Here is a 57,671-nt window from a genome sequence, read left to right as displayed (position 1 = left end):
ACTACCACATCCGGTTCGAGCAGGGTCGCGGCGAGAACGTCTCGGACATGGTCATCGACGCCGTGGCCGCCGCGCTGCGCCTGACCGAGGCCGAGAGCGCGCACTTGTCCAACCTGGCCCGGGCGGTGAAGCGGCGCCCCACGACGTCAGTGGCGCGCCGGGAGCCGCGTCCCGGACAGCGCCGACTACTGAAGGCCATGGCCGACGTTCCCGCCCATCTCGTCGGCCATGGCCTCGGTCGGCGCCGACTCGGTGTCGTCCTCGACAACGCAGCTGAGGCAGCCGCTGTGACGCTCGCATCCGGGACCCGTCAGGCGTGGTTGACCGGGAGGACGTCCGGGGAAAGGGCGCCGGCGTGGGCCGCGGCCGAAGTCATCCGCTTGCGGTGGTGGCGGCGGCAGAGGACCTCGTAGCCGATCTCCTCCGCCGGGCGGTTCACGTCACCGACCACCACCTGGGCGCCTTCGACCACCATCTCCCCGCCCACCGTACGGGCGTTGTGGGTGGCGCGGGCCCCGCACCAGCACAGCGCCTCGACCTGGAGCTGTTCGAGGCGGTCCGCGAGCTCGATCAGGCGCTGCGAGCCAGGGAAGAGCTTCGTGCGGAAGTCCGTGGTGATGCCGAAGGCGAAGACGTCCAGGCCGAGGTCGTCCACGATGCGCGCGAGCTGGTCGATCTGCTCCGGGGCGAGGAACTGGGCCTCGTCCACGATCACGTAGTCCGCCTTGCCGCCCTTGGAGAGCTGGGCGACCAGGTACGCGTACAGGTCCATGCCCTCCGGAGCCTCGACCGCCTCCGTCACCAGGCCGAGGCGGGACGAGAGCTTGCCTTCGCCCGCCCGGTCGTCGCGGGTGAAGATCACGCCCTGGAGTCCCCGCGCGTCGCGGTTGTGTGCAATCTGGAGCGCCAGTGTGCTCTTTCCGCAGTCCATCGTTCCGGAGAAGAACACCAGCTCGGGCATGGGAAGTACGGGACCTTTCGGGTCGTGGGCGGGGGCGCGGGGAGGGCGGCGGGGAGGATCAGGTGCGGACTTCGAGCAGCGGGACCAGCTGCTCGGCCGGGGTCATGGAGCCGTGCATGCCGGCGAGCGCCGACTCGTTGGGCTCGTTGCGCGAGGCGGTGATGGCCACGTCCGCCTGGGCGGCCGCGACGACGTCGCCGATGCGGCCGAGGACGCGCTCGTCGCACTCCCCCGGCGCGCCGAACCAGCCCAGTTCCAGGGCCTCTTCGCGGCTCGCGACCCAGAACCGGTCGCCGAGCACCTCGCGCCACACGGTCAGGACGTCGGCCTGCGCGCCCGGGACGGCGTACACGTGCCGGGCCCGGCCCTCGCCGCCGAGCAGGGCCACGCCCGCGCCCAGCTCCCAGTCGTCGTCGAAGTCGATCCGCGCATCCTCGTCGAAGGGGATGTCCACCATGCCGTGGTCCGCGGTGACGTACAGGGCGGTGCGCGCCGGGAGCTGCTCCACGAGCCGCTGGACCAGCCGGTCCACGTACATCAACTGGCCGCGCCAGGCGTCGGAGTCCACGCCGTGCCGGTGTCCCGCGCCGTCGAGCTCGCTGTAGTACGTGTACACGAGCGAGCGGTCACCGGCCGCGAGGCGCTCGGCCGCGAGGTCCATGCGCTCCTCGCCGGTCATCCGCCCGAGGAAGGTGCCGCCGCTCAGCGCGACCTTGGTGAGCGGGGTGGTCTGGAACGCGGGCGAGGACACCTGCGCGGTGGCCACGCCTGCCGCGTCGGCCTTCTGGAAGACGGTCGGGTACGGCTGCCAGGGCTTCGGCGCGGTCCACGGGTGCCAGCGGAGCTGGTTCATCAGCTCACCGGTGGCGGGGTTGCGCACGGTGTAGCCGGGCAGGCCGTGCCGGGCGGGCGGCAGGCCGGTGCCGACGGAGGCCAGCGAGGTGGCGGTGGTCGCCGGGAAGCCCGCGGTGATCGGGCGGCCGGTGCCGCCGCGCGAACTGCCGAGGAGGGAGGTCAGGTACGGGGCCTCGTCCGGGTGTGCCTTTATCTGCTCCCAGCCCATGCCGTCGACCAGGAACACGCAGTTGCGGTCGGCCGGGGTGAGCTCGGCGATGGAGGCGGTGAATCCGGGGACGCCCTGGCCCGCCACGAGGGTCGGCAGCAGATCGGCGAGCGAGCCCGTGCCGTACTGCGGCACCGGGGCGCCGGCCAGGTCCAGGAGCTCCGGCTCGTCCGCCCAGTTCTGCGCCGCGGAGTACGCCATCAGCGAGCGGTGGCGGAAGGCGCCGCGGTGGCCGCGGTGGCTTCGCTGAGGGCCTGCGCGAAGACCAGCGTCTGGCGCACGGCCTCCGGTCCGTCGCCCGCCTCGCTGACCCGCAGGCTCAGGTCGTCGGCGGTGGAGTTGCCGGTGTAGCCGTGGTCGGAGTCGCAGTTCGGGTCGCCGCAGGCGGCCGGCTCCAGGTCGATGCGGGAGACCGCGCCCCAGCCGATGGTCAGGACGACCTCGCGGGGCAGGGTGCCGGGCGTGTACGACTCCGGGTTGGCGACGACGCGGCTGAGCACCACGGAGGAGATGCTGGAGAGCTTGACCGACTCGGTGGAGGTGGTCGCGTACGGGGACGGGGATCCGGCGTCGGCGGCCTGCTCGTCGGTGTGGCTCACGATGAAGCGGTTGCCGGTCAGGACCAGCACCGTGACATGGCGGCGCACCTCGTTGGCGTCGAAGGTCGTCTCTTGGTGGACCAGGTACGACGAGATCGGCTCGCCGCCCACCGCGGCCTCCACGGCCTCGGCCACGAGGGCCGGGTAGTAGCCGCTGCGCTCGATCGCCGTGCGCAGCCCCTGGGTCGTCGTACCGGATTTCGCCATGAGGTCCATCCTAAGGCCCGCAGGAGGCGCCCCGGCCGCGCCGGACGTCAGTAGCTGGGCAGGGTGCGCGGCCCGAGGTCGCTGCGGGCGGGGGCGTGGGCGAGGCGGACGGTGGCGCTGAGCACGGAGAGGCCGTCGGTGGCGACGACGACGGGCTCCAGGGAAACCCCGACCACCTCGGGGTGGTCGTCGACGAGGCGGGACAGCCGCAGGAGCAGTTCCTCCAGGGCCGGGGTGTTGACGGGGTCGCTGCCGCGCCAGCCGAAGAGGAGCGGCGCGGTGCGGATGGAGCGGATCAGGCCGGCGGCGTCCCGGTCGGTGGCCGGGACCAGGCGGTGCGCGGTGTCGCCGAGCAGTTCGGAGGCGACGCCGGCGAGGCCGAAGGAGAGGACGGCTCCGGCGGCGGGGTCGATGACGGAGCGGACGACGGTGTCGACACCCCGAGGCACCATGGCCTGGACGACGGGGAGCAGCTCGGCGGGCTTGCCGAGGGCTTCGGTGAGTTCCTCGTAGGACCGCCGCAGCTCCGCCTCGGTGGTGAGGTCGAGGCGTACGCCGCCCAGGTCCGCGCGGTGGCGCAGGTGCGAGGCGGTGGTCTTGAGCGCGACCGGGTAGCCGAGCACACGGGCGGCGCTGACCGCGGCGTCGGCGCTGGGCGCGGGGAGGGTGGCGTGCACGCGGATCCCGTAGCGGCCGAGCAGCTCGCGGGCGTCGGGGTCGGCCAGGGTGAGCACCTCGCCGTCCGGCACGGCCGCCAGCAGCCGGGAGAGCTGCCCGGCGGCCCCGCCCTCGTCGATGTCCTCGTACTCCGGGACCTGGCCGGGCTCGGCGATGGCGCGCCGCCACTGGCCGTAGCGCACGGCCTCGGCGAGGGCCTTGACGGCGCGCTCGGCGGCGGGATAGCTGGGGATCCGGTCCCGCTCGCCGGCCGTGCGGGGGTCCGCGGGCGGGGTCACGGGGGCGGGCGTGGCAGCCGGCACGGCCCCGGCCGACGGAGACCGAGGCGGCGGAGCCGGCCCCCGCACCGGCGCGGTGCCGCGCGCCGCCGACAGGGCCTCGACCAGTTCGCCGAGCTCCACGTGCACCACGGCCACGGGCTTGCCCGGCACCTCGGCCACGGCCTCCCGCAGGGCGTCCGCGAGATCGTCGGCCAGCGCGCGCTCGCTCACCCACGGGATCGCCGTGACGACGACCGCGTCACAGTCGTCGGAGGCCAGCGCGGCGGCCAGGGCCGTACGGAAGTCCGCGGGCGAGGCCGCCGTCGTCAGGTCCAGCGGCGGAAGCGGCCGCAGCCCCTGCGTCAGGCAGGCGTCGTAGGTGAGGACCCCGAGGGACTCGGAGTTGCCGAGGATCGCGATCCGCGGTCCGGCGGGCAGTGGCTGCGCGGCCAGCAGCAGGCCGACGTCCACCAGCTCGGTGACCGTGTCGACCCGGATCACGCCCGCCTGCCGCAGCAGCGCCGAGACCGTCGCGTCCGGGAGCCGGGTGTCGGGGACGACGTGCCCCGCGGGGGTGTGGCGGCCGCCCTTGGCGACGACCACCGGCTTGACGGCCGCCGTCCGGCGGGCGAGCCGGGTGAACTTGCGCGGGTTGCCCAGGGTCTCCAGGTAGAGCAGCGCGACGTCCGTCGCCTCGTCGTCGTACCAGTACTGGAGGATGTCGTTTCCGGACACGTCGGCGCGGTTGCCCGCCGAGACGAAGGAGGACAGCCCTTCGCCGCGGCGCAGGAGCCCCGAGAGCAGCGCGATCCCGATGGCCCCGGACTGCGTGAAGAGGCCGATGCGGCCGCGCTTGGGCAGCGGCGCGGGAGCCAGCGAGGCGTTCAGCTCCACCTCGGGTGCCGCGTTGATCACCCCGAACGCGTTCGGTCCGATCAGCCGCATCCCGTACGAGCGCACCTGCCGCACCAGTTCGCGCTGGCGGGCCGTCCCCTGCGCCCCGCTCTCCCCGTATCCGGCGGAGAGCACGACGAGTCCCTGCACCCCGTGCTCCCCGCAGTCGGCCACCACCTGCGGGACCCGGTCCGCGGGAACCGCGACCACCGCGAGGTCCACGGGCGCGCCGATGTCGGCGAGCGCGCGGTAGGCCCGTACGCCGTCGAGCAGGTCTCCCTCGATGCCGGGGGCGCGGGCCGCGTTGACCGCGTAGAGGTGGCCGTGGAAGCCGCTGTCCCGCAGGTTGCGCAGGGTCGCCGCGCCCACGCCGCTGCCGGAGCGGCTGACTCCGATCACGGCCACGGAGCGCGGGGTCAGCAGCCGCTGTACCGAGCGGGCCTCGGCGCGCTGCTCGCGGGCGCGCTGCACGGCGAGGGACTCGGCGGTGGGTTCGAGGTCGAGGGTGAGGCGGACGGAGCCGTCCTCGAAGCTGCGCTTCTGCTGGTATCCGGCGTCCGTGAACACCTTGATCATCTTGTTGTTGGCGGGCAGCACCTCGGCGGCGAAGCGCCGGATGCCCCGCTCGCGGGCGACCGCGCCGATGTGTTCGAGCAGGGCGGAGGCCACGCCCCGGCCCTGGTGGGCGTCCTGGACGAGGAAGGCGACCTCGGCCTCGTCGGCGGGCCCGGTGGCCGGGCGGCCGTCGGAGCCGATCCGGTCGTAGCGGACGGTGCCGATGAACTCCCCGCCGATGGTCGCCGCGAGGCCGACCCGGTCCACGTAGTCGTGGTGGGTGAAGCGGTGCACGTCGCGGTCGGAGAGCCGGGGGTAGGGGGCGAAGAAGCGGTAGTACTTCGACTCGTCCGAAACCTGCTCGTAGAAGCTGACCAGCCGGCCCGCGTCCTCGGTGGTGATGGGTCTGATGCGGGCGGTGCCGCCGTCCCGCAGGACGACGTCCGCTTCCCAGTGTGCCGGGTACGAGGGGTCCGACTCGGTGGTCATGGGGCCACCTTAAGGCTCCTGTGGCTCGGGTGGCCCTGGCGCGGCGCATCAGGCATGCCGACGCAAATCAGTGCAAGCTGGGGAGGGCCGAACGGCAGGGAGATTCAGGCCGAAGGTCGGTCGGAGCATTCCGGGCGTCGTGAGAGACTGGTCTAGACAACCGTAAGAACCTGAAGGGCATCACCATGGCAGAGCGCCGCGTCAACGTCGGGTGGGCCGAGGGCCTGCACGCTCGTCCCGCCTCGATCTTCGTCCGCGCGACGACCGCTTCCGGCGTCCCGGTGACCATCGCGAAGGCCGGCGGCGACCCCGTCAACGCCGCTTCCATGCTGGCGGTTCTGGGCCTGGGCGCCCAGGGCGGCGAGGAGATCGTCCTCGCGTCCGACGCCGAAGGCGCCGAGGCTGCGCTGGAGCGCCTCGCGAAGCTGGTCGCCGAGGGTCTCGAGGAGCTCCCCGAGACCGTCTGACCCCTCGGGTTCGGCTCGTTCGGCTCGTACGGTTCGCATTGGCTCGTACGGCTCGACTGCAGTTGCTGCCGTTACTGCCGTTACTGCTCGTACGGCGAAGCCGTGGCCACCGGAATACCGGCGGCCACGGCTTCACTGCTTTTCCCGGACCGCCGGACCCCCCGACCGGTCCGGGAATAGCAGAATTCCAGCCGCTCGCACCGGCCGAAAATAGCGCGGAACCGCGAATTGCCCGGCGCCGCGCGAATATCCGTCCTTTGTATACGGCATTTGTTAATGCGGGCCGCTCGCCATGTTTACGGCAGGTTGCGAAGTCCTCACCCGCATCCGGTGCGCCCCGGCCGCCCGGTCCGCGTGGATCGCGGTGAGCGCCCGGGCCCGCTCCGCGTCACCGCGCGCCACCGCGTCCACGATCGCCCCGTGCTCCGCCCAGGACTCCACCGGCCGCGCCGGGGCCTCCACCGCGTACATCCAGGCGACCTTGTGCCGCATCTGCGTGAGCAGCGCGATCAGCCCCGGACTGCCGGAGGCCTGCGCGAGGGTCTCGTGGAACCAGCCGCCCAGGGAGCGCAGATCCTCCCCCTGGCCCCGCTTCGCCCGCTCCTGCCCCAGCCGGACCAGCCCGCGGAGCACCTTGAGGTGGGCCTCCGTACGCCGCCGCGCGGCCCGGGCGGCGGCCAGCGGCTCCAGCAGCATCCGCAGCTCCAGGAGGTCCGCGGCCTCCTGCTCGGTCGGCTCCGCCACACAGGCGCCCGCGTGCCGACGGGTCGTCACGAAGCCCTCGGACTCCAGCGTGCGCAGCGCCTCGCGCACCGGGACGCGCGAGACTCCGTACCGGCGGGCCAGCACCTCTTCGGTGAGCCGGCTGCCCGGCCCGAACACCCCGGAGACGATGTCGTCGCGAATTGCTGTGCACACCGCGTGCGCGGGAATACGCAAGACCGGACCTCCGCCTATTTCCGACTGCCGACGTCATTGATGCGTGCAACTCTATGGCAACACACGATGATTTCCGAGGACGGCCGGAAATACGAAACATTCACACAACGCGAAGGCCCCGGCTCGGGGAGCCGGGGCCTTCGCGGATGTCGTGCGGGCGGGTCAGACGGTGACGCCGTGCTGGCGCAGGTACGCGACCGGGTCGATGTCCGAGCCGTAGTCGGCGCCGGTGCGGGCCTCGAAGTGCAGGTGCGGGCCGCTGGAGTTGCCGGTGGAGCCCGACAGGCCGATCTGCTGGCCCGCGGCGACCTGCTGGCCGACGGAGACGCTCAGCACGGACAGGTGGCCGTACTGGGTGTAGGTGCCGTCGGCGTGCTTGATGACGATGTTGTTGCCGTACGCGCCGCCCTGGCCCGACTCGACCACGGTGCCCGCGCCCACGGCGTGGACCGTGGTGCCGGTGGCCGCGTGGAAGTCGATGCCGGTGTGGCTGCCGGAGGACCACATGCCGCCGCCCGCGTGCCACTGGGTGCTGACGTAGGAGTCCTCGACGGGGGCGACGAAGGTGTTGAGGCGCTTGCGCTCCTCCTCGCGGGCCGCGCGCTCGGCGGCGTCACGCTCTTCCTGCGCCCGGGCCTCGGCCACGCGCTTGGCCTCGGCGGCCCGCTGCTTGGCGTCGGCCTCGGCCTGCGCCTTGGCGGCGGCGGCCTCGGCGGCGCGCTGCTGGGACTGGGCCTGGGCCTCGATCTCGCCCGCGAGGTCCTCGGCCACCACGATGGTGTTCAGGCCGGTGTCCTCGATGGAGGGGGCGGCCTGGTCCGCGGCGAACGCGGGACCGGCCAGGGAGCCGACGACACCAGTGGTGGCGAGGGCGGCTATGCCGGCGTAGCCGGCGGTCTTGCGGCTCAGACGACTGGAACCACGGTGCTTACCGGCGGCACGACTGCCAAACGCCATGAAGGGGCTGATCCTTTCCTTCCCTCTCGCCTACCGGGTTAGCTGACGGGTTCGGAGCAGGAAGGTCTCCTACGGGCCTCCTCTTGCGAGGCGGTCCGATTCACCCCAGGGACTGATGTGGGTCCCCGGCTCCCCAGGCTCGCGCCTGACGGGGACTCGGCGATCGCTGTCCGGTGCCGCGGGGCGCGGCGGGTACGACTGACGAACAGCACGGCCGACGCTAGGCGGATCATCAGTCAATCGCCAAACAGACGCGGCTTTTTGTTGCGTACGCCACAGAACATACAAGCAACCTCACCCCTAAACGGACAAAAGGGGCCCCGACGGACAAGCCGCCGAAGCCCCCTGCATGCCGCCCAGTTGGGCCGCCGTCCGTCGGTGGGCAGCACCCGCGCGGCGCCGCCGTGCCGATCAGTTGGTGACGACGCTCACGTCACCGATCCCGAGGGCGCGCACCGGCTCCTCGATCTGTGCGGCGTCGCCCACGAGCACCGTGACCAGCCGGTCCACCGGGAAGGCGCTGACGACCGCCGAAGTCGCCTCCACCGTGCCGGTTTCGGCGAGCCGCGCGTACAACTGAGCCTGGTAGTCGTCCGGCAGCTCCTGCTCGACCTGGTCGGCGAGGGTGCCGGCGACCGAGGCGGCCGTCTCGAACTTCAGGGGGGCCACGCCCACCAAGTTCTGTACCGCCACGTCCCGTTCGGCATCGGTCAGGCCGCCCTCCGCGAGGGTGCGGAGCACCTTCCAGAGGTCCTCCAGCGCCGGGCCGGTGTTCGGGGTGTCCACCGAGCCGCTGATGGCGAGCATCGAGGCGCCCTTGCCGTCGGCGGTGGAGCGCAGCACCTGGCCGAAGGCGCGCACGCCGTAGGTGTACCCCTTCTCCTCGCGCAGCACCTTGTCCAGGCGCGAGGTGAGGGTGCCGCCCAGGCAGTACGTGCCGAGCACCTGGGGCGCCCAGACCCGGTCGTGCCGGTCCGGGCCGATGCGGCCGATCAGCAACTGCGTCTGGACCGCGCCGGGCCGGTCGACGATGACCACACGGCCGGTGTCGTCGGCGGTCACCGGCGGCACCGGCAGCGGCTCCGCGAAGTCGCCGGTCCAGGAGCCCAGGGTGTCGGCCAGGACCGCGTCCAGGTCGACCCCGGTCAGGTCGCCGACGACCACCGCGGTGGCGGTGGCGGGGCGTACGTGGGCCTCGTAGAAGGCGCGTACGGCCGCCGAGTCGATACGGGCGACCGTGTCCTCGGTGCCCTGTCGCGGGCGGGACATCCGCAGCGAGGCCGGGAAGAGCTCCTTGGAGAGCTGCTTGGCGGCGCGGCGCTGGGGGTTGGCCAGCTCGTGCGGGATCTCGTCGAGCCGGTTGCGCACCAGCCGGTCCACCTCGGAGTCGGCGAAGGCGGGCGCGCGCAGGGCCTCGGCGAGCAGGCCGAGCGCCTTGGGCAGCCGGGAGACCGGCACTTCCAGGGAGACCCGGATGCCCGGGTGGTCGGCGTGCGCGTCGAGGGTGGCGCCGCAGCGCTCCAGCTCGGCCGCGAACTCCTCGGCGGAGTGCTTGTCGGTGCCCTCGGACAGCGCGCGGGCCATGATGGTGGCCACGCCGTCCAGGCCCTCGGGCTCGGCGTCCAGCGGGGCGGCGAGGTTGATCTCGACCGCCACCACCTGCTGGCCCGGGCGGTGGCAGCGCAGCACGGTCAGGCCGCCCGGCATCACCCCGCGGTCGGGGGCCGGGAAGGCCCACGGCTGCGGCTCGCCGGGCTGCGGCTGCGGGTGGAAGGTCATCGTGACGGCTGCGGTGTCGCTCACTGCTCCGCCCCCTCGTTCTCGTTGCTCTCGTCGGACTCGTCGGACTCGTCGGACTCGTCGGACTCGTCGGCGTCCGAACCGGCCAGCGGCTCGTAGACCAGCACCGCGCGGTTGTCCGGGCGCAGTCGGGCCGCGGCCACGGCCTGCACCTCCTCGGCGGTGATGTCGAGGACGCGCTGGACGGCGGTCAGCGCCAGCTGCGGGTCGCCGAACAGCACCGCGAAGCGGCACAGTTCGTCGGCGCGGCCGGCCACCGTGCTCAGCCGGTCCAGCCACTCGCGCTCCAGCTGTGCCTGGGCCCGCTCCATCTCCTCGGCCGTCGGGCCCTCGGCGGCGAACCGCGCGAGCTCCTCGTCGACGGCCGACTCGATGTCGGGCACCTCCACGCCGCCGGAGGTCTTGACGTCCAGCCAGCCGAGCGAGGGCGCACCGGCCAGCCGCAGCATGCCGAAACCGGCCGCGACGGCCGTCTGGTCGCGGCGTACCAGGCGGTTGTGCAGCCGCGAGGACTCGCCGCCGCCCAGGACGGTCAGCGCCACGTCCGCGGCGTCGCACTCGCGGGTGCCGTCGTGCGGGAGCCGGTAGGCGGCCATCAGCGCACGCGCCGGCACCTCCTCGACGATCTCCTCGCGCAGCTGCGCGCCGATCACCTCGGGCAGCGAGCCGTCGCGCGGCGGCTGCTTGCCGTCGTGCGAGGGGATGGTGCCGAAGTACTTCTCGATCCAGGCGAGCGTCCGCTCGGGGTCGATGTCGCCGACGACCGACAGCACCGCGTTGTTGGGTGCGTAGTACGTGCGGAAGAAGTCGCGCGCGTCCTCCAGGGACGCGGCGTCCAGGTCGGCCATGGAGCCGATCGGGGTGTGGTGGTACGGGTGGCCCTCGGGGTACGCCAGGGCGGTCAGCTTCTCGAAAGCCGTACCGTACGGGACGTTGTCGTACCGCTGGCGGCGCTCGTTCTTGACGACGTCGCGCTGGTTCTCCATGGACTCGTCGTCCAGGGCGGCGAGCAGCGAGCCCATGCGGTCCGCCTCCAGCCACAGCGCGAGCTCCAGCTGGTGGGTCGGCATCGTCTCGAAGTAGTTGGTGCGCTCGAAGCTGGTGGTGCCGTTCAGGGAGCCGCCGGCACCCTGGACCAGCTCGAAGTGCCCGTTGCCCGGTACGCTCGCCGAGCCCTGGAACATCAGGTGCTCGAAGAGGTGAGCCAGGCCGGTGCGCCCCTTGACTTCGTGGCGCGAGCCGACGTCGTACCAGAGGCAGACCGCGGCGACCGGGGTCAGGTGGTCCTCGGAAAGCACCACGCGCAGGCCGTTGGCCAGCCGGTGCTCGGTCGCTGTCAGGCCGCCGGAGCCGGCCTGAGCTGTGGCCGTGTGACCCATGGGCATGTGGTCCCTTCGATCGCGATGCAGAGATTTCTGTCAGACCTGCCACTGTATGCAAGCGCGTCGGCGACCGGAGAAGTTCCCGGCTCACTCCTGGGTCGGAGTCGGCGTTGTCGGTGGCTCGGGCCACAATGGTCCGCGTCAGACCGTCGAGAGACACCCCGCAGGACCGAGCAAGACCCAGCACAGCCCCCCGTGAGACCCAGCTCATCCCGATTCTTGGTTAAGGAGCCGCGCAGCGATGGCCCGCCGCAGCACGAAGACCCCGCCGCCGGAGGATTTCGAGGAGAAGATCCTCGACATCGACGTCGTCGACGAAATGCAGGGCTCCTTCCTCGAGTACGCGTACTCGGTGATCTACTCCCGTGCCCTGCCCGACGCCCGGGACGGCATGAAGCCGGTGCACCGCCGCATCGTCTACCAGATGAACGAGATGGGCCTGCGCCCCGACCGCGGCTACGTGAAGTGCGCCCGCGTCGTCGGCGAGGTCATGGGCAAGCTGCACCCGCACGGCGACGCCTCCATCTACGACGCCCTCGTGCGCATGGCCCAGCCCTTCTCCATGCGGCTGCCGCTCGTCGACGGCCACGGCAACTTCGGCTCGCTCGGCAATGACGACCCGCCGGCCGCGATGCGCTACACCGAGTGCAAGATGGCCGACGCCGCGTCACTGATGACGGAGTCGATCGACGAGGACACCGTCGACTTCACCGCGAACTACGACGGCCAGGAGCGGGAGCCGGTCGCGCTGCCCGCGGCCTACCCGAACCTGCTGGTCAACGGCGCGTCCGGGATCGCGGTCGGCATGGCCACCAACATGGCCCCGCACAATCTCGGCGAGGTCATCGCGGCCGCCCGGCACCTGATCCGCCACCCGCAGGCGGACCTGGAGGCGCTGATGCGCTTCGTGCCGGGTCCCGACCTGCCCACGGGCGGCCGGATCGTCGGCCTCGCGGGCATCAAGGACGCGTACGAGAACGGCCGCGGCACCTTCAAGATCCGCGCGACGGTGGCCGTGGAGAACGTGACGCCGCGCCGCAAGGGCCTGGTCGTCACGGAACTGCCCTTCACGGTCGGCCCCGAGAAGGTCATCGCGAAGATCAAGGACCTGGTCGGCTCGAAGAAGCTCCAGGGCATCGCCGACGTCAAGGACCTCACCGACCGCTCGCACGGACTGCGCCTGGTCATCGAGATCAAGAACGGCTTCCACCCGGAGGCCGTGCTGGAGCAGCTCTACAAGCTGACGCCGATGGAGGAGTCCTTCGGCATCAACAACGTCGCGCTGGTCGACGGACAGCCGCTGACGCTGGGCCTCAAGGAGCTGCTGGAGGTCTACCTCGACCACCGCTTCGAGGTCGTGCGGCGGCGCAGCGAGTTCCGCCGCGGCAAGCGGCGCGACCGCCTGCACCTGGTCGAGGGCCTGCTGGTGGCCCTGCTCGACATCGACGAGGTCATCCGCCTCATCCGCGACAGCGACAACTCGGCCCAGGCCAAGCAGCGGCTGATCGAGCGCTTCTCGCTGAGCGAGATCCAGACGCAGTACATCCTGGACACCCCGCTGCGCCGGCTCACCCGCTTCGACCGGATCGAGCTGGAGTCCGAGCGCGACCGGCTGACCGGTGAGATCGACGAGCTGAGCGGGATCCTCGACTCCGACACCGAGCTGCGCAAGCTGGTCTCCACCGAACTGGCCGCGGTCGCGAAGAAGTTCGGCACCGAGCGTCGTACGGTGCTCCTGGAGTCGGCGGGCACGCCGGTCGCGGCGGTTCCGCTGGAGGTCGCCGACACCCCCTGCCGGGTGCTGCTCTCCTCCACCGGCCTGCTGGCCCGCACGGCGAACGCCGACCCGCTGCCCGAGGACGAGGGCGGGGGCCGCGCGAAGCACGACCTGATCGTCTCGCAGGTCGCCGCGACCGCCCGGGCCGATGTCGGCGCCGTCACCTCGTACGGGCGGCTGCTGCGGCTGTCGGTGATCGACCTGCCTCAGCTGCCGGACACGCACGCCGCGCCGAACCTCGCGGGCGGCGCGCCGGTCTCGGAGTTCCTCTCCGGTCTGGAAGCCGATGAGAAGGTCATCTGCCTGACCTCGCTGGACGAGTCCGGCCAGGGTCTGGCGCTCGGCACCGAGCAGGGCGTGGTCAAGCGGGTCGTGCCGGACTACCCGGCCAACAAGGACGAGCTGGAAGTCATCACCCTCAAGGACGGAGACCGGGTCGTCGGCGCGGTCGAGCTGCGCACGGGCGAGGAGGACCTGGTCTTCATCACGGACGACGCCCAGCTGCTGCGCTACCCGGCGGGCCAGGTGCGCCCGCAGGGCCGCCCGGCGGGCGGTATGGCGGGCATCAAGCTCGCCGACAACGCGAAGGTCATCCACTTCTCGGCCGTGGACCCGGCCCGGGACGCCGTGGTGTTCACCGTGGCGGGCTCGCACGGGACGCTGGACGACTCGATGCTGTCCGGCAAGCTGACCCCGTTCGACCAGTACCCGCGCAAGGGACGGGCCACGGGCGGCGTGCGCTGCCAGCGGTTCCTGAAGGGCGAGGACCTGCTGGTACTGGCCTGGGCCGGCGCTTCGCCGGTCCGCGCGGCGGTCGCGAACGGCACGCCGGCCGAGCTGCCGGGCATGGACCCGCGCCGGGACGGTTCGGGGGCCGCGCTGCCCGCCGTCGTCACGGCTCTGGCGGGAGCCGCGCTGTAGGACGTACGCCGACGGGGCGGGGCGCCACGGTCCACGGGCCGCGACGCCCCGCCCCTGCCGCAAGCGCCCCGCTCCGCCCGGAAGCACCGACTAGTGTTTTCCCGTTGGTGCTTGCGGGCGGGCGGGGGAAGAAAGCTGATGAGTCGTCGGTCGGGCGGATTGATCGGGGACTGGGCCGAGGCCCAGCGCCGGCAGCAGCGTACGCAGCTGATCCAGCAGCGGGAGGCCGAGCGCCGCCGGCGCGCATACGAACGGGACGTGGCCCGGGGGCAGCGCGAGCAGCAGGCGGCCTACCGCCAGCGCCGCGAGGCCGAGGCCCGGCGGCGTACGGAGCGGATCGACGCGGACGTCGCCGCCCTGCAGGGCCTGCTGGCCGCGGGCTGCCGGGCCCCCGCCTTCCGGGTGGCCGACCTGGTGCGGCGGCCCGAGGCGCTCGAACCCTTCAACCCCGGGAATCTGGGGCATCCGGTGCCGATGCCCCGCATGGAGCAGTTCCAGCAGCCGGGCGGCTGGCTGCCGGGCGCCGGGCGGCGCGCCCAGGCGGAGCGCGAGGCGCACGCCCGCTACACGCAGGCCTGGCAGGCCGCGCACGCGGCGGAGACCGAGCGGCGCGGGCAACTGGCGGCCTACCGGGAGCAGTACGACCGGTGGGCGGCCGAGCAGCTCGCCGGGGTACGCCGGCACAACGACGGGCTGACCGAGCTCGCGACCGCGCTGCGGGCGGGCGACGCGGAGGCCGCGGTCGAGTACTTCTCGGCGGCCCTGTACGCCTCCACGGCCTGGCCCGAGGAGCTGGCGCGCCAGGTCTCGGCGGCGTACGATCCCGCGGCGCGGCAGCTGGTGCTGGACTGGGAGCTGCCGCGGTACGAGGTGGTCCCGGAGACCAAGTCGGTGCGGTACGTGCCGGGCACGGACCAGGACAAGGAGACGGCCCGACCGGCCACGCAGCGCCGCGGCCTGTACCGGGACCTGCTGGCCCAGTGCGTCCTGCTGGTGGTGCGCGAGCTGTACGCGGCGGACGAGTTCGGCGTACTGGACTCGGTGGTGGTCAACGGCTTCGTGGACGACCACGATCCGGTGACGGGCCGGGAGGCGCGGCTCGTCCTGGCCACGGTGTCGGCGGCGCGCTCCGCCTTCACCGGACTGCGGCTGGAGCAGGTGAGCGCGGTGGACTGCCTGGTCGAGGGGTTGCGCGGGCAGCTGTCGGCGCGCCCGGACCAGCTGACCGCCGTACGGGCCGGTCGCAGGCCCTGCGAGGTCGGCGGCTCCGGGGGCGTCGTCAGCCACGGCGGGCACGTGGAGGACGGCGAGGACGAGCCCGACCTCTTCGCGATGGACCCGATCGCCTTCGAGAACCTGGTCGCGGAGCTGTTCCGGGCGATGGGCATGGAGGCGGTGACCACGCAGCGCTCGGGGGACGGCGGTGTCGACGTCGAGGCGCTGGACCCGGCCCCGATCCGGGGCGGGCGGATCGTGGTCCAGGTCAAGCGCTACCGCAACACCGTGCCGCCGACGGCGGTACGTGACCTGTACGGCACGGTCCAGGACGCGGGGGCCAACAAGGGCGTGCTGGTCACCACTTCGTCCTTCGGTCCCGGGTCGTACACCTTTGCCAACGGCAAGCCGTTGGAGTTGGTTCCCGGGGCCGAGCTCGTGGAGCTGCTGCACCAGTACGGGCTGCGGGGACGGCTCGGCGGGGGTACGGGCGGGCGCGCGGGCGGGCGCGCGGGCTCCTCCGTACCGGCCCAGCGGACGCCCGAGCCGGCGCCCGCCGCACCCTCGGAGTACAACGTGCTGGGCATGTCCTGGGCGGGGTCGGTCGCGCTCGACGTGTGCGCGCTCGTCTGCGAGGGCAGCCGGGTGCTGAGCGAGGACCATTTCGTGTTCTTCAACAACCCGCGCACTCCGGACGGTTCGGTACGCACCCGCGCGCACGCCGCGCCCGACAAGGCCGCGCTGGAGGTCTCCTTCGAGGACCTCCCCCAGCGCGCGGACCGGCTGGTCCTCGTCGCCGCGATCGACCCCGAGGCCGATCCGCACGCCGACCTGGCGGGCTTCACCGACGCGCACGTCCGCCTGCTCGGCGCCACGGGCGAGGAGCTGGGCCGCCTGGAGGTGTCGGACGGGCGCGCGGGCGAAACCGCCCTGGTCCTCGGCTCGTTCCGCCGCCGCGCGAACGACGACTGGGACTTCGTGATCGGCGGCAAGGGCTACCGAGCCGGCCTGGAGGACCTGCTGCGCGAACACGGCGTCGAGGTCGCCTAGGGCTCCTCGGGCCAGGACTCCTCGGCCTCGGGTCCGGCCTCGGGTCCGGCTTCGGCCCCGGCGTCGCCCCCGGTTTCCCGCTCCGGCTCGCGCCGGGCGACGTATCGCAGGACGCCCCACATGCTCTCCGGGCCGAGCCGCCGCGGGGACTCCTCGCGGCAGGCGCCCAGTTCGCCCAGGAGTGCGGGCCCGTCGGTGCCGGAGCCGATCAGGACGAGCTGGGTCAGGCGCGGCTCGTCGCGGCCCCAGGGCCGCGGGGCGAAGCGGAGGAAGCGGCCGACCGCGTGGACCTCGTAGCACTCCTCGTGGCCGGGGACGCCGAAGTAGACGAAGCCCTTGATCCGGTAGAGCCCGGCCGGGCGGCGGTCCAGGAAGTCGATGAACCGGCGCGGGGAGAGCGCCTGCTCGGACACGAAACCGACGCTCTCGTAGGCCGCGTGCGCATGTCCGCAGGGGGCGCGCCCGTGCTCGTGCTCCTGCCCGTGCTCGTGCCCGTGTTCGTGCTCGTCCGCCTCGGCGAGCAGGTCCTCGAAGGAGAGCTGCCCGCGGGTCTCGGTCCACGGGCGGCGGTCGAAGAGCAGCTCCGGGTCGATCCGCCCGTGGTCGGCGCCGATGACCGGGGTTCCCGGAGCGCAGAGCGTGCTCAGTACGCCCTCGATGCGCGCCCGCTCGGCGGCGTCCACCCGGTCGGCCTTGTTGAGCACCACCAGGTCGGCGACGGCGAGGTGGCGGTCGGTCTCGGGGTGCTTGTCCCGGGTCGCGTCGAACTCCGCCGCGTCCACGACCTCCACCATCCCGCCGTAGCGGATGTCCGGATTCTCGCTGGCCATGAGCATCCGGACCATCTCCTGGGGCTCCGCCAGCCCGCTCGCCTCGATGACGATCACGTCGATGCGGTGCACGGGCGCGGCGAGCTTCTCCAGGTACGCGTCCAGTTCGCTGCCGTCCACCGCGCAGCACAGGCAGCCGCCGCCGAGGGAGACCATCGAGTCCCCGACCTGGCCGGCCACCGACATCGCGTCGATCTCGATCGACCCGAAGTCGTTGACGACGACCCCGATCCGGGTGCCGCCGCGGTTGCCGAGGAGGTGGTTGAGCACGGTGGTCTTGCCGGATCCGAGGAATCCGGCGAGGACGACGACGGGGATGGGCTGCCTGCTGTTCACCCGCCCGATCGTAACCAGGCGCCGTCGCGACCGGCGCCCTGCCGTCAGCCGAGCGGCGGCACCGGCTGGGGCGGGGTGGGGCCGGTGTAGCGGGCGGCCGGACGGATGATCTTCGAATCGGCGGCCTGCTCCAGGATGTTCGCGCTCCAGCCGACCACGCGGGCCGCGCAGAAGGTCGGGGTGAACATCTCGCGCGGCAGCCCGCACAGTTCCATGACCACGCCCGCGTAGAACTCGACGTTGGTGTGGAGCTCGCGCCCCGGCTTGAGCTCGGCGAGGATGCTCTCGACCTGCTGCTCGACCTCCACGGCGAAGTCGACGAGCGGGCCGCCGAAGCCGCGGGCGATGTCACGCAGCATGCGCGAGCGGGGGTCCTCGGTGCGGTACACGGGGTGCCCGAAGCCCATGATCCGGTCCCCGGCCAGCACGCGCTCGCGGATCCACGGGTCGATCCGCTCGGCCGTGCCGATGGCGTCCAGGGTGTCCAGGGCCCGGCTGGGCGCCCCGCCGTGCAGCGGCCCGGAGAGCGCGCCGATCGCCCCGGTGAGGCAGGCCGCGATGTCGGCGCCGGTGGAGGCGATCACACGTGCGGTGAAGGTGGAGGCGTTGAAACCGTGGTCGATCGTGGAGATCAGGTACTGCTCGACCGCGCGGGCCCTGACCGGGTCGGGCTCCTCGCCCGTCAGCATGTACAGGTAGTTGGCGGCGTACGGGAGGTCCTCGCGCGGCTCCACCGGCTCCAGCCCCTGCCCGAGCCGGTGCAGTGCGGTGAGCAGGGTCGGTACGGCCGCGCAGGCGGCCAGCGCGTCGGCGGCCCGGCGCTCGGGGCCGAGGTCGTACACCGGGCGGAAGCCGGCGCAGGCGCCGAGCAGGGAGAGCGCGGTACGCAGCCCCGCGAGCGGCCCGGCGAGGGCGGTGGCCCGGGCCAGGGCGGGCAGCGCCTCCCGCACCTCGGCGGGCAGTCGGCGCAGCGGGGCGATCTCGGCGGCGAAGGCGGCCCGCTCGGCGGCGTCGGCGGGCAGCGTGCCGCGGAACATCAGGTGCCACACGTCCTCGAAGCCGCGGCTCGCGGCGAGTTCGACGGCCGAGTACTGGCGGTAGTGGTAGAAGCCTTCACGGCCCCGGACGTCCCCGAGCTGGGTCTCGGTGACCACGACTCCCGCGAGACCGCGGGGTACTTCGACGGTGGTGTTCATGGATCGACCATCCATGTTTGACTGGATCGTTGTCAATATTGATTGAATCAATATGTATAGGGTGGCGGTCATGGACGACCAGGATGGCGGCGGACGGCGCCTGAGCACCCGGCAGACGGCGGAACTGCTCGGCGTGAAACCCGCGACCGTGTACGCGTACGTCAGCCGCGGCCAGCTCACGAGCCGCCGCGACCCGGTCGGGCGTGGCAGCAGCTTCGACGCGGGCGAGGTGGAGGCGCTGGCCCTGCGCAGCCGGCGCGAGGCGGCCGCACCCACCGGGGAGTTCTCCGTACGCACCTCGCTCACGCTCATCGATTCCGACCGGTTCTGGTTCCGGGGCGTGGACGCCGTGGAGCTGGCCTCCCGGTACCGCTACGAGGAGGTCGCCGAGTGGCTCTGGACCGGGAAACTGGTGCCCGGGGCCCTGTTCACCGCTCCCCCGGAGCCCCTGGCCGCCGCTCGTCGGGCGGTGGCCGCGCTGCCGGAGCACAGCGGTCCGGTCGACCGGCTGCGGGTCGCCGTCGCGGCCGCCGCGGTGGCCGATCCGCTGCGCTTCGACCTGTCCGAGGAGTCCGTACTGGGCTCCGCGCGCTGCCTGATCCCCACCCTGGTCGGCGCACTGCCCGAGCTCGCAGCGCAGCGGTGGGGCGGTGACGGCAGGCTGGCCCGCCGGTTGTGGGCACGGCTGACGGAGCGGGAGCCGGACCCGGACGCCCTGGCCGTGCTGGACCTGGCACTGGGGCTGCTCACCGACCACGATCTGGCCGCCTCGACGTTGGCCGTACGGGTCGCCGCGTCGGCGCGCGCACATCCGTACGCGGCGGTGTCGGCCGGGCTCGGCGCCCTGGAGGGGCCCCTGCACGGCGCGGCCGGCCGGCTCGCGCACCGGATGCTGGTGGAGGTGCTGGAGCGCGGCGGGGCGGCGCCGGTGGTCGCGGAGTACCTGCGTGCGGGGCGCCGGGTGCCGGGCCTCGGGCACCGGCTGTACCGGGGCGAGGACCCCCGGGCGACGGCCTTGTTCGCGCGGCTGGAGGGGCTGGAGCAGGCGGGGCCGGCACTGGCCGCGGCCCGTGAGGTGGCAGGGGTGATGGCCCGGCACGGGGGTGGGCTGCACGCCAACGTGGATCTGGCGCTGTCCGTGCTGACCGTCTCGTGCGGGATGGCCGCGGAGGCCGGGGAGACGCTGTTCGCGGTGGCCCGCACGGCGGGCTGGATCGCGCACGCACTGGAGGAGTACCAGGAACGGCCGCTGCGCATGCGGCCGAGCGGGCAGTACATCGGGCCGCGCCCGCCCCAGCCGATGCCGTGACGGGCGGCGGTCCCCCCGTGGTGCCGGCGGTTCGGCCGCGGCGTCAGGTCCGCAGCCAGACCGCCGTGTCCCGCGGAAGCAGTCCCGTGTCGTCCAGGGTGGTACTGCTCAGCAGGAGGCTCGTGTGGGCCGGGAGCGCCACCGGATCCGGCGACAGGTTGACCACGCAGACCAGCCCGTCGGGGCGGTCGAAGGCCAGCACCCCGGGCACCGCCTCCAGCCACCGCATCGAGCCGCCGCCGAAGCCCGCCGCGGCCCGGCGCAGCGCGAGGGCCGTGCGGTAGAGGGTGAGCATGGAGTCCGGGTCGCCGTCCTGACGGTCCGCCGCGTACGCCGCCCACCCCGCGGGCTGCGGCAGCCAGGGGTCGCGCCACGGCTCGGCGGTCCACGGGAGCGGCACCCGGCACCCGTCGCGCCCCGGGTCGACGCCGCCGGAGCGCACGTGCATGGGGTCCTGGATCCGGCCGAGCGGTATCTCGGCTTCCGGGAGCCCCAGTTCCTCGCCCTGGTAGACGTACACCGCGCCGGGCAGGGCGAGCGTCAGCAGGGCCCCGGCGCGCGCCCGCCGGGTGCCGAGCGCCAGGTCGGTCGGGGTCCCGAAGGCCTTGGCGGCGAAGTCGAAGCCGGTGTCGGCGCGCCCGTAGCGGGTGACCGTACGGGTCACGTCGTGGTTGCACAGCACCCAGGTGGCCGGGGCCCCGACGGGCGCGTGCTCGGCGAGGGTCTCCTCGATGGAGGTGCGCAGCCGGCCCGCGTCCCAGGGGCAGCTGAGGAAGGAGAAGTTGAAGGCGGTGTGCAGTTCGTCGGGCCGCAGGTAGCGGGCGAAGCGCTCGGAGTCCGGCAGCCAGACCTCGCCGACGAAGACGGCCCCGTACTCGTCGGCGACGGCGCGCCAGGAGCGGTAGATGTCGTGCAGTTCGTCGCGGTCGATGTACGGGTGGATCTCCCCCGGCCAGGGCGCGGGTGAGCGGCCGGCCAGGTCGGGCAGGGCCGGGTCCTTGGCGAGCAGGGCCGCGGAGTCGATGCGTACCCCGGCCACGCCCCGATCGAACCAGAAGCGCAGCACTTCCTCGTGCTCGCGGCGGACCGCCGGATGGCCCCAGTTGAGGTCGGGCTGCTGCGGGGTGAACAGGTGCAGGTACCACTCCCCGTCCGCTACCCGCGTCCACGTGGCGGCGCCGTTGAACTGCGAGGGCCAGTCCCCTGGCGGCAGTTCGCCGTGCTCGCCGCGGCCGGGGCGGAAGTGGAAGAGCTGCCGCTCGGGGCTGCCGGGGCCGGCGGCCAGGGCAGCCTTGAACCAGGCGTGCTGGTCGGACACGTGGTTCGGGACGATGTCGACGATGGTGCGGATGCCCAGCTCGCGGGCTTCGCAGATGAGCTTCTCGGCTTCGGCGAGGGTGCCGAAGGCGGGGTCGATGGTGCGGTAGTCGGCCACGTCGTAGCCGCCGTCGGCCAGCGGGGAGAGGTACCAGGGGGTGAACCACAGGGCGTCCATGCCCAGTTCGGCGAGGTACGGGAGACGGGCCCGGACGCCCGCGAGGTCACCGGTGCCGTCCCCGTCGCCGTCGGCGAAGCTGCGCACGTACACCTGGTAGATGGCGGCCGAACGCCACCAGTCGGCGGCGTTTCGGGGCAGGGGAAAGTCAGCCACGGATGGGGTCCTTTCGCGGGTGTCCTTGTACGGGGGCGGCCGGGCGCGGCGGCGCTCGTCGGGGTTCCGGGTGGTCAGCCCTTGAGGGAACCTGCCGTCAGACCGCTCATGATGTTGCGCTGGAAGATCAGGAAGATGACGAGTGTGGGTGCGCAGGCCATCGCGAGCGCGGCGACGAGATGGTTCTCGGGAACTCCCCTGGCCAGCGAGTAGATGCCGACATTGAGCGTCTGCAGGGCCGGGTCGGGGAGCGTGAGCATGGGCCAGAGGAAGTCCTTCCAGACCCCGACGATCGCGAAGATCGACACTACGCCGAGGACGGGCCGGGACATGGGCAGGACCACGGAGCGCAGGGTGCGCAGGGCGCCGGCGCCGTCGATGGCGGCGGCGTCGAGGATCTCGCGCGGGATGGAGTCGAAGAACCGTTTCAGCAGGAAAATGTTGAAGGCGTTGGTGACGGACGGCAGCCAGATCACCCAGGGTGAGTTGAGCAGGTTCCGCTGGATGAGCGGCATGTCCAGGACCGTGAGGTACTGCGGTACGACGAGGACGGTGGCCGGGATCATCAGGGTGACCAGCATCATGCCGAGGACGGCCTTGCCGAAGACGGGCCGCAGCTTGGACAGCGAGTAGGCGGCGGCCACGTCGAGCACGAGCTGGAAGGCCAGGGCGCCGAAGGCGTAGTAGAGGGTGTTGAAGAGCAGCTTGGCGAGGTCCATGACCTTCCAGGCCGCCGTGTAGTTGTCGGTGTGCAGCGAGTCCGGCACCAGCGTGGGCGGGACCCGCGTGAACTCCTGGGTGCTCTTGAGGCCGTTGGCGACCATCCAGTAGAGGGGCCCGAGGAAGACGAGGGTGAAGCCGACGACGACCAGGACCAGGAGCGTCCAGTAGGCGATCTTGCCTCGGGTACGGCCGAGTTGGGCCGGCGATATCAGCGTGCGCTCTGCCATGTGAGGTGCTCCCCGGCTGCTTCTAGGGTCTTTGCTCGGGTCGTGGTCAGTTCTCGTTGTCGCGGCTCAGCCGGACGTACGCGGCGGAGAAGCCGGCGAGCAGGACGAGCAGGCACAGGCCCAGGGCCGCGGCGCCGCCGTACTGGTTGAAGCTGAAGGCGTACTGGTAGATGAGGACGACGACGGTGGTGGTCGAGCCCTCGGGGCCGGCGCCGCCGGTCAGCATGAACGGCTCGACGAACACCTGCATCGTCGCGATGACCTGCATCAGCAGCATGAGCGAGAGGATGAGCTTGGTCTGCGGGATGGTGACGTGCCAGATCTTGCGCAGCAGTCCGGCTCCGTCGAGCTCGGCGGCTTCGTACAGTTCGCCGGGGATCCCCTGGAGGGCGGCCAGGTAGATCAGGGTCGCGCCGCCCATGTTCATCCACGTGGAAGCGATGACGACGGAGAGCATCGCGGTATCGGTGGATTGCAGCCAGTCTTGCGCGGGCAGGTGCAGGAATTCCAGCGCCCTGTTGAAAATGCCGTACCCGGGGTCGTAGAAGTACTTGAAGAGCAGGATCGAGGCCACCGGCGGCAGCATCACCGGCAGGTAGACGAGAAGCCTCAAGTACCCCTGGGCGTGCCGGAACTCGTTCAGCACGAGGGAGACGACGAAGGGGACGGCGAAGCCGAGGACCAGTGCCAGCCCGGTGAAGAGCAGGGTGTTGCGCCAGGCCTGCCAGAAGTTCGGGTCGCTGAAGACGTAACGGAAGTTGTCCCAGCCGACCCAGCGGGTGGCGCCGCCCTCGGTCTTCTGGAAGGCCAGCAGGAACTCCCGGACCATCGGGTACCAGGAGAAGAAGGAGAAGCACAGGACGGCGCCGATCAGGAAGCCGTGGGCCGTGAGGTTCCGCTTGACCGCCCGGACGAACTCCTCGCGGGAGGTACCGGACAGGGTGGGGGCCGACATCGCCGCTCCTTGGTGGTCGCCGTCTGTACGCGGGCGGGTGCCGGGGGCTGGTGGGGCCGGGCCGGGGAGGACCGCTCGGACCCTCCCCCGGCCAGGGGCGGCTACTGGTTGGCCAGCACCTGGTTGACCGCCTTCTCGGCTTCGGTGAGGAGCTGCGCCGGATCGGCGTCCTTGTTGGCCAGGACACCCGACATCACCTTGTCGAGGACCTTGTAGACCTCTTGCGCCTTGGCGGGCTCCGCCTTGCCCGGGACCGGGTTGTCCAGGAAGGCCTTGAAGTTGGCCACCGGCATGGTGGCGCTCGCCGCCTTCAGCTCGGCGTCCTTGGTCTTGCTGGCGCCGGTGAAGAAGGCGGGCTGTGGAAGCCCGACCGGCAGGCCGTCGGCCTTGCTGCGGTCGTACTGGAACTGGCCCTTGCCGACCGCGAGGGTCTTGAAGTTCAGCCAGGCGACGGCCGCCTTGATCTTGTCGGGCGAGCTGCCCTTCTTGATCATGTAGCCGTTGCCGCCGGCCAGGGTGGCCGCGCCGCCGGGGATCGGGCCCATGCCGAAGTTGTCGTACTTGGCGCCGAGCTGCTGGACCATGTAGGTGATGTCGTCGGGGGCGGCGAGGAACATGCCCAGCTTGTCCGAGGCCATCTGCTTCTGCAGGTCACCCCACTTGAGCAGCTGGGTCTTGCCCATGCTGTCGTCGTCCCAGCGCATCGCGTGCAGGTTGTCGACGATCTGCTTGCCGGTGGCATTGTTGAAGGCGGCCTTGCCGTCGGCGCGGACGACGTCTCCGCCGAGGCCGTACATGGCGGCCGTGTAGTGCCAGCCGCCGGTGTTCTCGACGCTGTACTCGCCGTAGCCCGCGGTGCCGTTGCCCAGGGCCGCGATCTTCTTGGCGGCCGCGCGGACCTCGTCCCAGGTGCGCGGCGGAGTGTCCGGGTTCAGGCCGGCCTGCTGGAAGAGCTTGCGGTTGATCAGCAGGCCCATCGTGTAATTGCTGGTGGGCAGGCCGTAGAGCCTGCCGTCCCGCTTGAGGACGTTCACGACGTTCTTGTCGATGTCGTCGAACGCCGGCACCGACTTGGAGTCGGCGTACGCCGAGATGTCCTCGGCCCCGTCGTTGTCCAGCACCTGCTGCAGGTCGGTGAAGTAGGCGTAGAAGACGTCCGGCTGGGACTTGGCCTTGAGCATCGCGGTGAAGCGCGGGGGCTCCAGGCACTGGCCGGGGGTGGAGCGGCCGTCGATCGTCACGTTCGGGTAGATCTTGTTGAACGCGGCGACGTCCTCCTTCCACTCCTTGAGCTCGGCCGCCTTCGCCGCCGGCGGCATGCAGTCGATGGAGAGGGTGACCTTGGTCTTCGGGTCGAGCGGGGCGGAGGCGTCGGTGGAACCGCCGGACGGCTGCTCCTTCTTTTCGTCGCCGCTGCTGCTCGTACCGCAGGCCGCGAGGGCGGTGACGGCGAGCGCGGAGACGAGGGCGGCCGCGGTGATGCGGCGGATGTCGGATCTCATCGGTGGTCCCCTTCGAGCATCGAGCAGGAGGCGTGGAAGCGGGTGCAGGGGCGAGCGCGGCACACTCAACCACCCCCCACAGATGAACGCAATATCTCGCGCAGATTCCGGAAGAGATTGACAGTTCTGTGCCGGACATGGGGGCCGGGAACGCAAAACAGGGCCCCGGAACGCCTGTTGGACGTTCCGGGGCCCTGTCGTACGGGGTGCGCCGTGCCGGCGCCGCTACTCCGGGCGGTGGCGCGGGGCCTGCGCGGTGGAGCCGCGGACCACCAGCTCGGGCTCGAAGAGCAGCTCGCCGGGCTGCACGGCGGCGCCCTGGATCTGCGCGGTGAGCAGTTCCACGGCGGCCCGGCCCATGGCCTCGATGGGCTGCCTGACGGTGGTCAGCGGGGGCTCGGTGCAATTCATGAAGGCCGAGTCGTCGTAGCCCACGACGGACACGTCCCGGGGTACGCCCAACCCCCGGCGGCGGGCCGCCCGTACGGCGCCCAGGGCCAGCGGATCACTCGCGCAGATGATGCCGGTGACCCCCCGGTCGAGCAGCCGCGAGGCGGCCGCGTGGCCGCCCTCCAGGGAGAACAGGGCCCGCTCCACGTGCTCCGCGGGCAGCTCGGTGCCGGCCGCCGCGGCGACGGCCTGGGCGGCCACCAGCTTGCGCAGGGAGGGAATGTGGTCGGGCGGGCCGAGCACGAGTCCGATGCGCTCGTGGCCCAGGGAGACCAGGTGGCGCCAGGCCTGCTCGACCGCCACGGCGTCGTCACAGGACACGCAGGGGAAGCCGAGGTCCTCTATGGAGGCGTTGATCAGCACCACCGGGACCTTGCGGTCGGACAGCAGGCGGTAGTGCTCGTGCGGGGCGTCGGCCTGCGCGAAGAGTCCTCCGGCGAAGACGACGCCGGACACCTGCTGCTGGAGCAGGAGTTCGACGTAGTCGGCCTCGGAGACCCCGCCGGTGGTCTGCGTGCAGAGGACCGGGGTCAGTCCCTGCTGGGCCAGGGCGCCCCCGATGACCTCGGCGAAAGCCGGGAAGATGGGATTCTGGAGCTCCGGCAGGACCAGGCCGACCAGCCGGGCGCGCTCGCCCCGCAGCTGGGTGGGGCGCTCGTAGCCGAGGACGTCCAGGGCGGTGAGCACGGACTGGCGGGTCGCCTCCGAGACGCCCGGCTTGCCGTTGAGCACCCGGCTGACCGTTGCCTCGCTGACCCCCACCTTCTTCGCCACTTGAGCAAGTCGTCGCGTCATGAGCGCAAGAGTAGCGCAAGCGATGCAAGTTCCTTGCAGATCGATTACAGCCAGTTTGGTCCGCATTTTCGGTCATCCGGTGCCGCCCGGGAAGGCCCCGGACGGCACTGGCGAAGCCTGCCCGCTACGGCAGTTGCTTGATCTTGAAGGTCGTGGTCGTGTTCCGCACGTCCACGGCGTTGTCGCTCAACTTGAGGTTCTGGATGGTGACCTCACCCACCGCGGGGCCCTGGCCCGCCTCGGGCATCTCGTTCGCCCAGAGGCCGAAGCCGGACTTGGCATCGTAGGCGTCCGCGCTCTTCTTCGCCCCGGTGATGGTGATGTCCTTCAGGATGGTGTCCTTGATGGGATTGACCGGCTGTCCGCCCACGTACTGCGTCTGGAACATGATTCCGCTGTACGTCGGGTCGATGATGTCGACGTTGTTGATCCGGATTCCCTGGAACACCTTCGACGCCGAGAAGATCCAGATTCCGGGGAAGGTCTGCGCCCCCCAGAAGTGCCCGCCGGAGCGGACGATCGAGATGTTCTCGAAGGTCGTCGGGTCGGTCCCGAAGCCGTTCATCGGATACCCGAAGTCCAGCGAGCTGATGGTGATGCCCGAGTAGACGAGGGTGTCGGCGATGTAGACGTTGCGGAAGGCGTTGTTGAAGCCGCCGTAGACGGCGACACCGGCCGCGCGCCAGGTCAGGATCGTGGTCAGGTTCTCGTAGACGTTGTTCTTCATGTCCGCGCCGCCCGCGTCGATCGCGGAGAACAACGCGAAGCTGTCGTCGCCCGTCGACCGGGCCTCGTTGTTCGCCACGAGGTTGTCCGTGCTGCCCTTGGTCATGTTGACGCCGTCGGCGAACGTGTCGCGGATCCGCGAGTTCTTGATGGTGATCCGGTCGGTGTTGGCGCCCCAGTAGAGGCACACCGTGTGCTCGTCCCAGATGTTGTCGATGGTCATGTCGGTGACGTTGGAGAAGTCGAAGACCTTGCCGGGACCGTCGATCCTCGACGTGTAGTTGCCGAAGTAGGCGAAGCCCGTGAAGGACGAGCCCTTGGCCGTGCCCTCCGCCCGCCAGCCGATGTCGGTGTTGTCCTGGGAGGCCGGGGCGTGGAAGCGGGTGAACCACGGTCCGGCGCCGACGACCTGCACGGCCTTGCCGTACACCTGGAACTTGCTCGCCGTCTCGTACTCGCCCGGCGGCAGGTAGACGCCCACGAGCTTGCCGGTGGCGTCCATCCGGACTTTGTCCAGGGCGTTCTGCACGTCCTGGTGGGTGAATCCGGCCGGCACGGCGTAGGTCGCCGGGTCCGGGTTGGGGAGGGCCGCGGCCTGCTCCAGGCTCACGAAGTCGATGGCGTAGGTGGAGGTGTTGGCGGCGTCCTTCTGGAGGCGGATCCTGCTGCCCTGCGGGACGGTCTCGCCCAGCAGGATGTTGGCCTCGTCGTAGATGTGCCGCGGGGCTCCGGCGCCCGGCGAGTTCCCCGGGGAGGCCTCGGCCCCGTACAGCCAGGCGTACTTGGAGGTCAGAGGCAGGGCCTTCTTGAGGGTGCCGTTCACGTAGACGTTGATCGTGGAGTCGATGCCACCGCCGCCGGGGGCGTCCGGGATCGAGAACCGGGTGACCAGGGTGTTGGTGGCTGCCCTGGTGGTGAACTCGACGTACTCGCCGGTCGCGTCCAGGTTCACGGCCTTGCGGCCGGAGGCCTCGCCCGCGATGTCGCCGATGGTGCGGTTGGGGCCGACCACGTTGGCCCCGCCGCCGACGACCGCGTCCTCGGCCTCGTACATGTCGAAGGGCATGTTCGCCCCGCGGCCCACGAAGAAGGGCTTGGTGGAGGTGTTGTTGGCGCGCTTGACCGGCAGTTCGTTGGCGTCGTCGGCGAGGACCACCTTGACGGTGTACTTGCCGTTGGCGGCGGTCCAGTTGCCGAGTGCGATCGGGGCCGTGGAGGCTCCGGCGGCGAGTGCTCCGCCGAAGGATCCGGTCAGGGTGCGCACGGTGACGCCGCCCGCGTCCTGCACGGTGAGGGTGACGTTGTGCGTACCGGGGGCGGCCGCGACGGTGCCCTGGTTCTTGACGGTGACGACGAAGTCCACCGCCTGGCCCGCGGACGGGGCGCTCGGCGACCAGTTGACGGCCGAGGCCACCAGGTCCGAGCTGTCGACCGGCCGGACCACCAGCGGGGATCCGGAGAAGGTGTTGTTGGTGTCGTTCTGCTCGATGACCGTGTTCGCCTCGTCGACGATCGCGCTGAAGGGGTACGAACCCGCGTCGCGCGGACCTATGCCGGCGGTGACGGTGGCCGTGGCCCCCGCGGCCAGGGCGGGAACGTCGGCCGAGGCGGCCTTCGTGCCCCCGAGCTTGAAGGCGACCGCGGTGGCGGCGGCCGGGGCCGGCCCGCTGTTCTTGACGGTGGCGGACACGGTGACGGAGTCCGACTCGACCGGGGCGGCCGGGGTGGCGCTCAGCGCGGTGATCTCCAGGTCGGGGTTGGGCGCCGGGACGCCGATGACCTGGAATTCCGCGATCTGGCCGTTGGAGGAGCCGGTGTTGGAGGTGAAGCGCAGCTGGACGTCCGCGACGCGGGCGGTCAGCGGGATGGTGACGGTGTTGCCGGACGCCGGGTTGAAGACGTAGTCCTTCGCGGCGACCAGGGCGGCGATCCCCGAGGCCCTCTGCTCGCGGCCGAGGACCTCGATGTTCTGGGTACGGGCGCCCCAGCTGCTGTCCGGGTTCAGCTTCAGCACGATGCGGTCGACGTCGGCGTTGGCACCGAGCTTGACGGTCAGGGTGCTGGGGTACGCGCCGGCCGCGCCCTCCCAGTAGGTGGCGGTGCTGTTGTCGTTGGCGTTCTCCGCGACGAAGGTGTGGATCACGGAGGAGCCGGTGACGGGCTTGCCGACGGCCAGGTTCGAGCCGCCGCCTCCGCTTCCGTTGCGGGTCGCGGAGTTGCTGTCGCCGGAGCGGTTGCCGGCCGCGTCCTTGGCCCGCACGAAGTAGGTCACGGTGGCGCTCGCGGGCTGGCTGTCGGTGTACGCGGTGACATTGCCCGCGACCGTGGTGCGCAGCACGTTGTTCGCGTACACCTCGTAACCGGTGACGCCGACGTTGTCGCTGGAGGGCTGCCAGGCGAGCCTGATCTGGCTCGCCGCCGGCTCGGTGAGGGTCAGGGAGCCGGGGGTCGTCGGGGCCTGGGTGTCACCGGTGTCGCCCGCGCGGGTCACGCTGTTGCTGTTCGGCGACTGGTTGCCGGCCGCGTCCTTGGCCCGTACGTAGTAGGTCACGCTCGCGTTGGCGGGCTGGGTGTCGGTGTAGGCGGTGGCGTTTCCGGCCACGCTGGTGCGGAGCTGGTTGTTGGCGTAGACGTCGTAACCCGTGACCCCGGTGTTGTCGGTGGAGGCCTGCCAGGTGAGCTGGATCCGGCCGGTGGCGGGCTCGGTGTAGGCGAGCTGGGCCGGGGCCGTCGGCGCCTGGGTGTCCCCCGTCTGCGGGCCGTAGATCTCCAGCTCGGAGAGCTGGCCGCCGGGCTGCACGGAGTTCGCCGATATCCAGACGCGGAGGTGGCGGGTGGTCGCGGCGTCGAAGGTGATGGTCACCGTGTTCGCGCCGGCGGCATTGAAGTCGTACGTCTTGGACGCGGTCAGGTCGGTGTAGTCCGAGCCGTTGGCGCTGCCCTGGATCTTCAGGGTCTGGGTGCGGGCGCCCCAGTTTTCGGGCAGCCGCAGGACCACCCGGTCCACGCGTACGGAGGAGCCGAGGTCTGCCTGGAGCCACTGGGGCATGGCGTTGTTCACGCTCTCCCAGTAGCTGGCCGCGTTGCCGTCGTTGGCGTTGGCCGGGACGTAGACCTGGGTGCTGCTGCTCGCGGAGAGGGTCTTGCCGAGCGCCAGGTTCGTCGAGGACTCTCCGGGGGCGTGGACCTCCAGCTCGGAGAGCTGGGCGGCCTGCCAGCCCGTGTTGGCGGTGAGGTCGATCCGGACGTACCGGGTCTGTGAGGCCGGGAAGGCGATGGAGACGACGTTCCCGTTGCCCGGGCCGAAGGTGTACGTCGCCGAGTTCACCAGGGTGCTGTAGCTGGTGCCGTCGGCGCTGCCCTGGACGGACAGGGTCTGGTTGCGGCTCTCCCAGGCGGCGGGCAGTTTGAGCACCACCTGGTCGACGCGGGTGGCGGCGCCCAGGTCGGTCTGCACCCACTGCGGGAAGGTGCTGCCGGCGCTCTCCCAGTAGGTGGTCTGGTTGCCGTCGGTGACGTTGGCGGCCGTGTAGGCGCCGTTGGTGCTGCTCGCGGCGGCGGGGCGGCCCGCCGCGACGCTCGGTCCGCCGGCGGCGACGGCGTTCAGAGCGGGCCAGCCCAACATCAACAGGGCCGTGCTGATCAGGGCGGCCAGGGCCCGCCATCTCCAGGTGTGCCTTCTCATATGTCCTCGTCCCTCGACATGAGCTTTCTGAACCAGGTGAGACAGGAATTTGCGTGGTGCGGTGCGAGAATTGCAGAGCGTTGCCGAGTCGTCTACATCCCTGACCGCACTTTTATGCCGTCACGACTTGCGCAAGCTGGGCGCAAATAACGCAAGCCATTTGCGTGCACCCTGGAAATTCCGATTCCGCCCGAACCGTCCTACCGTTCCTACTCATGCGGATCCTCCACATGAGCGCTCGGCGCCTGGGGCTGCCCAGACGGGCCGTCTCCCAGATCCTGCTCACCCAGCTCGCCATCGCCGCCGGGGTGCTGGTGCTGGCCACCGGGCTGTTCCTGGCCCCCCTGAGCGCGCAGCTCGACGACCAGGCCATGCGCCGCGCCCTGGCCATCGCGCAGAGCGCCGCCGCCGACCCGGCACTGGCCGCCGACCTCCTGGACTCGGGGCCCACGCCGGACAGCCCCGTGCAGGCCACCGCCGAGCGGATCCGGCGGGCGACCGGAGCCGAGTACGTGGTCGTCCTCGACCTGCACGGCATCCGTCGCTCCCACCCCAGCGCCGACCGGATCGGCCTGCCGGTCTCCACCGACCCGAGCGATGCCCTGGCGGGCCGCGAGGTGATGGAGATCGACGAGGGCACCCTGGGCCGCTCCGCGCGCGGCAAGGTCCCGCTGCTCTCGGCCGACGGCGAGATCATCGGCGCGGTCTCGGTCGGCATCGCCTACGACAGCGTCCGCGACCGGCTGCTCGGCGCCATCCCGGGGCTCTTCGCATACGCGGGCGGCGCCTTGGCGGCGGGCGCGCTCGCAGCCGTCCTGCTGGCCCGCCGCATCCAGCGGCAGACCCGCGACCTGGCCTTCTCCGATATCGCCGGGCTGCTCGCCGAGCGTGAGGCGATGCTGCACTCCATCCGCGAGGGCGTGATCGCCCTCGACCGGGACGGCCGGATCCGCCTGGTCAACGACGAGGCCGCCCGGCTGCTGGGCCTCTCACCCCACCGCGCCGGCTCCGTCGCGGGGCGCGCGCTGGACGACGTACTCGGCGCCGGCCGCACCACCGACGTACTGGCCGGCCGCGTCAGCGGACACGACCTGGTCACCGTCCAGGGCCCGCGGGTCCTGGTCGCCAACCGGATGCCGACGCAGGACGGCGGAGCCGTCGCCACCCTGCGCGACCGCACGGAACTCGAGCATCTGGGCCGCGAGCTCGACTCCACCAAGGGGCTGATCGACGCCCTGCGCGCGCAGGACCACGAGCACGCCAACCGCCTCCACACCCTCCTCGGCCTGCTGGAACTCGGGTTGCACGAGGAAGCCGTCGAGTTCGTGACCGAGGTCGTCGGAGTGCACCGCAGCACCGCCGAACAGGTCACCGAGAAGATCCACGACCCGCTGCTGGCCGCCCTGCTGGTCGGCAAGGCGACCGTCGCGGCGGAGCGCGGCGTCCCGCTGCGGCTGGCCTCCGCCGCGCACCTCCCCGACCGCCTGGTCGACCCCGGCGGCCTGGTCACCATCGTCGGCAACCTGGTCGACAACGCCCTGGACGCCGCGGTGGGCTCGGCGTCGCCCCTGGTGGAGGTGGACCTGCGCACCGACGGCCGGACGGCGGTGCTGCGGGTCCGGGACAGCGGGCCGGGCATCCCGCCGGCCCGGCGCGAGGAGATCTTCACCGAGGGCTGGTCGACCAAACAGCCCCGGGCCCACCGCGAGCGCGGGCTGGGTCTCGCGCTGGTACGCCGCCTCGCGGAGCGGCAGGGCGGCACGGTCGTCGCCGGGGAAGCAGCGGACGGAGGGGCGGAATTCTCCGTCGTACTCCCGGAGGCCCTGCGATGAACGAGACCCCGATCCACGTATTGGTCGTCGACGACGACATGCGTGTTGCCCGAATCAACGCGGCGTATGTGGAGAAGGTTCCCGGCTTCCACGTGGCGGGCCAGGCCCATTCCGCGGCCGAGGCCCTGGAGTTCCTGTCGGCCCACCCGGTGGACCTGATCCTCCTCGACCACTACCTGCCGGACGAGAACGGCCTCGACCTCGTACGCCGGCTGCGCCAGCTGGGCCACCGGACCGACGTGGTGATGGTGACGGCCGCCCGCGACCTCGCCACCGTCCAGGCCGCCATGCGCCTGGGAGCCTTGCAGTACCTGGTCAAGCCGTTCACGTTCGCCGGCCTGCGGAGCCGGCTGGAGGCCTACGGAGCGCTGCGCAGGACCCTGGAAACGGGCGGCGAGGCCGAACAGGCCGAGGTGGACCGGATCTTCGGCGCCCTCGCCGCGGCCGGCACCCCGAACGAGCTCCCCAAGGGCCACTCCCCCACCACGGCGGAACTCGTCCGCCAGGTCCTGCGCGCCGCCGAGGGCCCGCTGTCCACCCAGCAGATCGCCACGCGCGCGGGCATCAGCCGCCAGACCGCCCAGCGCTACCTCAAACTCCTCGAACGCAGCGGCCGCGTCACCCTGGCCCTTCGCTACGGCGAGACCGGCCGCCCGGAACACCGCTACTCCTGGTGCCCGGCCCGGTAGAGCGCTGGAACCCGCCCGCTCAGACCGCCCCGGCGCCGGTCAGGGAGCGGACCTCCGTCTCCGCGTGCTTCGCCTCGTCGGCGGGATCCGCCGAGGTCACCGTGCCCAGCCAGCCCGCCAGGAAGCCCAGCGGGATCGAGACCAGGCCCGGGTTCTGCAGCGGGAAGTACCCGAAGTCCACGCCGGGGAAGAGGGATTCCGGACTGCCGGAGACCACCGGCGAGAGCACCACCAGCACCACCGCCGGCGCCAGGCCCCCGTACACCGACCAGACGGCGCCCCGGGTGGTGAAGCCGCGCCAGAACAGCGAGTACAGCAGCACCGGCAGATTCGCCGAGGCCGCCACCGCGAAGGCCAGCCCCACCAGGAACGCCACGTTCAGGTCCTGGGCGAGCAGTCCGAGGGCGATGGCCACGGCCCCGATGCCGCCGGCCGCCACCCTGGCCACCGCCACCTCGCTGCGCTGCTTGGCGTGCCGGCGCTTGAGCGAGGCGTACAGGTCGTGCGCGACCGAGGCCGAGGAGGCGAGCGTGATCCCGGCGACCACCGCGAGGATGGTGGCGAAGGCGATGGCGGCCACGATGGCGAACAGCACCGCGCCCCCGGTGGATTCGGCGCCTCCGCCGAGGTACGCCGCGAGCAGCGGAACCGCCGTGTTCCCCGAGGCGTTGGAGGTACGGACCTGGTCCGGCCCCAGCAGCGCGGCCGCCCCGAAGCCGAGCACGATGGTCATCAGGTAGAAGCCGCCGATCAGCGCGATCGCCCAGACCACCGAGCGGCGGGCCGCCCGCGCGGTCGGCACCGTGTAGAAGCGGGACAGGATGTGCGGCAGCCCCGCCGTCCCGAGCACCAGAGCGAGCCCGAGGCTCATGAAGTCGAAACGGGCCGTCCAGTCCCCGCCGTACTTGAGCCCGGGGCCGAGGAACCGCTGCCCGTGCCCGCTGCGCTCGGCGGCGCTGCTGAGGAGCTGGTCGAAGTTCCCGTGGAAGCGGAGCAGCACCAGCACCGTCAGGGTGATCGCCCCGCCCATGAGCAGGACGGCCTTCACGATCTGGATCCAGGTGGTGGCCCGCATCCCGCCGAAGGACACGTAGACCACCATCAGCGCACCGACGCCGATCACGGCCAGCGTCCGGGCGCCGGTGCCCGAGTTCCCGAGCAGCAGGCCCACCAGGCTGCCCGCGCCGACCATCTGCGCGACGAGGTACAGCACGGAGACGACCACCGAAGAGGTCCCGGCGGCGATCCGGACCGGCCGCTCGCTCATCCGGGCGGCGACCACGTCGGCGAGGGTGAAGCGGCCGCAGTTGCGGACCAGTTCGGCCACGAGGAACAGCACCACCAGCCAGGCGACCAGGAAGCCCACCGAGTACAGCATGCCGTCGTAGCCGAAGAGGGCGATCAGGCCGGAGATGCCGAGGAAGGAGGCGGCCGACATGTAGTCACCGGCGATGGCGAAACCGTTCTCCAGAGGGGAGAACAGCCGCCCGCCCGCGTAGAACTCCTCCGCCGATCCGTGCCTGTTGCGGCTGACCCAGGTGGTGATGCCCAGGGTGACGGCGACGAAGGCGCTGAACAGGATCAGCGCGAGTGCCTGGTGCTCGGCGGTCACCGGCCGTCCCCCCGGGTCCGGGCGCGCTCGCCGGCATCCGTCCGGCGGACCTGCTCCTGCTCGAAGACCGTCCAGCGCAGGTCGAGCGCGGCCCGGTCGCGGCGCAGCCGCGCGTGGCGGGCGTACGCCCAGGTCAGCAGGAAGGTGCTGAGGAACTGGCCGAGTCCGGCCAGCAGCGCCACGTTGACCGCGCCCATCACGGGCCGGGCCATGAACCCGGGCGCCATGGTGGCGGCGCCCACGTAGGCGACGTACCAGAGGAAGAATCCGGCGGTGGCGGGGACGACGAACCTTCGGTAGCGGCTGCGGACCTCCTGGAAGGCGGCGCTGCGCTGCACTTCGAGGTAGATGTCTGACGCCCCGGGCGCGGGCCGGGCGCCGGGGGCGGGGCGCGGCGGGGACGTGTCCTCGCCCTCGCCCCAGCCGACGGCCAGCGCGTCGTACCAGGGGTCGTCGAGCCGGATCGTTCCGGCATCGCGACCTTCGTGCTTGTCCACCGAACTCTCCTTGTCCGCTGCCGCATTGGCCGCGTGCCCACAAGGATGTGCGGAATGGACGCTTTCCGGACTGGTGTCCCGGTGCTCTTCACTCCTTCAGGTGATGGAGCGAAGAGCACCGGTGTGCCGTCAGGGCCGCCGGGCTCCGCCGCGTCAGGCGTCGATGCGCGAACGGTCCAGGGTCGCCGCGGAGCTGGTGATGAACTCCTTGCGCGGGGCGACCTCATTGCCCATGAGCAGGTCGAAGACCGACTCGGCCGAGTCCAGATCGCCGATGTTGATGCGCCGCAGGGTCCGGAAGCGGGGGTCCATGGTGGTCTCCGCCAGCTGGTCCGCGTCCATCTCGCCGAGGCCCTTGTAGCGCTGGATCGAGTCCTTGTACCGGATGTTCTTGCGCTGGTACTCCAGCAGGGTCTGGCGCAGCTCGTTGTCCGAGTACGTGTAGACGTACTTGTCCTGGCCCTTCTTCGGCTGGACCAGCTCGATCCGGTGCAGCGGCGGCACGGCTGCGAAGACCCGGCCCGCCTCGACCATCGGACGCATGTACCGCTGGAACAGCGTGAGCAGCAGGCAGCGGATGTGCGCGCCGTCCACATCGGCGTCGACGAGCAGGACGATCTTGCCGTACCGGGCGGCGTCGATGTCGAAGGTCCGGCCCGAGCCGGCTCCTATGACCTGGATGATCGCCCCGCACTCGGTGTTCTTGAGCATGTCCGAGACCGACGACTTCTGGACATTGAGGATCTTGCCGCGGATCGGCAGGAGCGCCTGGAACTCCGAATTGCGCGCGAGCTTGGCGGTGCCGAGAGCGGAGTCTCCCTCGACGATGAAGAGCTCGCTGCGCTCCACGTCGTCACTGCGGCAGTCGGCCAGCTTGGCGGGCAGCGAGGAGGACTCCAGGGCGGTCTTGCGCCGCTGTGCCTCCTTGTGCTGGCGGGCCGCGATCCGGGTCCGGGCAGCCGCGACGATCTTCTCCATCACGGCGCGGGCCTGCTGCTTGTCGTCGCGCTTCGTGGAGGTCAGGAAGGCCTTGAGCTCCTTGGCGACGACGGCCGCGACGATCCGGGTGGCCGCCGAGGTGCCGAGCACCTCCTTGGTCTGGCCCTCGAACTGCGGCTCGGCGAGGCGGACGGTGACGACCGCCGTCATGCCCTCCATCGCGTCGTCCTTGACCACGTCGTCCTCGGCCACGCGCAGCAGCTTCGCGGAGCGCAGCACCTCGTTCACGGTCTTGGCGATCGAGCGCTCGAAGCCGGAGACGTGGGTGCCGCCCTTGGGGGTGGCGATGATGTTCACGAAGGACTTGACGTTGGTCTCGTACCCCGTGCCCCAGCGCAGGGCGATGTCCACGCCGAGCTCGCGGGTGACCTCGGTCGGGGTCATGTGGCCGCGGTCGTCCAGGACCGGGACGGTCTCCTTGAAGGTGCCCGTGCCGGTCAGGCGCAGCACGTCGCAGACGGCCTTGTCCTGGGCGAGGTAGTCGCAGAACTCGCCGATGCCCCCGTCGTAGCGGAAGATCTCCTCGGTCTTGCCGGCGCCTTCGAGCGCGCGCTCGTCGCGCACGACCAGGGTCAGGCCGGGGACCAGGAAGGCGGTCTGGCGGGCGCGCTGGTAGAGCGTCTCCAGATTGAGCCGGGCGTCCTTCAGGAAGATCTGCCGGTCGGTCCAGTAGCGGATCCGGGTGCCGGTCTTGCCCTTGGCGACCCGCTTGGCCTTGCGCAGGCCGTTGGCGGGGTCGAAGGGGCTTTCGGGGCCCTGCTCGGTGAACATGCCCGGGACGCCGCGGCGGAAGCTGATGGCGTGGGTCGCACTGTTCCGGTCGACCTCGACGTCCAGGCGGGCGGAGAGGGCGTTGACCACGGAGGCGCCGACGCCGTGCAGGCCGCCGGAGGCGGCGTACGAGCCGCCGCCGAACTTTCCGCCGGCGTGCAGCTTGGTCATGACGACCTCGACGCCGGAGAGGCCGGTCTTGGGCTCGACGTCGACGGGGATGCCACGGCCGTTGTCCCGGACCTCGACGGACGAGTCCTCGTGGAGGATCACCTCGATGTGGTCGCAGTACCCGCCCAGGGCCTCGTCGACGGAATTGTCGATGATCTCCCAGAGGCAGTGCATGAGGCCACGGCTGTCGGTGGACCCGATATACATGCCGGGGCGCTTGCGGACGGCCTCGAGGCCTTCGAGGACGAGCAGGTGCCGCGCGGTGTAGTTGGAGCCGTCCCGGTCTGCTCCGGTCAGCAGTGCGCTGGAAGGCACGGACGTGTCGGCGGTCACGCAGTTCGCTCCTCGCTGAATTTCTTTTCTGGCCCGGTCGGGCGCAGGGTGGCTCGGTTGCCGGTCAGAGGGTACCGAGGCCTGGTAGAGCCGATGCAACGCCACCCTCGCGCTTCATCAGCCTAGTGCAGGCCCGCACGGGTGTTCGATCCCCCGTGGGAGTGAAGCAAACATCACGTTCCCTTCGACGCATGAACCATTTAGGGTTCGGGCACGTCCTCATGAACAACCGGCACTCAGCCGGGGAGGACGGAACTGCTACAAGCGAACGACTGACAACGCGAAACCGTAAAGCAACGCAATACGGCTCCTTCGCCGCCAACCGGCAGCAGCCGGCCAGCTTCGGAAGGAAGTTTCGAGGAAAAGCCGCGAGCGGGAACGTTTTCGGCCTGGTTGGATGTTGACCCTGGTACGACAGCTCGTCGAGCTAGAGAAGAGGCGACGTGACTACTGTTCTGACACCCGCGACCCCGCTGACGGCCGCTGACCGATGCGACCGTTGCGGCGCCCAGGCATATCTGCGCGTCGTCCTGCTGAGCGGCGGTGAACTGCTCTTCTGCGCCCACCACGGGCGTAAGTTCGAGCCGGAACTCAAGAAGATCGCCGCGGAAATACAGGATGAGACCGAGCGGCTCACGTCCGCTCCGACCGCGAATGCGGCCGACACCGAGGACCGCTGACACAAGGCCTATACCTCGCATCCGACGAGCCAGGACCGGCCAGGCCGGTCGACGGGCGGCACCCCTGAGACCCGGGGGCGCCGCCCGTCCTCATGTCCGGACGCGCGTGCGGGCCCCGTCTCAGCGTCCGGGCGTCGGCCGGTTTCCCACGTACGGAGCCTTGACGGGCCCCTGTGCGGGCTGTAGCGCCGTCCGAGACGGCTCCTGGGCCTCCGGGTCACTCGGGCTCTGCGGGCCCGTCTCCGGGCCGGTCACGAAGCCGGCCAGCGGCGCGATCCGCGTGTACACCCCCGGGCTGTCCGCGCGCCCGCAGCCGCGCCCCCAGGAAACGACCCCGATGAGCCGCCCCTGAGCCACCAGCGGCCCGCCGCTGTCCCCCTGGCAGGCGTCCTTGCCGCCCTCCAGGTCTCCCGCGCACACCATCGACTCGGCCCGGTACTGGCCGTCGGCGTCCCCCGGGTAGGCCCGGCCGCACACCTCGTCGGGCAGCACCGTCACCCGCGCGGCCCGTAGTGCGTACGCGTAGTCACCGAATCCGCTCGTGTCGCCCCAGCCGTACACGGCGGCCTCGGTCCCCGCCGTGTACGCCGGATGCCCCGCCCCGGCCACGGGCAACACGTAGTGCGCCGGTACGGCTTCTTCCAGTTCCAGTACGGCCAGGTCCCCGGCATTGCTCGCGGGGTCGTAGGCCGGGTTCACCCTGGCCGACCGCACCGCGATCTCCCGGCCGTCGGTCGCCCTGAGCTCCGTACGCCCGGTGATCACCCGGAAGTCGGCGACGGAGTCGACGGGACCGCCCAGCACCTGGCGGCTCAGGCAGTGGGCCGCGGTCAGCACCTTGGTCGGGGCCACGACGACGCCCCCGCAGAACTGGCCGCCCCGCGTACCCCCGAACCGGTCACGGCTCGCGAGGGCCACGACCCAGGGACTGTCGGCCGCCTTCACCGGCTTCCCGCCGATCACCACGCTGTCCGCGGCGGCTTGCGGCGCGCCGGCCAGCGGCGCCGCCGCCGCGCCCGCCAACAGGGTCAGCGTGCCCGCCAGGACATGGGCAAAGGGACGACGCATGAGGCCTCCTGACTCCGGGTGTGCATTGCTCCACCCAGAGTGGGATGCCCGGTGGCCGCGCGCACCCGCGCGCGGCCCCCGGCACCGGGCCGCCGGCCGGACCGGCCCGGCCGGTCCAGGCCGGTCGAGGCCGGTCCAGGTCAGTCCAGGTAGTCGCGCAGCACCTGGGACCGGGACGGGTGGCGCAGCTTCGACATGGTCTTGGACTCGATCTGGCGGATGCGCTCGCGCGTGACTCCGTAGACCTTGCCGATCTCGTCGAGGGTCTTGGGCTGCCCGTCCGTGAGGCCGAAGCGCATCGAGACCACGCCCGCCTCGCGCTCGCTCAGGGTGTCGAGCACCGAGTGCAGCTGCTCCTGCAGGAGTGTGAAGCTCACGGCGTCGGCCGGGACGACCGCCTCGGAGTCCTCGATGAGGTCGCCGAACTCGCTGTCGCCGTCCTCGCCGAGCGGGGTGTGCAGGGAGATCGGCTCGCGGCCGTACTTCTGGACCTCGATGACCTTCTCGGGGGTCATGTCGAGTTCCTTGGCCAGCTCCTCCGGGGTGGGCTCGCGGCCCAGGTCCTGGAGCATCTGGCGCTGGACGCGGGCCAGCTTGTTGATGACCTCGACCATGTGTACCGGGATGCGGATGGTGCGGGCCTGGTCCGCCATGGCGCGGGTGATCGCCTGGCGGATCCACCAGGTGGCGTACGTGGAGAACTTGTAGCCCTTGGTGTAGTCGAACTTCTCGACCGCGCGGATCAGGCCGAGGTTGCCCTCCTGGATCAGGTCCAGGAAGAGCATGCCGCGGCCGGTGTAGCGCTTGGCCAGGGAGACCACGAGGCGGAGGTTGGCCTCCAGCAGGTGGTTCTTGGCCCGGCGGCCGTCCTCGGCGATGATCTCCAGCTCGCGCTTGAGCTTGGGCGCGAGCTTGTCGGAGTTGGCCAGCTTGTCCTCGCCGAACAGGCCCGCCTCGATCCGCTTGGCGAGCTCGACCTCCTGCTCGGCGTTGAGGAGCGGCACCTTGCCGATCTGCTTGAGGTAGTCCTTGACGGGGTCGGCGGTGGCGCCGGCCACGACGACCTGCTGGGCGGGGGCGTCGTCCTCGTCGTCGGAGATGACGAAGCCCTTGTTCTCCCCGCCCTCCTCTTCCTCGTCGGCGTCGGCCTTCGCGGCGTCGCGACCCTCGTCGGTGGTCTCCTCGTCGCCGTCGTCCGCGTCCTTCTTGGCGGCGGTCTTCTTCGCCGCCGTCTTCTTGGCCGCGGTCTTCTTCGCGGGTGCGGCCTTCTTGGCTGCCGTCTTCTTCGCCGCCGTCTTCTTGGCGGCGGGTTCGGTTCCGGGATCCTGCGCGAGAGCGTCCGCGGCCTGCGGGGCCAACGGCTCGGCCGCCGGGTCCGTGGTGTCGGCGCCGGCCGTGGTGTCGGCGGACGGAGCGGCCGCGGTCTTCGCCGTCACGGTCTTGGTGGCCGTCCGCTTGACGGGGCTCTTGGCTGCGACGCTCTTGCGGGTGGTGCGCTTGGGCGACTCCGCGGCACTGACCATCAGCGTCACACCCTCTTCCTCGAGGATCTGGTTGAGGCTGCGCAGAACATTCTTCCACTGGGTCGCAGGAATCTGGTCAGCCTCGAAGGCCCGACGCACGTCATCGCCGGCGATCTGCCCCTCGGCCTTGCCCCGCTCGACGAGCGCCATCACAGACTCGGATTCGGCGATCTCCGGCGGGAGCGTACGGGATGTGCTGGCCGACACGAACAACCTCTCGGAACGATGGAAACGGCTTCCGACCCCGGGCCTGGTGGTGCTGGACCGGAGCCGACGACCACCGACTGGGGATGGGCCGGGGGCGCGGGCAGGGGCCGGGGAGCTGTACAGCACCCGCAAGGGCTGCTGTCTTCCCTCCGTCGGCCATCACCTCTTAGGTCATCGCGTGACCTCGCGGAGCGTTACGCCCAATCTTCGTGGCCCGAATCACACCGCGTTTGCCGCCATGCCGGTCATACGGTCACACAGGCGGGTCCGGCGCCGGTCCTCCACCCGTCCGACGCGGCCGAACAGGCCCGGCCGAGAGGGCCGGACGGCCCCCGCCGACAGGGGCTGCGCACCGCCGGACGCCGGTGTCGCCGGACCCGACCGGGCCCGGCGACAGGTGGTGCACCCCCGCGCCCCCGCGCGTGCGCCCGTCAGTGCTCGCGCGGGGCGGGAACCACGCGCTCGACCTCCGGATGCACCGTCAGGAGCTGGCGCATGGCGTTCTCGGCGCCCGTCGCGTCGCCGGCGGCGAGGGCCTCGACCATGCGTGCGTGGTGCGCGACGCCGGTCTCGCTCGGGCGGTCACAGGCGGTGATGGGGCTGCCGGAGACCTGGAGGGCGCAGGAGACGATGCCGGAGAGGTGCTCCAGCATGCGGTTGCCCGCGACCTGGATGAGCAGCGCGTGGAACTCGTTGTCGGCGCGCGCGAAGGTGATGGAGTCGCCCTGGCCGAGGGCGTGGCCCATGATCTCGACCATGTCGGCCAGGCGCTGCTGGATGTCGGGGCGGCCGTGGCCGGCGGCGAGGCGGGCGGCGAGCGGCTCGATGGTCCAGCGGAGCTCGCCCAGCTCGCGGCGCTGCTCGTCGCGCTGGGGACCGAAGGCCCGCCACTCGATGATGTCGGGGTCGAGCAGGTTCCAGTCCGCGACCGGGCGGACCCGGGTGCCGACGTTGGGGCGGGCGCTGACGAGGCCCTTGGCCTCCAGGACCCGGAGGGATTCGCGGACGACCGTGCGGGAGACCTCGAAGCGCTGGCCGATCTCCTCGGGGACCAGCGGGCGGTCCGCGCCGAGGTCGCCGGAGACGATCATCTGGCCGAGCTGCTGGACGAGTTGGCCGTGCAGTCCGCGGCCGCGGCTGCCGGCCGCGCGGCGGCCGACCCGGCTCAACTCGACGTCGCCTCCGTCCCAGTGGGGCACTGCGACACGGTCGGTCCCGGGGGCCTCCGCGTAGGGGTAGCGGTCGAGTTCGCCCGGGCCGGCGATGCCGGAGTCGGCGTGGCGGGCGGCGGTCATCATGGTGTGCGCAAGGGTACTCACGAATCCTTTGTCGGCCGTGCCTCGATGACCCTTGAGGTCTTTGGTGAAAAGCACACGAAAGGGTGATCGGTGCCACCTACGCAATTGACGACTTATCGTAAATAACCGGGCCTTTTACGGGGAGTTGCGGTCCGCTTCACCCGACACGAACGCCAACGACCTCATTGCGGACATCTCCGGCGCCGGAATGATCACCAACGGACTCTGCTGCGCAGTCCTGTGAACCCATAGGCGCACAACAGGACCATCAGCGACAACACCAGTGCGGTCCCGACGGGTTGGGCCATCACCCTCAGCGCGCCGAGCACGAGGCGGTCGGCCTCCGGCGGCCACTGCGCCCAGGCCATGCCGCGCAGCCGGGCGGCGAGTCCGCCCACCGGGTACGCGGACGGTCCGTCGAGCGCCTTGCGTACCAGCGGCACGACCGCCACCGGTACGGCCAGCACCGCGGCCAGGCCCGCCGCCGCCGAGCGGAAGACACCGGAGGCCAGCACCCCGGACCAGGCGCAGCCGATGAGCAGCCCCGCCCAACTCGCGGCCGGGGAGACCCATTGCGCCGGGGAGCGCAGCGGGCCGCTGTCGAAGACCAGCTTGAGGGCCGCGGCGTCGGCGGCGACGGCCAGTGCACCCAGGAGCAGGGCGAGGGCGGCGGTGACCCCCAGCTTGGCGGTGAGCAGCCCCATCCGGCGCGGGACGGTGCCGCGGTCGGCGGCGAGCGCGGGGTAGCGGTACTCCTCGCCGAAGGCGAGCGCCCCGAGCAGTCCGGCGCCGAGGGCGGCGGGCGGCAGCGGGAGCAGCTCCGGCCAGGCGGCGAGCAGCCGGTTCTGCGGGGTCTGGCCGGTGCGGGCGAGGACCAGCGCGATGACGACGGAGACCGCGACGGTGAAGGCCGCGGTGAGGGCGGGTGTGGCGGTGCCGAAGACGCGGTGCAGCTCGTAGCGGAGGGGCCGGAGCGGGCCGCCGACCCGGCGCACCGCCGAAGCGGGCCCCCGGGAGCGGGGGCGGCCGTGCCCGCTGTCGTAACCGCTCTCACCCCTGTCGTAACCGCCGTCGTCGCCGCTGCCGCCCGGGGCTCCGGCCCCTTCCCGGCCGTCGGCCTCGGCCCGGGCGCGCGGGAGCGTCGGCGGCGCTCCGGCGTCACCGGTCTCGTCGGCGAGCTGGTGGACCAGGACGCCGTGCCGGAAAGCCGCCTCGCCGACCTCGGCGCAGTTGCTGCCGTACACCGACAGCCGGCTTCCGCTCTCCTCGACGATCTCCACCGCGCGCTGCGCGGCCCGTGCCTCGCGGCCCAGTACGTCGGCCAGCCGTGCGGCGTGCGGGGTGCGCACGGCCACCCGCGGCCGCAGCCGGGTGCGGGCGAACTCCGCGGCGTCCTGGTCGGCGACGAGCCGGCCCGACTCGATGCTGACGACCCGGTCGGCGCTGCGGGCGGCCTCCTTCGCGTCGTCGGTGGTGAAGAGCACCGCGCCGCCCAGTGCGGCGTGGCCGCGCAACAGTGCGTGCAGCCAGCCCCGCTCGCGGGGGGAGAGCCCGGCGCCCGGTTCGTCCAGGAGCAGCGTGCAGGGGTCGGCGAGCAGCGCCGCGGCCAGCCCGACCCGGCGCTCCATACCGAGCGACAGCGATCCGAGGCGCTGGTCGCGCAGGCCCGCCAGGCCGACGACCTCCAGCATGGTGTCGGCCCGCGAAGCCGGCACCCCCGCGGCGGCGCACAGCATCCGCAGCTGGTTGCGCACGGTCCGCGCCGGGTTGCCGGGAAGGTCGCCGAGCAGCACACCGACCTCACGGCCGGGGTGCGGGATGCGGTGCAGCGGCCGGCCGCGGAAGTAGGTGACGCCGCGGCCCGGTTCCAGCTCGAGCATGAGCCGCAGTGCGGTGGTCTTGCCCGCGCCCGGTTCACCGAGGAGGGCGGTCACGTGCCCCGGGCGGGCCTCGAAGGTGAGGTCGTCCACGAGGGGCGGGAGGTCTCGACGGGGCGTACTGGTGAGTCCGATGGCCTGGAGCATCGCTTCTCTCGCGGGGTGTGAGACCGCTCTGCGGCAGTGTGATTACCGCAAACAAGATAACGCGATATGTCCGATTTTTAGCGCAACCGGTTCGGGAGCCCGACCGTGTCGGTGGTGGAACGTCAGACTTCCGGACGCAGCATCGGCGGATTGAGCAGGGTCGCGCCGCCGGCCCGGAACAGTTGGGCGGGGCGGCCGCCCTGACGGGTCGTCGTCCCTCCGGCCGGCACCAGGAACCCGGGAGTCCCGGTGACCTTGCGGTGGAAGTTGCGGGGGTCGAGGGCGACGCCCCAGACGGCCTCGTAGACCCGGCGCAGCTCGCCGACGGTGAACTCCGGCGGGCAGAAGGCGGTGGCCAGGGAGGAGTACTCGATCTTCGAGCGGGCCCGCTCGACTCCGTCGGCGAGGATCCGCTCATGGTCGAAGGCGAGTCCCGCGGACGCCCCGTCGGTGGTGGCCAGGACCTCGTCGACGGGGGCCCACCGCGCACTGTTGGCATCGCCGCCGGCCCGGGGCGCGGGCAGGTCCGGAGCCAGCACCAGGTGCGCCACGCTGACCACGCGCATCCGCGGATCGCGCTTCGGGTCGCCGTACGTCGCCAGTTGTTCGAGATGCGCTCCGTTGCCCGCGCCGGGCTCGGCCGGGTCGTGCGCGCACAGTCCGGTCTCCTCGGACAGCTCCCGCGCGGCGGCCGCCGCCAGGTCCTCGTCCTCGCGCACGAAGCCTCCGGGCAGCGCCCAGCGCCCCTGGAACGGCTGCTCACCCCGCCGGACGACCAGCGCACAGAGCGCGTGGCGCCGAACGGTGAGCACGACCAGGTCGACGGTGACGGCGAAGGGCGGAAAGGCCGACGGGTCGTAGGGCGACATGCCGCGATCATAGTCGTCTGCCTGACGATAAACAGAGCTTTGGTGATCCTGAACGCGGCGGCACACCACCTGGGGCCCGCCCGGCCGATCGGATCGCCGAGCCCCACCCGCGCCGGCCCTCCGGCCGCCACCCTAAACACCCAGTTGCAGCGCATCTGCCGCCTCCTCCACCATGCCGAGGCCGAGTCGGGTGACCCGCACGGCGAAGGGCTCCCCCGAGACGCGCAGCCCCGACAGCCGCAGCGCGCCCAGCGGGGCGCCCGGGAGCGGGACGAGGGCGACCGTGCCGGCCGGGGCGTCGGGGCGGATCCCGGCGAGGGCCGTCAGTACGTGGACGCCCGCGGCGGCCGCGACCGCCGCGGGGCGGCAGGCGGCCGGGTGCGGGAGCGGGGCGCTGCCGGCGGTGCGCTGCTCGGCCGCGTACATCTCCGGCAACCGGTACCCGAAGCTCTCCGCCGCGTCGAGCAGCCCGCGGAGCAGTCCGGCGGCCTCCTTCTCGAAGCCCGCCTGCGCCAGGCCGGCCACCGCCACGGCACTCTCGTACGCCCGTACCGCACCCGAGCGGTGGCCGAACGGGTTGTGCCCGGGCTCGCGGGTCGCCATGCTCCGCAGCCCCCATCCGCAGTCCATGGCGGGAGCCCCGAGCAGCCGCGCGAGCTGCTCGGTACGGACCGGGTCCAGCAGCCCCCGCGCGAGCCGGCCGCCGCCGAGCAGCCCGGTGTCCAGCAGGTGCACGGCGGCTCCCGTCAGCCGGGGCAGCGGGCGCCCGTCGGGGTGCAGGGCCGCCGCGGGCCGGCCGCCGTCCAGCCCGTCGACCCAGAACCCGGCCTGGAACCGCTCCCGCAGCTCGGCGGCCCACTCCCGCCACTCCTCGGCTCCGGGCCGGCCGCAGCCGTCGAGCAGGTCGGCGCCGAGCAGGGCGGCCCGGTGGGCGTGGGCCTGGGTTTCGCAGCGGCGCGGCCCGGGATCGGGGTCGGCCAGGAACCCGTCCGGCCCCAGAGCCCCCCGCAGCCAGCCCAGGCACCGCTCGGCGGCCGGGAGCAGCCCGGCCACCTCCGCCTCGGGCATCCCCCATCGGCGGGCTTCGGCGAGCACCGCCGGGAAGGCAAGCGTCGCCTCGGTCCCGGTGCAGCTCGGCGGCAGCTGCGGTCCCGCCCCGCGCAGCGGCCCCGGAATCTTCCCCGCGTCGGGACCACGGCCGCCGGTCTGGGTCCGGGCCAGGGTGCGCAGGGTGGCCGCGGCCAGCCCGGTGCCGAGCGGCAGCGCCATCCGGGCGGCCCACAGCGATTCCGCCGGGGCCAAACCGAGGCGCCACGGCACCCCGGCCGCCGCGTAGGCGTCGGCCGGCTCCCGTGGATCCCTCAGCAGCAGCGCGCCGAGGTCTTCGACACTGGTCCGGAACCACGCTTCGGCCCTCGGGTCGTCGCCCTCGGCGCGGGCGTCGGCCAGCGGGTTGGCCACCTGCCCGGCGGGGGCCCGCGCACTGCGGTCCCGCGTGGTCCGCAGCTCGATCGTGCGGGACTCGCCGGGTGCGAGTTCGAGCTCCCAGCGCAGCAGCCCGGCCGAGGCGAGCGCATCGTCCGGCGGCGGATCGGCCGCGGTGACGGCCTGCTCCTGGCCGGTGCTCCAGCGCAGCCCTGCGGCATGCACCCCGGCGGGCAGCTCCGGCCCGGCCCGCCCGGCCGCCACGTCGGCCAGCTCCGCGAGGTCGGTGCCGAGGGAGACCTCCACGGGCAGCCGCAGCGGCCTGGCCGTGAAGCTGCGCAGGGTGATCCGCTCGGTTCCGTCCGCGTGCCGGACCCGCTCCACGCCGACGTCGGGATCGGGACCGGCCTCCGCTCCGGTCCGCACCGTGGCGGTGAAGGAGGCCCGGTCGGGCCCGAGGCTGCGCCCCTGGACGGCGACCGGATCCCGCCCGCCGACGCGCAGCACACAACGGGAGAGCAGCCGACGGCCGGAGCGGTAGATCCCGTCGATCCCCCGCCCGGTGAGCTGGCCGTGCTCCGGTGAGATGACCAGGCAGGGCGCGGCAAGACAGATCACGGCGCCGTGCACGGGCGGCAGGTCGGGTCTGCGGGAGGGAGGTACACGGGCGGGGGGTACGGGGTGAGACATGCGTCGCCTTGTCTGCGCTCCGGTCGGTTCGGCTGGGCGGCGGCGCGGCCGGGCCCTCACCGCCCCCCAGCGCAACGCCCCCACCCCCGCCCGGGACACGGGCCCCGGCGGCCCCTGTGCCCGCCCGGGTGGGAGCCTTCGGCGCAGCGCGGCGCCGACCGCACGGCGCAGCCGCCACGCGGGGCCGCGCCGGCCGCGGCTCACTGGTCGCTCCCCGCGGTGCGGCGGGGCTCGCGGCGGGCCGTGCGGACTCGGCGGCCCGGTGGGCGGGTGCCGGCCGTCGGGCGCTTGCGCCGCGGCTCCCGGCGACGCCGCTCCTCACGCAGGCAGTGCCGCAGCCCCTCGGGGTCGATGCCCTCGTTGCAGGCGTGGTGGAGGAGCTGGGCGAACCGGTACTCGGAGTCGGCCCGCAGCGCCAGGCTGAGCGCGATCCGGGCGGTCGGCTCGTCCCCGGTGGACCACAACACCCAGCCGGCGAGGGTGAGCGGGGCCGCGGCATGCTCCCCGTAGGCCCCCACGCAGCGCCGGGCCAGGGCCCGCCACAGGCGCAGGGCGGGCGCGGCTTCCTCGTCCTCCATCCACTCGGCGGCGATGTCGCGGATCTCGCGGTCCTGGAGCCCGAGGATCAGCGAGGCGGCTTCGTCGTGCCCGAGCAGCGCGTCGTCCCAGTCGTCGGCGCCGGGCCCGCCCTCGACCGGCGGGGCGAGGGTCATGCGCTGCATCAGGGCGCGGGCCAGCGTGACGGTCTCGGCGCCCACCTCCTCCCGGGTGGCCCCGTCGAGGATCTTCGGCACCAGTGCGGCGGCCGCCCGGTCCAGGGCCCGCTCCATCTCCGCGGCCGCCGGGCCGCACATCGGTGTCAGCCGCCCCTCGATCTGCCGGAGCGAGCCCCGGACCTGGAGCCCGGCGAAGGTGGCCGCGGCGGCCATCACCGAGGTTCCGGGCGCGGCCAGGGCACTGCCCTCGGCCGGGCAGCAGCGCTCGTCGGGGCAGCAGTAGGACCAGTACCGCCCGCCGGAGAGGCACAGGGCCTCCAGTACGGGCACGTCCAGTGCTCCGCAGGCCAGCCGGATCCGCTGGGCGAGCGGGCGCAGCCGGGTCATCACCCGTTGCCCGCTCTCCTCGCCGTACGGGTCCTGGCAGAGGTAGACGACGATGCCGTCGGGCTTCTCTCCGCGCCGCTCGCTTCCGCGGACCAGGCACTCGGCGGCCTGCCGGGCGATGTGCTCCCACTCCGCCGTGTCGGTCGGGATGCCGACGCGGAGCCGGCCGCCGAAGCGCCCGCCCTCGCCGTGCACGGCGACCATGACGAGGGAGTCGGTCGGGTGGAAGCCGAGCATGTAGGGCAGCGCGTCGGCCAGCTCGGCAGGGCTGCGCAGGGTGATCCGGGGGTCGTCGGGGGATCCGGAGGGGCTGACGGCAGGCCGTCCGGACGGGGTGCGTGCTTCGTGGTTGTTCGTCATGCCCCGACGGTCCCGCGCAAGATCCGATCCGAAAACCCCTGTGGATAACTCCCGAATCGTTGCGGTATTCAACATCCACAGGCCGCGAGCGGCATTGGCGCTATGTCAGAGGCATCGGGTTGCATGGGGGCATGAACGCAGACCTGAGGTCCTCGGCCGACTCCGTACTGGCCCGTCTCGTGGGCGACCCCACGGGCACCGCCCGGCTGCGCGAGGACCAGTGGCGGGCGATCGAAGCCCTGGTCGCGGACAAGCGGCGCGCCCTGGTGGTGCAGCGCACCGGCTGGGGCAAGTCCGCGGTGTACTTCGTCGCCACCTCGCTGCTGCGGGCGAGCGGCGCCGGCCCTACCGTGATCGTCTCCCCGCTGCTCGCGCTGATGCGAAATCAGGTCGAAGCCGCGGCCCGGGCGGGTATCCGCGCCCGCACCATCAATTCGGCCAATCCCGAGGAATGGGAGGGAATTCAGGCCGAGATCGCCGCGGGCGACGTCGATGTCCTGCTGGTGAGTCCGGAGCGGCTCAACAATCCCGATTTCCGCGACCAGGTGCTCCCCAAGCTCTCCGCCGCCACCGGCCTGCTCGTGGTGGACGAGGCCCACTGCATCTCCGACTGGGGGCACGACTTCCGTCCGGACTACCGGCGCCTGCGCACCATGCTGGCCGATCTTCCGCCGGGCGTCCCGGTGCTGGCCACGACCGCCACGGCGAACGCCCGCGTGACCGCGGACGTCGCCGAACAGCTGGGCACCGGCGCCGGCACGGACGCCCTGGTGCTCCGCGGCGCCCTGGACCGGGAGAGCCTGAGCCTCGCGGTGCTGACGCTGCCCGACGCGGCGCACCGGCTGGCCTGGCTCGCCGACCACCTCGCCGAGCTGCCCGGTTCGGGGATCATCTACACGCTGACGGTCGCCGCCGCCGAGGAGGTCACCGCGTACCTGCGACACCGCGGGCACACGGTCTCCTCGTACACCGGCAAGACCGAGAACGCCGACCGCGAGCAGGCCGAGAACGACCTCCAGGCCAACCGGGTCAAGGCCCTGGTGGCCACGTCCGCGCTGGGCATGGGCTTCGACAAGCCCGACCTCGGCTTCGTGGTGCACCTTGGCTCGCCCTCCTCCCCCATCGCCTACTACCAGCAGGTCGGCCGCGCCGGCCGTGGTGTGGAGCACGCGGAGGTGCTGCTGCTGCCCGGCCGCGAGGACGAGGCGATCTGGCAGTACTTCGCCTCGGTGGCGTTCCCGCCGGAACAGCAGGTGCGCCGCACCCTGGAAGTCCTGGCCCAGGCGAACCGGCCGCTGTCGCTGCCCGCCCTGGAGCCGCTGGTCGACCTGCGCCGCACCCGGCTGGAGACCATGCTCAAGGTCCTCGACGTGGACGGCGCGGTGCACCGGGTGAAGGGCGGCTGGACCTCCACCGGCGAGCCGTGGGCGTACGACACCGAGCGCTACGCCTGGGTGGCCCGGCAGCGGGCCGCCGAGCAGCAGGCGATGCGGGACTACGCGGCGGCCACCGGGTGCCGCATGGAGTTCCTGCGCCGCCAGCTCGACGACGAGGAGGCGGCGCCGTGCGGCCGCTGCGACAACTGCGCCGGGGTCCGGTTCACGGCGGAGGTCTCCTCCACCGCTCTGGACACCGCCCGCGGGGAGCTGGGCCGGCCCGGGGTGGAGCTGGAGCCGCGCAAGATGTGGCCGACGGGGCTCGCCGCGGTCGGCGTGGACCTCAAGGGCAAGATCCCGGTGGGCGAACAGGCCTTCACGGGGCGGGCGCTGGGCCGGCTCTCCGACATCGGCTGGGGCAACCGGCTGCGGCCGATGCTCGCGCCGCAGGCTCCCGACCAGCCGGTTGCTGACGATGTCGCGCAGGCCGTGGTGGCGGTGCTGGCGGACTGGGCACGGGGGCCGGGCGGCTGGGCGTCCGGGGCACCGGACGCGCCCGCCCGGCCGGTCGGCGTGGTCGCGCTGCCCTCGCGCAGCCGTCCCCAGCTGGTCGGTTCGCTGGCCGCGCGCATCGCGGAGGTCGGACGGATGCCGCTGCTCGGGGCGCTCGCGTACACGGACCAGGCGCCGGAGTTCGGGCTGCCCTCCTCGAACAGCGCCCAGCGGGTACGCGGCCTCCACCAGGCGTTGACCGTTCCCCCAGCCCTCGCTGCGACACTCGCAGAGGCAGCGGCTCCGATTCTCCTCGTGGATGACCGGGCGGAAAGCGGGTGGACGCTCGCCGTGGCCGCCAGGCTTCTGCGTCGGGCGGGCGCGAAGGGGGTGTTCCCGCTGGTCCTGGCGCTCCAGCCGTAGCCCGATGCGTCATCCACGGCATGGCGGGGCAAGGATATGAACGGCATACCGGCGAATTCCGGTCGGCGGCGTCAATTGCTCGTTGCCGCATGCTCAACAGCCACGCGAGAATCGGAGTGCTCCCGCTCGGCTCGTCGGCACTCTCCTGGGCCGCGCTGCGGCGCGCCCTCAGCCAGCCGTGCCCGTCCGCGGGCGTGTACCCGAAGGGAGGACCGTGACCTTCGGATTCGCCCCGCACTCGACCGCGTCCCTGGCCATGGCCACCGGTGGCACCAGCCGGCACGGCAGACTGCTGGAACCCGCCGAGTGGACCGCGGCCGGGATTCCCCTGCTGCGCAACCCGCGTGAGGTCGTCAGCGGTCTGCACTCCCGGCACAGCCCCGTGCCGTCCACCGTGGTGCTCGCCGTCCTCGGACCGGAGGAACAGCTCGTCGCGAGCGCCTCCTTCACGCAGCGCACGGCGTCGGCCGACGGCTGGGACTACCGCAACGCCCTGCTCTCCCGCCTGCGCCGGGTCATGCCGCATGACCTGCGGCGGCGGACGCCGGTGCGGACGGCGGTGCTGATGCACTGCCGCGAGGGCGACGAGCGCTGGACCGAGGACGACGGGGCCTGGATGTGGGGACTGCGGGACGCCTGCACCCTGCACGGGCTGCGCTGCGGCGCCTACATCACCCTGACCCGCGGCGGCTGGCAGGTGCTGGGCGACGGGCGGGGCGGCCGGCGGCCCAGCTCGCAATCGCGGCCGGAGCGCCTCGGCGACGTGGTGACGGAGTTCGCCCCGCTCGCGCTGCACTCCGGCGGCGGGGCGACCGAGGCGCTGCGCCGCACCGCGGCACGCTGACGCCTCTGCCGACCAGCTGACGAGCCGACCGGTCGAGCCAACCGAGGCGACCGGCCCACCGAGCCGACCGGCCCACCGAGGCGACCGGCCCACCTCAACCGAGGCCCCGACCACCCGCCGCACCCACATCGGGGCATGCCCAACGGCCGTACACCCGGATTCGGGCGTACGGCTGGGTCAGGCCTCGGACTTCAGCGGGACCGGCTGCGCGCCCGCCCCGCCCCTCGCCCGCGCCGGGAACGGAACGTCAGACGCCCGCACCCAGCAAGGAGTTGACCTGCTTCGGGTCACCGCACACGATCAGCAGCGCACCGGCCCGCGCGAGCGCGACCGGCAGAGCGCCGGCGGCCGCGTCGACCGGTCCGCCGTTGGCCGCGAAGACCACGACGGGACGGACCGCGGCGCGCTGGACCTGCGCGGCGTCCGCGTAGAACACATCGTCCCCGGCGTCGTGCAGGGCCCAGTAAGCGGCCTCGCCGAAGGACAGCTCGTGCGCGGCCCACGGGTGCGGGTCGCCGGTGGTGAGGACGAGGATGTCGCCGGGCGCGCGCCCGGTGTCGAGCAGCAGGTCCACGGCCTCCTCGGCCGCGTCCAGCGCACCCTCGGCGGAGGCCGGGATCAGCTGGACCTGCGGTACCGCCGCGGAGACCGACGGCGCGGTGGGGGCCGCGGGAACGGGCCCGGCGGTGACCTGCGGCGCACGCTGCGCCGGCGGTGTGGGCAGGGGGGTACCACCCGCGCGGCTTGCCGCTGCGGGGGAGGGACCGGGGCGCCCGGGCCGCGGGACGGCGGCGGGACGCGGACCAGGTACGGGGCGGGGGGTCTGCGCGGTGCGGCTCGCGGCCGGCGTCACGCGGGGACCCTGGGCACTCTCGTGAATCTGAGGCTCCTCGGGGGCGGGGGTGAGAGGCATGAGTTGACATCTATCAGACACCGGTACGAAACGTACCGGCAGGTGGCACATGGGCACATGGGTGCGATCAGAAATCGAAGCCGAGTTGGCCTCCGATTTCCAGTTCCATCGATTCCTCGCTGCGCCGCACCTTCTTGAGGTGGCGCCAGCGCGGCAGCGCGTCGAGGTAGGACCACGAGAGCCGGTGGTACGGGGTCGGGCCCCGCTCCTCCAGCACCGCCCGGTGCACCGGCGAGGGATATCCGGCGTTGGCGGCGAAAGCGAAATCCTCAATTCCGCCGCCCTCTCCGCCGATTTCGGCCATCATCCGGTCGCGCCGGACCTTGGCGATCACCGAAGCCGCGGCGACGGAAATGCAGGACTGGTCGCCCTTGATCACCGTACGGACCTGCCAGGGCCGGCCGAGATAGTCGTGCTTGCCGTCGAGGATCACCGCATCGGGCCGGACCGGCAGCGCCTCCAGCGCGCGCTCCGCGGCGAGCCGCAGGGCCGCGGTCATCCCGAGTGCGTCGATCTCCTCCGGGGAGGCGTGCCCCAGCGCGTACGCGGTGACCCAGCTCTCCAGGACATCGAGGAGCGCGTCGCGTCGCTTGGGGGTGAGTAGTTTCGAGTCGGTCAGCCCGTCGGGCGGCCGGCGCAGACCGGTGATCGCCGCACACACGGTGACGGGACCGGCCCAGGCCCCTCGTCCGACTTCGTCGACCCCGGCGATGATCTTGGCGCCGGTGGTTGCACGGAGGGAGCGCTCGACGGTGTGGGTGGGTGCTTCGTACGGCATGGCGCCAGCAAGGGTACGCCGCCCCGCGCCGCCTGCACACCCCGCCCCCGTCACGGATGTGCCGCACCGGCTCACGAGCGGAGCAGGGGCACCATCACCTCGTCGATCATCTCCGCAATATCCGCTTCCGCCCATTCGCTTCCGCACATCTTCGTGCGATACATCATCATCGCCGGAATGACGTCCACGACGAGCGGACCGGTCGCCTCCGATCGGACGTCGCCCCGCTCGATCCCCCGCTGCACAAGCGCCCGGATCAGGCAGTGGGCCGGTTCGTGGAGCCCGGCCCGGATGATCCCGTGGAACCGGTCCGCCTGCGTGTGATCGCACTCGTGAAGGACCGCCCGCAAGGCCTGTCCGGCCCTGGAGTGCATCACGTCCCGCATCCGCACGCACAGCTCGTACAAGTCCTCGCGGATCGAGCCGAGGTCCTCGATCTCGCCCAGCGGCGGCAGCCCGGTGCGCAGCGCGTCGGCCACCAAATCGGGCTTCGAGGGCCAGCGCCGGTACAGCGCCGCCTTGCCGGTGTGCGCACCGGCCGCCACGCCTTCCATGGTGAGCGCATTCCAGCCGACGGTGCTCAGCTGTTCCAACGCGGCGTCGAGAATCGCCCGTTCGAGTTCCGAGCCCCGCCTTCGCCCCGGCGACGCCGCCGACCAGCGCGAACCCACCATCCTTACGACCTCCGCCCGGCTCGCGCGTCCCTCGCACGTATTTTCAGCCTTAGTGAACGCTTGCGTTCACTAAGGCTCACTCCTACGGTGGATCCGCAGTGAACGAATGCGTTCACTATTTCACTTTGGGGGGATCCTCAGTGACAACTCCTCAACTCTCCAAGCTCCGAACGCCCGGTGCGGCCCGCCGCGAAGGGCGCACCGCAGTGGCGCTCGCCGTCATCGCCGCCTGCCAGCTCATGGTCGTCCTCGACGCGACGATCGTGAACATCGCGCTCCCGCACATCCAGACCGACCTGGCCTTCTCCACGACCGATCTGTCCTGGGTGATCAGCGCCTACACCCTGGCCTTCGGCGGCCTGCTGCTGCTCGGCGGCCGGGCCGGCGACATCCTGGGCCGACGCCGCGTGTTCCTGACCGGAATCCTGCTCTTCACCCTGGCGTCCCTCCTCGGCGGCTTCGCCCAGGAGCCCTGGCAACTGCTCGCCGCCCGCGCCCTCCAGGGGATCGGCGGCGCGATCGCCTCGCCGACCTCGCTCGCCCTCATCACCACAACCTTCGCCGAGGGCCCCGAACGCAACCGCGCCTTCGGAGTGTTCGCCGCCGTCTCGGCGGGTGGCGGTGCGATCGGCCTGCTGGCCGGCGGGATGCTCACCGAGTGGCTCGACTGGCGCTGGGTCCTCTTCGTCAACGTGCCGATCGGCCTGCTGATAGCCGTCCTCACCCCGCTCTACATCAGCGAGTCCGAGCCCCACCCCGGCCGCTTCGACATCGCCGGAGCACTCGCTTCCACCGGCGGGATGGCCTCGCTCGTCTACGGGTTCATCCGCGCGTCCGAAGACGGCTGGCGCGACGGTCTGACCCTCGGCTCGTTCGGCGCGGCGATCGTCCTGCTCGCCGCCTTCGTCGTCATCGAATCCCGGGCCCGGGAACCGATCACCCCGCTGCGGATGTTCGCCGACCGCAACCGCGCCGGCACCTACCTGATCATGCTCGGCCTCGCCGCCGCGATGTTCGGCATGTTCTTCTTCATCGTCCAGTTCGTGCAGAACGTGCTCGGCTTCTCCCCGATCCGCTCCGGGCTCGGCTTCCTGCCCACGACGGTGGCCATCGTGGGCGCTGCCGCCCTCTCGCAGCGCTTCCTGCCGCGCTTCGGCCCCAAACCATTCATGATCACCGGATCCGCCATCACCGGTGTCGGGCTCACCTTCTTGCGCACCGACAGCTCGTACGTCGCAGGCGTGCTGGGCCCGATGTTGCTGTTCGGCTTCGGCATGGGCCTCAACTTCGTCACCCTCACCCTCACGGCCGTCTCGGGGGTGGCGACGAACGAAGCCGGCGCGGCCTCCGGGCTGCTCAACGCCAGCCAGCAGGTCGGCGGCTCGCTGGGCCTGTCCATCCTGGTCACCGTCTTCGGCACGGCCGCGCGCACCGAGGCCGACCGGCAGGTACCGGCCTTCATGGCGCAGGCCGATCCGGGCCAGTTGGCCGCCTTCAGGGAGACCGGACGGCTCCCCGACCCCTGGGGGGACATCGTCCTCACCCACGGCATGTCCACCGCGTTCACCGCGGCCGTGGCCATGGCGGGGGTCGCCCTGGTCACCGCGCTGCTGGTGATCCGGGTGCGCAGGAGCGACCTGGAGGCCCTCAACGGAGCGGCCGCTCAGGTCGGCCCGGCCGCCTGAGCCCGGTTTCCCGTACGGCCGGTCACGAGGGTCCGGGCACGGGGACGCTCCCCGCGCCGCCCGGACCCTCGTACGGCCCGACCCGACGTGACCCGACCCGACGTGACCCGCCCCGCTCCGCTCCCGTACTAGTACTCGACGCGGGTACCGAAGGCTCCGAGCTTGCGGCACTCGACGAACGAGGCCTTCACCGGGCGATCGCGCAGGATCTGCCGGGCCCGGTACTCGCCGAGGCTGACGGCGTACCAGGGCTTGTCACCGTCGTGTGCCAGGTCGTTGTTGATGCCGATCAGGGCGCAGGAGCGCTGGGGCTCCGGCAGCCGGTCCAGGGCGGGCGCCGCGTCCGCCGACAGGGCGCGGAGGTAGGCGAGATCGATCTTGTTGTCCTGCTTGTAGCGGGTGACGTTGTTCTCCGCGATCAGCCCGTCCGGGGACAACAGCCCGAAGGCCAGTACGGCCGCAACGGCGCTCGCCGCGATCGCACGCGGCAGCCACCGTGCGCCGAACACCCCCGCGGCGATGATCAGTACGATGACCAGCCCGAGCCACAGCTCCATGGCGGACACGGACACCCGCAGCCGGGTCAGCCCGTAGGCATCCACGTAGAGGTCCATGCGGCGCAGCGCGGAGGCGACCACCACCAGGGTGAGCACGCACAGGGTGCCGAGGACCGCGCGGACCAGCTGCCGGTCGCCGGCTCCGGCGCGGGGAGCCCAGCGCAGGGCGAGAGCGATGACGACGAGCACGAGCAGCGTGGCCCAGAGCAGCTGCCAGAAGCCCTGGCGGGCGTACTCGGCGTAGCTGAGACCGGTGCTGGCCAGGACCTTCTCGTAGCCGCCGAACAGCACGGCGAGCTGGACGGCGTTGAAGCCGGCGAAGAGCAGGTTCAGCACGATGAGCGGCAGGGCCCACTCGACGCGCGAGCGCGGCTTGCCGGGGGCCACCTCGATGCGGTCCCAGCGCGAGGGCGCCGCCGCGGTGCGGGCGACGGCCAGCGCGACGAGGGCCCCGATGAGGAAGAGCAGGAAGCGCAGCGGCCCCTCCCCGGCGCCGACCTCGGGCATCAGCCCGCTGGCCAGGTCCGCGAAGGCGGCGTCGGCGGACGCGAAGAGGGTGCCGAAGAGGACCAGCAGGACCGCGGCCACCACCACGGCCTTGAGCACGGGCAGCCAGCGGTCCCGGGGCACCCGGCCGCCGCGCGAGCGCATGCCGGTCCAGGCCCAGCGCACGCCGAGTACGGCGGAGTCGACGAATCCGATCGGGCTGAGCAGGATTCCGGGCCAACTACGGCCGCCGTGCAGGGCCATGGCGCCCGTCAGTACGGCGGCCAGCACGGCCAGGGTGGAGGGCCAGCCCGAGTCGCGCAGGGCGGGCACGGCCAGCAGCGCGACACAGCCGAGCGCCCACACCACGGTCCACGGGCGGGCGGTACGCCGAGCCGTGCGGGCGGCGGCGTACGCGCCGAGCATCGCGGGCACCGCCGCGATCAGCAGGCCGGAGCCCAGCCCGTCGGCGAGCAGCAGGGCGGCGGCGAGACCCGAGGCGGCCGTGGCGGCCAGGACGGCGCTGCCGACGGGACCCGTGGCGCCGGGGCGGGCCGCCTCGGCCCAGGACAGCGGCGCGAGGGACCAGGCTCCGGACCGGGCCCGGCGCTGGCGCGCCTGGTAGATCTGCCAGGCCTTGGGATCCCAGCCCGGCGGCGCGGGCGGCGTGGGCTCCGTGGGTGCCGTGGGCGG

The 57,671-nt window shown here is 72.2% G+C and carries 40 protein-coding genes, 1 pseudogene and 1 riboswitch (1 of these 42 running past the window's edge); of the genes and pseudogenes, 11 read left to right on the top strand and 30 right to left on the bottom strand.

The window, feature by feature from the left end; translation table 11 throughout:
- Nucleotides 1-413, top strand: a pseudogene (locus ACFWBF_RS19700) (helix-turn-helix domain-containing protein); its annotated part reaches 124 nt to the left of the window's first position; the annotation flags it as partial.
- Here the strand turns inward: ACFWBF_RS19700 and ACFWBF_RS19695 are convergent.
- From ACFWBF_RS19695 to ACFWBF_RS19680, 4 genes are read right to left on the bottom strand one after another with little or no spacing between them, the layout of a single operon-like run.
- A complete protein-coding gene (locus tag ACFWBF_RS19695) occupies nucleotides 311-961 on the bottom strand; it encodes a thymidine kinase (protein ID WP_330298993.1) in 651 nt (216 codons plus the stop codon). The pseudogene ACFWBF_RS19700 and the gene ACFWBF_RS19695 overlap by 103 nt on opposite strands.
- A 58-nt stretch (nucleotides 962-1,019) precedes the next feature.
- A complete protein-coding gene (locus ACFWBF_RS19690) occupies nucleotides 1,020-2,225 on the bottom strand; it encodes an alkaline phosphatase family protein (protein ID WP_385603160.1) in 1,206 nt (401 codons plus the stop codon).
- Nucleotides 2,225-2,830: a DUF5998 family protein gene (locus tag ACFWBF_RS19685; RefSeq protein WP_385223564.1), complete on the bottom strand. Its 606-nt coding sequence runs from the start codon at nucleotides 2,828-2,830 to the stop codon at nucleotides 2,225-2,227. Before ACFWBF_RS19685 ends, ACFWBF_RS19690 begins: the two co-directional genes overlap by 1 nt.
- A 47-nt stretch (nucleotides 2,831-2,877) precedes the next feature.
- Nucleotides 2,878-5,706: a GNAT family N-acetyltransferase gene (locus tag ACFWBF_RS19680; protein WP_385603156.1), complete on the bottom strand. Its 2,829-nt coding sequence runs from the start codon at nucleotides 5,704-5,706 to the stop codon at nucleotides 2,878-2,880.
- 185 nt (nucleotides 5,707-5,891) lie between these two features.
- On the opposite strand from ACFWBF_RS19680, the gene ACFWBF_RS19675 reads away from it, so the two are divergent.
- A complete protein-coding gene (locus ACFWBF_RS19675; RefSeq protein ID WP_385603153.1) occupies nucleotides 5,892-6,173 on the top strand; it encodes an HPr family phosphocarrier protein in 282 nt (93 codons plus the stop codon).
- A 273-nt stretch (nucleotides 6,174-6,446) separates the two neighbouring features.
- Here ACFWBF_RS19675 and ACFWBF_RS19670 read toward each other — a convergent pair whose 3' ends face one another.
- The 4 genes from ACFWBF_RS19670 to ACFWBF_RS19655 form a co-directional block, all read right to left on the bottom strand.
- A complete protein-coding gene (locus tag ACFWBF_RS19670) occupies nucleotides 6,447-7,112 on the bottom strand; it encodes a GntR family transcriptional regulator (RefSeq protein ID WP_385603150.1) in 666 nt (221 codons plus the stop codon).
- 162 nt (nucleotides 7,113-7,274) lie between these two features.
- Nucleotides 7,275-8,069 carry a M23 family metallopeptidase gene (locus tag ACFWBF_RS19665; RefSeq protein ID WP_385603147.1) on the bottom strand — a complete coding sequence of 265 codons (795 nt, stop codon included), beginning with the start codon at nucleotides 8,067-8,069 and terminating at the stop codon, nucleotides 7,275-7,277.
- 12 nt (nucleotides 8,070-8,081) lie between these two features.
- A riboswitch (cyclic di-AMP (ydaO/yuaA leader) is annotated at nucleotides 8,082-8,241 on the bottom strand.
- A gap of 239 nt (nucleotides 8,242-8,480) precedes the next feature.
- Nucleotides 8,481-9,848 carry a M16 family metallopeptidase gene (locus tag ACFWBF_RS19660; protein WP_385603169.1) on the bottom strand — a complete coding sequence of 456 codons (1,368 nt, stop codon included), beginning with the start codon at nucleotides 9,846-9,848 and terminating at the stop codon, nucleotides 8,481-8,483.
- Nucleotides 9,849-9,868: 20 nt separating this feature from the next.
- Nucleotides 9,869-11,248: a M16 family metallopeptidase gene (locus ACFWBF_RS19655; RefSeq protein WP_385603144.1), complete on the bottom strand. Its 1,380-nt coding sequence runs from the start codon at nucleotides 11,246-11,248 to the stop codon at nucleotides 9,869-9,871.
- Between the two features lie 244 nt (nucleotides 11,249-11,492).
- On the opposite strand from ACFWBF_RS19655, the gene ACFWBF_RS19650 reads away from it, so the two are divergent.
- Nucleotides 11,493-13,949, top strand: a complete 2,457-nt coding sequence (locus ACFWBF_RS19650) for a DNA topoisomerase (ATP-hydrolyzing) subunit A (RefSeq protein ID WP_385603141.1) — start codon at nucleotides 11,493-11,495, stop codon at nucleotides 13,947-13,949.
- 138 nt (nucleotides 13,950-14,087) lie between these two features.
- Nucleotides 14,088-16,214: a restriction endonuclease gene (locus ACFWBF_RS19645; RefSeq protein WP_385603138.1), complete on the top strand. Its 2,127-nt coding sequence runs from the start codon at nucleotides 14,088-14,090 to the stop codon at nucleotides 16,212-16,214.
- Here the strand turns inward: ACFWBF_RS19645 and ACFWBF_RS19640 are convergent.
- Entirely contained in the window at nucleotides 16,211-17,380 is a 1,170-nt protein-coding gene (locus tag ACFWBF_RS19640; RefSeq protein WP_385603135.1) for a CobW family GTP-binding protein, read from the bottom strand. The genes ACFWBF_RS19645 and ACFWBF_RS19640 overlap by 4 nt on opposite strands.
- Before the next feature lie 44 nt (nucleotides 17,381-17,424).
- Nucleotides 17,425-18,576 carry a citrate synthase/methylcitrate synthase gene (locus ACFWBF_RS19635; RefSeq protein ID WP_385603132.1) on the bottom strand — a complete coding sequence of 384 codons (1,152 nt, stop codon included), beginning with the start codon at nucleotides 18,574-18,576 and terminating at the stop codon, nucleotides 17,425-17,427.
- Between the two features lie 70 nt (nucleotides 18,577-18,646).
- Between ACFWBF_RS19635 and ACFWBF_RS19630 the strand changes: the two genes are divergently transcribed.
- Nucleotides 18,647-19,885: a citrate/2-methylcitrate synthase gene (locus tag ACFWBF_RS19630; protein WP_385603129.1), complete on the top strand. Its 1,239-nt coding sequence runs from the start codon at nucleotides 18,647-18,649 to the stop codon at nucleotides 19,883-19,885.
- Between the two features lie 43 nt (nucleotides 19,886-19,928).
- On the opposite strand, the gene ACFWBF_RS19625 is transcribed toward ACFWBF_RS19630, so the two are convergent.
- The 6 genes from ACFWBF_RS19625 to ACFWBF_RS19600 all read right to left on the bottom strand — a co-directional run bounded on the left by ACFWBF_RS19625 (nucleotide 19,929) and on the right by ACFWBF_RS19600 (nucleotide 30,599).
- Nucleotides 19,929-21,536: a glycoside hydrolase family 13 protein gene (locus ACFWBF_RS19625; protein ID WP_385603128.1), complete on the bottom strand. Its 1,608-nt coding sequence runs from the start codon at nucleotides 21,534-21,536 to the stop codon at nucleotides 19,929-19,931.
- A 74-nt stretch (nucleotides 21,537-21,610) separates the two neighbouring features.
- Nucleotides 21,611-22,486 carry a carbohydrate ABC transporter permease gene (locus ACFWBF_RS19620; RefSeq protein WP_385603125.1) on the bottom strand — a complete coding sequence of 292 codons (876 nt, stop codon included), beginning with the start codon at nucleotides 22,484-22,486 and terminating at the stop codon, nucleotides 21,611-21,613.
- Nucleotides 22,487-22,532: 46 nt separating this feature from the next.
- The gene (locus tag ACFWBF_RS19615; RefSeq protein ID WP_385603122.1) at nucleotides 22,533-23,441 is read right to left on the bottom strand and encodes a carbohydrate ABC transporter permease; all 909 of its coding nucleotides are present in this window, start codon (nucleotides 23,439-23,441) and stop codon (nucleotides 22,533-22,535) included.
- A 101-nt stretch (nucleotides 23,442-23,542) separates the two neighbouring features.
- Nucleotides 23,543-24,943, bottom strand: coding sequence for an ABC transporter substrate-binding protein (locus ACFWBF_RS19610; RefSeq protein ID WP_385603119.1), 1,401 nt, complete (start codon nucleotides 24,941-24,943; stop codon nucleotides 23,543-23,545).
- 225 nt (nucleotides 24,944-25,168) lie between these two features.
- Nucleotides 25,169-26,188: a LacI family DNA-binding transcriptional regulator gene (locus tag ACFWBF_RS19605; RefSeq protein ID WP_385603116.1), complete on the bottom strand. Its 1,020-nt coding sequence runs from the start codon at nucleotides 26,186-26,188 to the stop codon at nucleotides 25,169-25,171.
- 124 nt (nucleotides 26,189-26,312) lie between these two features.
- The gene (locus tag ACFWBF_RS19600) at nucleotides 26,313-30,599 is read right to left on the bottom strand and encodes a discoidin domain-containing protein (RefSeq protein WP_385603113.1); all 4,287 of its coding nucleotides are present in this window, start codon (nucleotides 30,597-30,599) and stop codon (nucleotides 26,313-26,315) included.
- 230 nt (nucleotides 30,600-30,829) lie between these two features.
- Between ACFWBF_RS19600 and ACFWBF_RS19595 the strand changes: the two genes are divergently transcribed.
- Entirely contained in the window at nucleotides 30,830-32,431 is a 1,602-nt protein-coding gene (locus ACFWBF_RS19595; RefSeq protein ID WP_385603110.1) for an ATP-binding protein, read from the top strand.
- Complete coding sequence (locus ACFWBF_RS19590) at nucleotides 32,428-33,120, top strand: response regulator (RefSeq protein ID WP_385603107.1); 693 nt, start codon at nucleotides 32,428-32,430, stop codon at nucleotides 33,118-33,120. Before ACFWBF_RS19595 ends, ACFWBF_RS19590 begins: the two co-directional genes overlap by 4 nt.
- Before the next feature lie 19 nt (nucleotides 33,121-33,139).
- Here ACFWBF_RS19590 and ACFWBF_RS19585 read toward each other — a convergent pair whose 3' ends face one another.
- The 3 genes from ACFWBF_RS19585 to ACFWBF_RS19575 form a co-directional block, all read right to left on the bottom strand.
- Nucleotides 33,140-34,732 (bottom strand): cation acetate symporter, encoded by a 1,593-nt coding sequence (locus tag ACFWBF_RS19585; protein WP_385603104.1) that lies wholly within the window; start codon nucleotides 34,730-34,732, stop codon nucleotides 33,140-33,142.
- Entirely contained in the window at nucleotides 34,729-35,229 is a 501-nt protein-coding gene (locus tag ACFWBF_RS19580; RefSeq protein WP_385603101.1) for a DUF485 domain-containing protein, read from the bottom strand. Before ACFWBF_RS19580 ends, ACFWBF_RS19585 begins: the two co-directional genes overlap by 4 nt.
- 153 nt (nucleotides 35,230-35,382) lie before the next feature.
- Nucleotides 35,383-37,503: a type IIA DNA topoisomerase subunit B gene (locus tag ACFWBF_RS19575; protein WP_385603098.1), complete on the bottom strand. Its 2,121-nt coding sequence runs from the start codon at nucleotides 37,501-37,503 to the stop codon at nucleotides 35,383-35,385.
- 443 nt (nucleotides 37,504-37,946) lie between these two features.
- Between ACFWBF_RS19575 and ACFWBF_RS19570 the strand changes: the two genes are divergently transcribed.
- Nucleotides 37,947-38,183: a hypothetical protein gene (locus ACFWBF_RS19570; RefSeq protein ID WP_385223581.1), complete on the top strand. Its 237-nt coding sequence runs from the start codon at nucleotides 37,947-37,949 to the stop codon at nucleotides 38,181-38,183.
- A 120-nt stretch (nucleotides 38,184-38,303) separates the two neighbouring features.
- Here ACFWBF_RS19570 and ACFWBF_RS19565 read toward each other — a convergent pair whose 3' ends face one another.
- The 7 genes from ACFWBF_RS19565 to ACFWBF_RS19535 all read right to left on the bottom strand — a co-directional run bounded on the left by ACFWBF_RS19565 (nucleotide 38,304) and on the right by ACFWBF_RS19535 (nucleotide 48,750).
- Nucleotides 38,304-39,251: a serine protease gene (locus ACFWBF_RS19565; RefSeq protein WP_385603096.1), complete on the bottom strand. Its 948-nt coding sequence runs from the start codon at nucleotides 39,249-39,251 to the stop codon at nucleotides 38,304-38,306.
- 140 nt (nucleotides 39,252-39,391) lie between these two features.
- A complete protein-coding gene (locus tag ACFWBF_RS19560) occupies nucleotides 39,392-40,981 on the bottom strand; it encodes an RNA polymerase sigma factor (protein ID WP_385603093.1) in 1,590 nt (529 codons plus the stop codon).
- 431 nt (nucleotides 40,982-41,412) lie between these two features.
- Nucleotides 41,413-42,354, bottom strand: coding sequence for a FadR/GntR family transcriptional regulator (locus ACFWBF_RS19555; RefSeq protein ID WP_385603090.1), 942 nt, complete (start codon nucleotides 42,352-42,354; stop codon nucleotides 41,413-41,415).
- A gap of 137 nt (nucleotides 42,355-42,491) precedes the next feature.
- Complete coding sequence (locus ACFWBF_RS19550) at nucleotides 42,492-44,303, bottom strand: ATP-binding cassette domain-containing protein (protein WP_385603087.1); 1,812 nt, start codon at nucleotides 44,301-44,303, stop codon at nucleotides 42,492-42,494.
- Nucleotides 44,304-44,425: 122 nt separating this feature from the next.
- The gene (locus tag ACFWBF_RS19545) at nucleotides 44,426-45,172 is read right to left on the bottom strand and encodes an NUDIX domain-containing protein (protein WP_385603085.1); all 747 of its coding nucleotides are present in this window, start codon (nucleotides 45,170-45,172) and stop codon (nucleotides 44,426-44,428) included.
- A 132-nt stretch (nucleotides 45,173-45,304) separates the two neighbouring features.
- A complete protein-coding gene (locus tag ACFWBF_RS19540; RefSeq protein ID WP_385603082.1) occupies nucleotides 45,305-47,287 on the bottom strand; it encodes a glycogen debranching N-terminal domain-containing protein in 1,983 nt (660 codons plus the stop codon).
- A gap of 200 nt (nucleotides 47,288-47,487) precedes the next feature.
- Nucleotides 47,488-48,750, bottom strand: coding sequence for a DUF4192 domain-containing protein (locus ACFWBF_RS19535; protein ID WP_385603080.1), 1,263 nt, complete (start codon nucleotides 48,748-48,750; stop codon nucleotides 47,488-47,490).
- A 131-nt stretch (nucleotides 48,751-48,881) separates the two neighbouring features.
- On the opposite strand from ACFWBF_RS19535, the gene ACFWBF_RS19530 reads away from it, so the two are divergent.
- A complete protein-coding gene (locus tag ACFWBF_RS19530) occupies nucleotides 48,882-51,041 on the top strand; it encodes a RecQ family ATP-dependent DNA helicase (protein ID WP_385603077.1) in 2,160 nt (719 codons plus the stop codon).
- Between the two features lie 214 nt (nucleotides 51,042-51,255).
- Nucleotides 51,256-51,885 carry a hypothetical protein gene (locus tag ACFWBF_RS19525; RefSeq protein ID WP_385603074.1) on the top strand — a complete coding sequence of 210 codons (630 nt, stop codon included), beginning with the start codon at nucleotides 51,256-51,258 and terminating at the stop codon, nucleotides 51,883-51,885.
- A 247-nt stretch (nucleotides 51,886-52,132) separates the two neighbouring features.
- Here the strand turns inward: ACFWBF_RS19525 and ACFWBF_RS19520 are convergent, their stop codons facing one another.
- From ACFWBF_RS19520 to ACFWBF_RS19510, 3 genes are all read right to left on the bottom strand, one after another.
- On the bottom strand, nucleotides 52,133-52,798 hold the full coding sequence (locus ACFWBF_RS19520) for a hypothetical protein (RefSeq protein ID WP_385603072.1): 666 nt from the start codon (nucleotides 52,796-52,798) through the stop codon (nucleotides 52,133-52,135).
- 67 nt (nucleotides 52,799-52,865) lie between these two features.
- Complete coding sequence (locus ACFWBF_RS19515; RefSeq protein WP_385603069.1) at nucleotides 52,866-53,576, bottom strand: ribonuclease HII; 711 nt, start codon at nucleotides 53,574-53,576, stop codon at nucleotides 52,866-52,868.
- Nucleotides 53,577-53,647: 71 nt separating this feature from the next.
- Nucleotides 53,648-54,250: a TetR/AcrR family transcriptional regulator gene (locus ACFWBF_RS19510; protein ID WP_385603067.1), complete on the bottom strand. Its 603-nt coding sequence runs from the start codon at nucleotides 54,248-54,250 to the stop codon at nucleotides 53,648-53,650.
- Between the two features lie 140 nt (nucleotides 54,251-54,390).
- Here ACFWBF_RS19510 and ACFWBF_RS19505 point away from each other — a divergent pair, with 140 nt between their 5' ends.
- Nucleotides 54,391-55,935, top strand: a complete 1,545-nt coding sequence (locus ACFWBF_RS19505) for an MFS transporter (RefSeq protein WP_385603064.1) — start codon at nucleotides 54,391-54,393, stop codon at nucleotides 55,933-55,935.
- Between the two features lie 128 nt (nucleotides 55,936-56,063).
- Here ACFWBF_RS19505 and ACFWBF_RS19500 read toward each other — a convergent pair.
- The coding region (locus ACFWBF_RS19500; RefSeq protein ID WP_385603061.1) for a DUF4173 domain-containing protein at nucleotides 56,064-57,671 on the bottom strand (1,608 nt) is incomplete at its 5' end.

It is taken from the genome of Streptomyces sp. NPDC060028 (genome assembly GCF_042736725.1).
In the GTDB taxonomy this organism is placed as follows: Bacteria; Actinomycetota; Actinomycetes; order Streptomycetales; family Streptomycetaceae; genus Streptomyces.
The sequence above is the reverse complement of the archived record's forward strand: the minus strand, read 5'-3'. Positions and strand labels throughout refer to the sequence as shown.

Bases quoted from the DNA above. Each gene is read 5' to 3' on its own strand.
- ACFWBF_RS19605 (WP_385603116.1), bottom strand. From the start codon at position 26,188: ATGACGCGACGACTTGCTCAAGTGGCGAAGAAGGTGGGGGTCAGCGAG.
- ACFWBF_RS19675 (WP_385603153.1), top strand. From the start codon at position 5,892: ATGGCAGAGCGCCGCGTCAACGTCGGGTGGGCCGAGGGCCTGCACGCT.
- ACFWBF_RS19685 (WP_385223564.1), bottom strand. From the start codon at position 2,830: ATGGCGAAATCCGGTACGACGACCCAGGGGCTGCGCACGGCGATCGAG.
- ACFWBF_RS19655 (WP_385603144.1), bottom strand. From the start codon at position 11,248: ATGGGTCACACGGCCACAGCTCAGGCCGGCTCCGGCGGCCTGACAGCG.
- ACFWBF_RS19595 (WP_385603110.1), top strand. From the start codon at position 30,830: ATGAGCGCTCGGCGCCTGGGGCTGCCCAGACGGGCCGTCTCCCAGATC.
- ACFWBF_RS19695 (WP_330298993.1), bottom strand. From the start codon at position 961: ATGCCCGAGCTGGTGTTCTTCTCCGGAACGATGGACTGCGGAAAGAGC.
- ACFWBF_RS19535 (WP_385603080.1), bottom strand. From the start codon at position 48,750: ATGACGAACAACCACGAAGCACGCACCCCGTCCGGACGGCCTGCCGTC.
- ACFWBF_RS19660 (WP_385603169.1), bottom strand. From the start codon at position 9,848: ATGACCTTCCACCCGCAGCCGCAGCCCGGCGAGCCGCAGCCGTGGGCC.
- ACFWBF_RS19620 (WP_385603125.1), bottom strand. From the start codon at position 22,486: ATGGCAGAGCGCACGCTGATATCGCCGGCCCAACTCGGCCGTACCCGA.
- ACFWBF_RS19540 (WP_385603082.1), bottom strand. From the start codon at position 47,287: ATGTCTCACCCCGTACCCCCCGCCCGTGTACCTCCCTCCCGCAGACCC.
- ACFWBF_RS19545 (WP_385603085.1), bottom strand. From the start codon at position 45,172: ATGTCGCCCTACGACCCGTCGGCCTTTCCGCCCTTCGCCGTCACCGTC.
- ACFWBF_RS19665 (WP_385603147.1), bottom strand. From the start codon at position 8,069: ATGGCGTTTGGCAGTCGTGCCGCCGGTAAGCACCGTGGTTCCAGTCGT.
- ACFWBF_RS19510 (WP_385603067.1), bottom strand. From the start codon at position 54,250: ATGGTGGGTTCGCGCTGGTCGGCGGCGTCGCCGGGGCGAAGGCGGGGC.
- ACFWBF_RS19600 (WP_385603113.1), bottom strand. From the start codon at position 30,599: ATGAGAAGGCACACCTGGAGATGGCGGGCCCTGGCCGCCCTGATCAGC.
- ACFWBF_RS19635 (WP_385603132.1), bottom strand. From the start codon at position 18,576: ATGAACACCACCGTCGAAGTACCCCGCGGTCTCGCGGGAGTCGTGGTC.
- ACFWBF_RS19630 (WP_385603129.1), top strand. From the start codon at position 18,647: ATGGACGACCAGGATGGCGGCGGACGGCGCCTGAGCACCCGGCAGACG.
- ACFWBF_RS19530 (WP_385603077.1), top strand. From the start codon at position 48,882: ATGAACGCAGACCTGAGGTCCTCGGCCGACTCCGTACTGGCCCGTCTC.
- ACFWBF_RS19690 (WP_385603160.1), bottom strand. From the start codon at position 2,225: ATGGCGTACTCCGCGGCGCAGAACTGGGCGGACGAGCCGGAGCTCCTG.
- ACFWBF_RS19565 (WP_385603096.1), bottom strand. From the start codon at position 39,251: ATGCGTCGTCCCTTTGCCCATGTCCTGGCGGGCACGCTGACCCTGTTG.
- ACFWBF_RS19680 (WP_385603156.1), bottom strand. From the start codon at position 5,706: ATGACCACCGAGTCGGACCCCTCGTACCCGGCACACTGGGAAGCGGAC.
- ACFWBF_RS19610 (WP_385603119.1), bottom strand. From the start codon at position 24,943: ATGAGATCCGACATCCGCCGCATCACCGCGGCCGCCCTCGTCTCCGCG.
- ACFWBF_RS19645 (WP_385603138.1), top strand. From the start codon at position 14,088: ATGAGTCGTCGGTCGGGCGGATTGATCGGGGACTGGGCCGAGGCCCAG.
- ACFWBF_RS19550 (WP_385603087.1), bottom strand. From the start codon at position 44,303: ATGCTCCAGGCCATCGGACTCACCAGTACGCCCCGTCGAGACCTCCCG.
- ACFWBF_RS19515 (WP_385603069.1), bottom strand. From the start codon at position 53,576: ATGCCGTACGAAGCACCCACCCACACCGTCGAGCGCTCCCTCCGTGCA.
- ACFWBF_RS19590 (WP_385603107.1), top strand. From the start codon at position 32,428: ATGAACGAGACCCCGATCCACGTATTGGTCGTCGACGACGACATGCGT.
- ACFWBF_RS19650 (WP_385603141.1), top strand. From the start codon at position 11,493: ATGGCCCGCCGCAGCACGAAGACCCCGCCGCCGGAGGATTTCGAGGAG.
- ACFWBF_RS19615 (WP_385603122.1), bottom strand. From the start codon at position 23,441: ATGTCGGCCCCCACCCTGTCCGGTACCTCCCGCGAGGAGTTCGTCCGG.
- ACFWBF_RS19520 (WP_385603072.1), bottom strand. From the start codon at position 52,798: ATGCCTCTCACCCCCGCCCCCGAGGAGCCTCAGATTCACGAGAGTGCC.